Origin of the sequence: Flavobacterium sandaracinum, from assembly GCF_004349135.1 — a bacterium.
Lineage (GTDB): Bacteria > Bacteroidota > Bacteroidia > Flavobacteriales > Flavobacteriaceae > Flavobacterium > Flavobacterium sandaracinum.
In genome coordinates, this window is sequence record NZ_SMFN01000007.1 from 57,672 (window position 1) to 115,342 (window position 57,671).

Annotated in this window: 45 protein-coding genes and 4 tRNA genes (2 of these 49 cut by a window edge); 46 read left to right on the top strand and 3 right to left on the bottom strand. The window is 33.8% G+C overall.

From position 1 onward, the window contains the following. From E0F91_RS07630 to E0F91_RS07730, 21 genes are all read left to right on the top strand, one after another. A protein-coding gene (locus E0F91_RS07630) for a lipopolysaccharide biosynthesis protein (RefSeq protein ID WP_132065701.1) crosses the window boundary here: on the top strand, nt 1-831 show its 3' portion. The gene continues 663 nt to the left of window position 1, outside the view; only the last 831 of its 1,494 coding nucleotides appear in the window; the start codon falls outside the window, past its left edge; the stop codon is at nt 829-831. Then, nucleotides 818-2,026: a glycosyltransferase gene (locus tag E0F91_RS07635; protein WP_132065702.1), complete on the top strand. Its 1,209-nt coding sequence runs from the start codon at nt 818-820 to the stop codon at nt 2,024-2,026. Before E0F91_RS07630 ends, E0F91_RS07635 begins: the two co-directional genes overlap by 14 nt. Further along, entirely contained in the window at nt 1,993-3,411 is a 1,419-nt protein-coding gene (locus E0F91_RS07640; RefSeq protein WP_132065703.1) for a hypothetical protein, read from the top strand. Before E0F91_RS07635 ends, E0F91_RS07640 begins: the two co-directional genes overlap by 34 nt. Nucleotides 3,412-3,441: 30 nt before the next feature. Next, nucleotides 3,442-4,278 (top strand): alpha-1,2-fucosyltransferase, encoded by an 837-nt coding sequence (locus tag E0F91_RS07645; protein ID WP_132065704.1) that lies wholly within the window; start codon nt 3,442-3,444, stop codon nt 4,276-4,278. A gap of 99 nt (nt 4,279-4,377) precedes the next feature. Continuing rightward, nucleotides 4,378-5,292 carry an ATP-grasp fold amidoligase family protein gene (locus E0F91_RS07650; protein WP_132065705.1) on the top strand — a complete coding sequence of 305 codons (915 nt, stop codon included), beginning with the start codon at nt 4,378-4,380 and terminating at the stop codon, nt 5,290-5,292. A 4-nt stretch (nt 5,293-5,296) separates the two neighbouring features. Continuing rightward, nucleotides 5,297-6,328: a glycosyltransferase family protein gene (locus tag E0F91_RS07655; protein WP_132065706.1), complete on the top strand. Its 1,032-nt coding sequence runs from the start codon at nt 5,297-5,299 to the stop codon at nt 6,326-6,328. Between the two features lie 12 nt (nt 6,329-6,340). After that, entirely contained in the window at nt 6,341-7,363 is a 1,023-nt protein-coding gene (locus tag E0F91_RS07660; RefSeq protein ID WP_132065707.1) for a glycosyltransferase family 2 protein, read from the top strand. Nucleotides 7,364-7,540: 177 nt separating this feature from the next. Beyond that, entirely contained in the window at nt 7,541-8,671 is a 1,131-nt protein-coding gene (locus E0F91_RS07665; protein WP_132065708.1) for a glycosyltransferase family 4 protein, read from the top strand. Between the two features lies 1 nt (nt 8,672). Beyond that, nucleotides 8,673-9,713: a polysaccharide biosynthesis protein gene (locus E0F91_RS07670; protein ID WP_132065709.1), complete on the top strand. Its 1,041-nt coding sequence runs from the start codon at nt 8,673-8,675 to the stop codon at nt 9,711-9,713. Nucleotides 9,714-9,754: 41 nt separating this feature from the next. Continuing rightward, a complete protein-coding gene (locus E0F91_RS07675) occupies nt 9,755-10,177 on the top strand; it encodes a WxcM-like domain-containing protein (RefSeq protein ID WP_132065710.1) in 423 nt (140 codons plus the stop codon). A 29-nt stretch (nt 10,178-10,206) separates the two neighbouring features. After that, nucleotides 10,207-11,325, top strand: coding sequence for a polysaccharide biosynthesis C-terminal domain-containing protein (locus E0F91_RS07680; RefSeq protein WP_132065711.1), 1,119 nt, complete (start codon nt 10,207-10,209; stop codon nt 11,323-11,325). Between the two features lie 61 nt (nt 11,326-11,386). After that, complete coding sequence (locus tag E0F91_RS07685; RefSeq protein WP_132065712.1) at nt 11,387-11,764, top strand: GxxExxY protein; 378 nt, start codon at nt 11,387-11,389, stop codon at nt 11,762-11,764. 56 nt (nt 11,765-11,820) lie between these two features. Beyond that, nucleotides 11,821-12,957 (top strand): non-hydrolyzing UDP-N-acetylglucosamine 2-epimerase, encoded by a 1,137-nt coding sequence (gene wecB, locus E0F91_RS07690; RefSeq protein WP_132065713.1) that lies wholly within the window; start codon nt 11,821-11,823, stop codon nt 12,955-12,957. A 4-nt stretch (nt 12,958-12,961) separates the two neighbouring features. Continuing rightward, the gene (locus E0F91_RS07695) at nt 12,962-14,167 is read left to right on the top strand and encodes a glycosyltransferase family 4 protein (RefSeq protein ID WP_132065714.1); all 1,206 of its coding nucleotides are present in this window, start codon (nt 12,962-12,964) and stop codon (nt 14,165-14,167) included. Continuing rightward, on the top strand, nt 14,160-14,768 hold the full coding sequence (locus E0F91_RS07700; protein WP_132065715.1) for a sugar transferase: 609 nt from the start codon (nt 14,160-14,162) through the stop codon (nt 14,766-14,768). Before E0F91_RS07695 ends, E0F91_RS07700 begins: the two co-directional genes overlap by 8 nt. A 4-nt stretch (nt 14,769-14,772) precedes the next feature. Continuing rightward, nucleotides 14,773-15,420, top strand: coding sequence for an acetyltransferase (locus E0F91_RS07705; protein ID WP_132065716.1), 648 nt, complete (start codon nt 14,773-14,775; stop codon nt 15,418-15,420). Nucleotides 15,421-15,438: 18 nt separating this feature from the next. After that, nucleotides 15,439-15,996 (top strand): sugar transferase, encoded by a 558-nt coding sequence (locus tag E0F91_RS07710; protein WP_132065717.1) that lies wholly within the window; start codon nt 15,439-15,441, stop codon nt 15,994-15,996. After that, on the top strand, nt 15,993-17,138 hold the full coding sequence (locus tag E0F91_RS07715; protein WP_132065718.1) for a DegT/DnrJ/EryC1/StrS family aminotransferase: 1,146 nt from the start codon (nt 15,993-15,995) through the stop codon (nt 17,136-17,138). The genes E0F91_RS07710 and E0F91_RS07715 overlap by 4 nt, the downstream gene beginning before the upstream one ends. 568 nt (nt 17,139-17,706) lie before the next feature. Further along, complete coding sequence (locus tag E0F91_RS07720) at nt 17,707-19,605, top strand: polysaccharide biosynthesis protein (protein ID WP_132065855.1); 1,899 nt, start codon at nt 17,707-17,709, stop codon at nt 19,603-19,605. A 312-nt stretch (nt 19,606-19,917) separates the two neighbouring features. Then, nucleotides 19,918-20,712 (top strand): polysaccharide biosynthesis/export family protein, encoded by a 795-nt coding sequence (locus E0F91_RS07725; RefSeq protein ID WP_132065719.1) that lies wholly within the window; start codon nt 19,918-19,920, stop codon nt 20,710-20,712. A 9-nt stretch (nt 20,713-20,721) separates the two neighbouring features. Then, complete coding sequence (locus E0F91_RS07730) at nt 20,722-23,082, top strand: GumC family protein (protein ID WP_132065720.1); 2,361 nt, start codon at nt 20,722-20,724, stop codon at nt 23,080-23,082. A 3,805-nt stretch (nt 23,083-26,887) separates the two neighbouring features. On the opposite strand, the gene E0F91_RS07735 is transcribed toward E0F91_RS07730, so the two are convergent. Then, on the bottom strand, nt 26,888-27,628 hold the full coding sequence (locus E0F91_RS07735; protein WP_132065721.1) for a tyrosine-protein phosphatase: 741 nt from the start codon (nt 27,626-27,628) through the stop codon (nt 26,888-26,890). Between the two features lie 742 nt (nt 27,629-28,370). Between E0F91_RS07735 and E0F91_RS07740 the strand changes: the two genes are divergently transcribed. The 7 genes from E0F91_RS07740 to E0F91_RS07775 all read left to right on the top strand — a co-directional run bounded on the left by E0F91_RS07740 (nt 28,371) and on the right by E0F91_RS07775 (nt 39,486). Beyond that, entirely contained in the window at nt 28,371-31,415 is a 3,045-nt protein-coding gene (locus E0F91_RS07740) for a SusC/RagA family TonB-linked outer membrane protein (RefSeq protein WP_132065722.1), read from the top strand. A gap of 12 nt (nt 31,416-31,427) precedes the next feature. Next, nucleotides 31,428-32,978, top strand: a complete 1,551-nt coding sequence (locus E0F91_RS07745) for a RagB/SusD family nutrient uptake outer membrane protein (protein ID WP_132065723.1) — start codon at nt 31,428-31,430, stop codon at nt 32,976-32,978. Nucleotides 32,979-33,325: 347 nt separating this feature from the next. Continuing rightward, a complete protein-coding gene (locus E0F91_RS07750) occupies nt 33,326-35,251 on the top strand; it encodes a putative porin (protein WP_132065724.1) in 1,926 nt (641 codons plus the stop codon). Between the two features lie 254 nt (nt 35,252-35,505). Further along, a complete protein-coding gene (locus E0F91_RS07755) occupies nt 35,506-36,867 on the top strand; it encodes a pyridoxal-phosphate dependent enzyme (RefSeq protein WP_132065725.1) in 1,362 nt (453 codons plus the stop codon). 388 nt (nt 36,868-37,255) lie between these two features. Beyond that, a complete protein-coding gene (locus E0F91_RS07765) occupies nt 37,256-37,738 on the top strand; it encodes a 3'-5' exonuclease (RefSeq protein WP_073354696.1) in 483 nt (160 codons plus the stop codon). Nucleotides 37,739-37,896: 158 nt separating this feature from the next. Continuing rightward, a complete protein-coding gene (locus E0F91_RS07770; RefSeq protein ID WP_132065727.1) occupies nt 37,897-39,171 on the top strand; it encodes a DUF2851 family protein in 1,275 nt (424 codons plus the stop codon). An 87-nt stretch (nt 39,172-39,258) separates the two neighbouring features. Then, a complete protein-coding gene (locus E0F91_RS07775) occupies nt 39,259-39,486 on the top strand; it encodes a PspC family transcriptional regulator (RefSeq protein ID WP_066082307.1) in 228 nt (75 codons plus the stop codon). 76 nt (nt 39,487-39,562) lie between these two features. On the opposite strand, the gene E0F91_RS07780 is transcribed toward E0F91_RS07775, so the two are convergent. Then, complete coding sequence (locus tag E0F91_RS07780) at nt 39,563-41,014, bottom strand: amino acid permease (protein WP_132065728.1); 1,452 nt, start codon at nt 41,012-41,014, stop codon at nt 39,563-39,565. A gap of 259 nt (nt 41,015-41,273) precedes the next feature. Between E0F91_RS07780 and E0F91_RS07785 the strand changes: the two genes are divergently transcribed. Both E0F91_RS07785 and E0F91_RS07790 read left to right on the top strand, forming a co-directional pair. Then, nucleotides 41,274-42,161 (top strand): ComEA family DNA-binding protein, encoded by an 888-nt coding sequence (locus E0F91_RS07785; protein WP_132065729.1) that lies wholly within the window; start codon nt 41,274-41,276, stop codon nt 42,159-42,161. A 177-nt stretch (nt 42,162-42,338) separates the two neighbouring features. Further along, entirely contained in the window at nt 42,339-43,508 is a 1,170-nt protein-coding gene (locus E0F91_RS07790; RefSeq protein ID WP_132065730.1) for an acyl-CoA dehydrogenase family protein, read from the top strand. A 154-nt stretch (nt 43,509-43,662) separates the two neighbouring features. Here E0F91_RS07790 and E0F91_RS07795 read toward each other — a convergent pair whose 3' ends face one another. Beyond that, nucleotides 43,663-44,730: an endonuclease/exonuclease/phosphatase family protein gene (locus tag E0F91_RS07795; protein WP_243698861.1), complete on the bottom strand. Its 1,068-nt coding sequence runs from the start codon at nt 44,728-44,730 to the stop codon at nt 43,663-43,665. Nucleotides 44,731-44,833: 103 nt separating this feature from the next. Here E0F91_RS07795 and rpsU point away from each other — a divergent pair, with 103 nt between their 5' ends. The 16 genes from rpsU to rpoC form a co-directional block, all read left to right on the top strand. Continuing rightward, a complete protein-coding gene (gene rpsU / locus E0F91_RS07800; RefSeq protein ID WP_035670421.1) occupies nt 44,834-45,028 on the top strand; it encodes a 30S ribosomal protein S21 in 195 nt (64 codons plus the stop codon). A 69-nt stretch (nt 45,029-45,097) separates the two neighbouring features. Next, on the top strand, nt 45,098-45,994 hold the full coding sequence (locus E0F91_RS07805; RefSeq protein WP_132065731.1) for a tyrosine-type recombinase/integrase: 897 nt from the start codon (nt 45,098-45,100) through the stop codon (nt 45,992-45,994). A 34-nt stretch (nt 45,995-46,028) separates the two neighbouring features. Beyond that, nucleotides 46,029-46,331: a ribosome hibernation-promoting factor, HPF/YfiA family gene (gene hpf / locus E0F91_RS07810; RefSeq protein ID WP_132065732.1), complete on the top strand. Its 303-nt coding sequence runs from the start codon at nt 46,029-46,031 to the stop codon at nt 46,329-46,331. Between the two features lie 89 nt (nt 46,332-46,420). Further along, a tRNA-Thr gene (locus E0F91_RS07815) sits at nt 46,421-46,494 on the top strand. Nucleotides 46,495-46,629: 135 nt separating this feature from the next. Further along, nucleotides 46,630-46,713: transfer RNA gene (locus E0F91_RS07820), tRNA-Tyr, on the top strand. 85 nt (nt 46,714-46,798) lie between these two features. Beyond that, nucleotides 46,799-46,870: transfer RNA gene (locus E0F91_RS07825), tRNA-Thr, on the top strand. A 53-nt stretch (nt 46,871-46,923) separates the two neighbouring features. Next, entirely contained in the window at nt 46,924-48,111 is a 1,188-nt protein-coding gene (gene tuf, locus E0F91_RS07830; RefSeq protein ID WP_132065733.1) for an elongation factor Tu, read from the top strand. Nucleotides 48,112-48,165: 54 nt separating this feature from the next. Then, a tRNA-Trp gene (locus E0F91_RS07835) sits at nt 48,166-48,236 on the top strand. A 17-nt stretch (nt 48,237-48,253) separates the two neighbouring features. Then, a complete protein-coding gene (gene secE / locus E0F91_RS07840; RefSeq protein ID WP_066082297.1) occupies nt 48,254-48,451 on the top strand; it encodes a preprotein translocase subunit SecE in 198 nt (65 codons plus the stop codon). A 10-nt stretch (nt 48,452-48,461) separates the two neighbouring features. Beyond that, entirely contained in the window at nt 48,462-49,013 is a 552-nt protein-coding gene (nusG, locus tag E0F91_RS07845) for a transcription termination/antitermination protein NusG (RefSeq protein ID WP_066082295.1), read from the top strand. A 66-nt stretch (nt 49,014-49,079) separates the two neighbouring features. Further along, the gene (rplK, locus tag E0F91_RS07850; RefSeq protein WP_066082293.1) at nt 49,080-49,517 is read left to right on the top strand and encodes a 50S ribosomal protein L11; all 438 of its coding nucleotides are present in this window, start codon (nt 49,080-49,082) and stop codon (nt 49,515-49,517) included. 13 nt (nt 49,518-49,530) lie between these two features. Then, entirely contained in the window at nt 49,531-50,220 is a 690-nt protein-coding gene (gene rplA, locus E0F91_RS07855) for a 50S ribosomal protein L1 (RefSeq protein WP_066082291.1), read from the top strand. A gap of 22 nt (nt 50,221-50,242) precedes the next feature. After that, nucleotides 50,243-50,755, top strand: a complete 513-nt coding sequence (gene rplJ, locus E0F91_RS07860; RefSeq protein ID WP_132065734.1) for a 50S ribosomal protein L10 — start codon at nt 50,243-50,245, stop codon at nt 50,753-50,755. A 93-nt stretch (nt 50,756-50,848) separates the two neighbouring features. Continuing rightward, a complete protein-coding gene (gene rplL / locus E0F91_RS07865) occupies nt 50,849-51,217 on the top strand; it encodes a 50S ribosomal protein L7/L12 (protein ID WP_132065735.1) in 369 nt (122 codons plus the stop codon). A 273-nt stretch (nt 51,218-51,490) separates the two neighbouring features. Beyond that, nucleotides 51,491-55,303, top strand: a complete 3,813-nt coding sequence (gene rpoB / locus E0F91_RS07870) for a DNA-directed RNA polymerase subunit beta (protein WP_132065737.1) — start codon at nt 51,491-51,493, stop codon at nt 55,301-55,303. Between the two features lie 251 nt (nt 55,304-55,554). Further along, a protein-coding gene (gene rpoC, locus E0F91_RS07875; protein WP_132065739.1) for a DNA-directed RNA polymerase subunit beta' crosses the window boundary here: on the top strand, nt 55,555-57,671 show its beginning. It continues 2,197 nt past the right edge of the window; the window shows 2,117 of its 4,314 coding nt (coding positions 1-2,117); the start codon lies at nt 55,555-55,557; its stop codon lies off the right edge, out of view.

Below are 57,671 nucleotides of genomic sequence, written 5' to 3' on the forward strand. Positions count from 1 at the left end.
GTTACCAAAAATTTAATGAGAGATTGTTTATATCCATTTTTATCCAGAATATCAGGAGTGCTAATGGGTAACTCTCAAAGTTTTATTATTGCAATATTTATTAACCCAACACTTGCTGCTGTTTATGATATTACCAGTAAAATAGCAGCTGTTGCCTGTAACTTTGTAAGTATGGCAAATGGTTCCTTCTTTGCCTTATTTTCTCTCACATTTGCAAGTAAAAACAGGGAGGATGTTAATAAATTGATAAAAAATGTATCAACATTCTTTTTAACCATGTTATTTTCTGTTTTGCTATATGCACTCGTATTTTCGGAATCGATTGTTCATTTTTGGGTGGGACTAGATAAATATGGTGGAAATCTTCTTTTGGGGTTCATTGTTCTCGCACTTTTAATTACGCAACTAAAACAGTATTTTAATAATTTATTATATACTGGTGGGTTAATTAATAAATCAGCTAAATTAGATGTGCTGAGTATGATATTTTTTGTAGGTTTGTTATTGTTAATTATTAAACCTACGCAGATATACGCTATACCTCTCGCGGGTATTATTACCGGAGTCGTATTTATAGGTTTGTATTTGTTAATGTTGAAAAAGGCGTTGTATGTTGATATAAATATAATACTCCGACAATGTCTTAAATTGTTACTAATCACATTGCCGTTTTTCTTGATTCATTTTTTACTGATAATTAATTTATTGAAATTTAATATATTTATTTTATACCTAATCATTTTTACAATCGTCTATTTTATTGTAATTGGATTTGCTAATAAGCAGTTTGTTAAAATATTAATATCAAAATTGAGATATGGAAAAAAATAATAAGATATTGTTTATCCCGGATGCCTATTTAGGAAGCGCTTCAGGCGCCATTGTAACACAAATAGCAAAAAAAATTTTACAGGAAATTGGAAATGAAGTGTCAATTTTTTCAGATGATATAAATGAAGATATTGTAGAAGTAGATGGGACAAGGCTTTATCATAGAATGAAATATAATGGCTTTGCTAACTGGAGAGAAGAAAAGTACATTAAAGAATATGAGCATGTTTTAAAGGATTCTAAAGCAACTATAGTGTTCACAATTGGATCGATAACAAACAAAAATCTATGTTATTTAGAAATAGCAAAACAAAGAGGGTTAAAAGTGATATCTAAAATATTTATGCAGGATTTCTTTTGTGTAAAATACTATGCCAATGATTCAAAAGGGCCTTGTACCAAGTGTTTGGATAATAATTATTTTGAGGCTTACCGAAATAAGTGTACAAAGGAAGAAAAATTTAGTTATATCAAAACGTTTTCCTACATTCAGATTCGTAAACGCCTGGAAAAAATTCTTCCTAAAATTGATTATGTCATTACTTCAACAAATGAACAAATTGGGTTTTATAATAAGTTTGGGATTCCAAAAGAAAAATGTATAAAGACTCCATTGTTTTTCGATAGAGAAAGACTTAAAGAGATTGAACCAACCATGGGTGATTATTTTATTTGTATAGCACAAAACAGACTAGAGAAAGGATTTCATTTTTTGAAAGATATTTTAGCAAATTGTGATTCTTCAATTAAAATTATTGCGGCCTATAATAATAAAGACCAAGCAAAAATTGCTATTGAAAAAAATGGTTTTCAAAAATTTATTGATAAAGGTTTGCTTGTAATTGAATATGATTTAAAATGGGAAAATGGTTTAGCTGAATTGGTTGCAGGTTCTAGAGGGGTAATCATTCCTTCTATTTGGCCCACTACAACTGAATTTGGACTATTAGAAGCTTTGGGATATAGGAAGCCAGTATTTACTTTTGATTTAGGCATTCATCATGAGGTAATATTGAATGGTATAAATGGTTTTGTTTCTTCTTTAGGAGATTTTAAAAATATTGCTGATCAATTGAAAGAAGTGAAAAATAATGATGACTTATATAATTCTGTTTCCAAAAATGCATTTATGCTATTTGAAGAATTAACCAATTGGAAAAATTGGAAAAGCACATTACAAGAAATGGGATTATGATAAATAATGGGCAATTAAGTACCTTAATGAATAGGAAGTTGTCTTATTCTGTTTGGGAATATATACTGCGATTATCTACTGTGGCATTGCTTGCACTAATTAGTTTTGTTTTATTAAGTAACAAAACAAATGCTTTAAACAGTTTTATATGGAGCTCTATTGCGTTTCTTATAATTACTATTTTTTCAACTTTAATTTTATTGAAAAGCCCGAAATGGCTTTGGCTATTTGTATCAGCTTATTTAATAAAACTAACAATAGGGTTGGTGCATTACCTGTATTTTATTGATCCTTTATATTTTGAATCTTCTGGTGGATATAAGGCACTAACCTATGAGTTTGAAAGTGTTTTTGATGGAATTATTACGTTTGCAAATTTAAAATTAGATCATGGCATATTTTATTTTGAAAGTTCAGTTATAGAGGCTTCACATCCGGAAATATTGAGTTTAATAAGTATTCCTTTTATGTTTTTCGGAGACTATGTGTTAACCATATCTCCGATAAATTCTTTCTTTAGTTTATTAATTTCAATCAACATTTTTTTAATTTCAAAATACAAGTATAAATTTAGTGATAAAACGTTAAAATATATTGCTCTTGTAACTGCATTCTTTCCAATAACGCTTTTATCATCACTGCTATGGAGAGATGTTGTAGGCATTTCCTTTATGTCTATAGGTCTTACTTTAATATATTTTGCAAAGAGATCAGTTACACAATATTTGATGCTAATAGTTGCTTGCTATTTATTTTATTTGCACAGATCCATTTATCCAATATTGTTATTATTAGCTTATGTTATTGATATCGTACTTAACCAGAACAATAAAAGAAAAGGAATAGATTTATTATATAGAATATTGACTATTGTTTTTGTAATTGTATTACTTCCTTTAATTATTAATTTAGCCAATACAGAAGCAAACGAATCTATGGCAGGAGGAATATTCAATTTTAATATATTAATTCTTCCGGTCAAAATTTTATTGGGTATAATTGGGCCATTTCCTTGGATAAATTTCCTACTTTATGAATCAATTCCTGCGTATGCATATCAATTACAAGATTATTTTCAAGGTACATTTAATATTGCTTTTGTAATATGTTTTATACTTTTCAGGAAAAAATATTTTAAGAAGGAAAATTTGAATTTGTTAAACCTAATGGGATTATTTTTAATTATCTCAGGTTTGTTTAACTCATTTATGCATATGCCTTATGTGGCTTTTGGTTTTATGTTTTTAACACCTTTGTTATTAACAGAAATAAATTTATCAAAATTTAAGAAAATTTATATTTACTCATTCATTGCATTAGTTTTATTAAATCTTATTATTATTGTGGTTATTGGTAATTTGGGGATTTCATCTTTATGGAAGTAATTATTTAATTTATTAAAACATGTTATTTATATGAAAATAATTGTAAGTGGAGGTTTGGGAAATCAAATGTTTCAATATGCATTATATCTTTCCTTAAAGGAGAAAGGGAAAAATGTAAAATTAGACACCTCTTTATTCAACTTTGCAAAAATGCATAACGGCTATGAATTAGAAAGATGTTTTGGTTTAAATATTCCAAAAGTGAAAGTCACTAACTGGGGAATATTAAAACTTAGAACCATTTTAAAATATAAGTTTAAATCAATTGTTTATAATGATAAATTGAATTACGATGAACAAGTATTTAAATCGAAATGCACCTATTTGAATGGATCTTGGCAGAGTGAGATGTATTTTAAACAAATTGAGAATAGTGTACGTGAGGCATTTGTATTTAAAAATATAGATGTTGAGAATCAAAAAGTAGCTAAAGAAATACATTCAACAAAATCTGTTTCCTTACATATTCGTCAAGGTGATTATCTGGAAAATAGTATTTATGCAGGCGTTTGTACAGAAGAGTATTATTTAAACGCTATCAATAGTTTAATCCATGAAATTGGTAATGAACAGAACACAATGTTCTATGTTTTTTCAGATGATAAAGCATTTGCAAATCAATTTATTAATAAATTAAATTTAAACGCAAGGCTAGTGGATTTTAACAATGGAGTCAATAGTTACAAAGATATGTACTTAATGAGTTTATGTAAACATAATATCATAGCAAATAGTTCCTTTAGTTGGTGGGGGGCTTGGCTTAATAATAATCCCAATAAAATTGTTATTGCTCCCAATCGTTGGTTTGGTAATGGGCATAAAGAAAGCTATAAAGATATTGTTCCTAAATCATGGATAAAGATTTAATAAATATGATAAAACCAACTATTTCATTTTACATTTCACATTAGTAATTAAAAAAAATATATTTTTAAAAAGCTATTTATAGAATACTTAATTAAACTTATGAACAAAATAAAAAGAATCATTAACAATCCATACTGGATACTCTACTATTTTTTATTGGCTACAAAGGTTTCAAGAATTACACCTGATAAGTGGTATTTGAAATTGCAATATCGTTGTTTCTTTAATAAAAAACTTAACTTAAAAAACCCAAAAAGTTTTAATGAAAAACTTCAGTGGTTAAAACTTTATGATAGAAAACCAGAATATATCAAAATGGTTGATAAACATGAAGTAAAACAATATGTCGCAAATATTATTGGAGAAGAATATATTATTCCTACTTTAGGTATTTGGGATAAGTTTGATGATATTGATTTTGATAAATTACCAATGCAATTTGTATTAAAATGTACTCATGATAGTGGTAGTACTATAATTTGTAGTGACAAGTCAAAATTTGACTTTTCTGTTGCAAAACAGAAACTTTCCAACTTTCTAAAAAACAGTCATTACTTACCAAGTAGAGAATGGCCCTATAAAAATATAAAACCTAAAATTATTTGTGAAAAGTATATAGAAGATGTTTCTGGTGCAGAACTTAAAGATTATAAATTCATGAGTTTTAATGGTGAAGTGAAATGTTTATTTGTTTGTCTTAATAGGAGAAAAATTACGGGTTTAAACGTAGACTTTTATGACATGGAGTGGCTTCCTATGCCTTTCGAAAGGCACTATGCAAATAGTGGTACTCTAATTCCTAGACCTAAGTTTTTTGATAAAATGGTTGAATTTTCAGAAAAATTATCGAAAAACATTCCATTTGTAAGAGTAGATTTTTATGAAACTAATGGAAAATTATATTTTGGAGAATTGACTTTTTTCCCTGGCTCAGGCTGGGAAGAATTTACTCCAGAAGAGTGGGATTATAAATTAGGCAGTATGATTAAATTGCCAATGAATAAAGTTTATTAGATAGATGAAGATTTTAATTGTAGGTGATTTTAAGCACGAAATGTACTCCAAAGCACTTTTTAATGCTTTTAAAAGAATTGAAAATGATGTTCATCCATTTATGGTAGATGAGTTTAACTACAAAGGCAATAATAATATTTTTTATTTCTTGGAAAGGTTTCAAAACAGATTTCTAATAGGGCCAAAAATTTGTCAAATAAACAGTGCATTGTTGGAAATGGTTAAAGAGCAAAAACCCGATTTGGTTTTTCTTTATAGAACCGTTGAAGTTAATGCTAAATTGATAAGTAAAATTAAAAGTTTGGGTTGTATAATATTTTCATACAACAACGATGATCCTTTTAGTGGTATTCCATCAAAAGCTTACTGGCGAAATTACTTAAAGACCGCAGCTATTTGTGACCATAATTTTGTTTACAGACAAAAAAACAGAATCGATTTTGAAAAAATTGGAATTGAGAATGTTAGCATATTAAAACCCTATTATATAAAAGAAAATAATTTTCCTATAGTTGGTGATAAGTTAATGGATGTAGTTTTTATTGGTCATTTTGAAAATGATGGCAGAGATAAATATATTAAAGCTCTGATAGATGCGGGTGTAAATATTACGGTTTTTGGTGATGAAATGTGGAAACAAGCGCCTTTATATGAAGAAATAAAGTTTGTTCTGAAAGAGTCTAAACGCGGCGCAGAATATAATATATCTCTAAATGAGGCAAAAATAGCCCTTGTATTTTTATCTAAAATAAATAGCGATACCTATACCAGAAGATGTTTTGAAATTCCGGCAACAAAAACATTAATGCTTAGTGAATATACCAGCGACTTGAACTCCATGTTTGAAGCTGATAAAGAAGCCGTTTATTTTACTTCTAGTGAAGATCTTGTACAAAAATGTAAAAATCTTTTAAATAATCCATCTATAATTAGTGAGATTGGAGATGCTGGATACAATAAGCTTTTGAAAGATGGTCACAGTATTGAAAGTAGAGCTAAAGAGATATTAACGAGATATTCACAAGTAAAAAAATAAATTGATTATAGTATGAGTAATAATTATTTGATTTCAATATGTATTCCAAGTTATAACAGGCCAGAAGAATTGGGAAGACTGTTGGAAAGTATAGACAGTGAAAAGAAGGAGCTAATTCAGATTGTAATCTGTGAAGATAAGTCACCAAAAAGGGACGATATCGGAATTGTAGTGGACAACTACAAAAAACAAACTACTTATGATGTAAAATATCTGGAGAATCTTCAAAATTTAGGATATGATAAAAATTTACGCGAGTTATTTCAACATGCAGATGGAGAATATGTATTGTTTATGGGAGACGACGATATGTTCATTCCAAAGGCACTTGATAACTATATTGTTTTTTTGAATCAACATAAGGATTGTGGTTATATATTGCGTTCATACAGAAATATTTATAAAGATGGTTCTACAGAATATTTCAAATATTATAAAAGTAATACGAAATTTGATGCAGGAGTAAATACCTATATTGAATTGTTTGATAAAAGTGTATTTATTTCTGGATTTTGTATAAAAAGAGAGTATTCGCTGCCTTTTATGACTGATGAATTGGATGGTTCGCTCTTATTTCAATTATATCTGCTAGCTGAAGTGTGTATAAGATATCCGTCTGCATATTGTGAGATTCCGCTAACGCAAGCTGTTGTTGGAAATTCGGTACCAATGTTTGGAAGTAGTGAAGCTGAAAAAGGATTATATACTCCAGGATCAATAACCATTGAAAATTCTATTAATTTTCTAAAAATGTATTTTAAAGTTATTAAATATGTTGATAAAAATAATGGAATTAATTCCTTAGATACTATTCAAAAAAACATGTCTAAATATTCATACCCTTCTATCGCAATTCAATGGGAGAAAGGTAGAAAAGAATATAAAAAATATGTGTGTGAATTACGAAAGATTGGAATGGATAAATCTATTTATTTTGAAATTTATAATATTGGATTGTTGTTGTTTGGGAAAAAAATCTGCGATAATTTAATTAGATTTATCAAGAGAATACTAGGAAGAAGGCCTAAATTATAAAGTATGTTAGAATTAATTAACTATTTATTTTTTTAATTATTGTTAGTTTTAGGGAAGTGTAATAAATAAGCAAGAACACTACCCTACACTAGTTGAGTATTGCTAATTAGGATTTAATATAGTTGAGTAATTCAAATAGAAACTTTAATAAATGAGTTTAAAAGTAAAATTTAATTTATGATATTAGGAATCGACGCAACAAATATTCGGTCTGGTGGTGGATTAACCCATTTAAAGGAAATTTTGTTGAATGCAGAGCCTAAACAATATGATTTTCAAAAAGTAATTGTTTGGTCAAATAATGAAACATTAGCAATGCTGCCAGATTATCCATGGCTACATAAAGAAACTCATAAATGGTTGAATACGTCTTTTTTGTTTTCTTTCTTGTTTCAGATATTGTTATTATCCAAAATTGCCATAGTAGAAAAATGCGATCTTCTTTTTATTCCAGGCAGCACATTTTTGGGGAACTTTCAAAATATTGTTTCGATGAGCCAAAATATGTTGCCTTTTGAAAAAGAAGAGAGCAGCCGTTTTCCAGGTTGGAAATCAAGATTCCGTTTTAAATTACTTTCTTTCACACAAGGAAGAACATTTAAAAAATCTCATGGGGTGATTTTCTTAACAAGATATGCCAAAGATTATATTTCCAATTCTATTGGTCTTAAAAATGATTCGTTAGTTATTCCTCATGGTATTAATTTATCCTTTTTGAATGAGCCAAAAGTTCAAAAAGAAATTAGCGACTTTTCTGTAGAGAATCCTTATAAATTATTATACGTCTCAATTATAACTGTTTATAAGCACCAGTGGAATGTAGCAGAAGCGATTTTAAGATTAAGAAAAGAGGGCTATCCTATCACTTTAGAATTAGTTGGAGGCTATACTTTAGAATCCTTAGTAAGACTGCAAGGAATACTGAAAAATGATACTGAAAGTTGTATAGTATATAATGGTCAAATACCGTATGAAAATTTAGAAAAAATATATAAAAGTGCGGATGGCTTTATTTTTGCATCATCGTGTGAAAACATGCCAATTATTTTAATTGAAGCCATGACATCAGGATTGCCAATTGCCTCGTCAAATATGGGGCCAATGCCGGAGGTTTTAGGCGAAGCCGGATTTTACTTTAATCCTTTAAAAACCAATGAAATTTATTTAGTTATAAAACAAATGATGGATTCTGTTGAATTAAGAGCAAAGAAATCATTAGAATCTTATAATAAATCAATCAATTATACTTGGAAAGATTGCTCAGAAAAAACTTTTGAATATTTATCCAAAACAGCAAAACATTTATAATATGAAAATTCAAAATAAAATACTTCTCATAACTGGAGGAACTGGTTCATTTGGACATGCTGTACTCAATCGCTTCCTACATTCCGACCATTTCAAAGAAATCCGTATTTTTTCTCGTGATGAAAAAAAACAGGATGACATGCGAAACCAGTTGAAAAATGAAAAATTGAAGTTTTATATCGGTGATGTAAGAGACTATGCTGGCGTAGAACGTGCTATGCGCGGTGTTGATTATGTGTTTCATGCTGCGGCATTGAAGCAAGTTCCTTCTTGTGAGTTTTTCCCATTGGAGGCTACCAAAACAAATGTATTTGGGACTCAAAATGTGATTGATGCTGCAGTGGCTAATCAAGTTGCTAAAGTGATTTGCTTAAGTACAGATAAGGCAGCCTATCCTATTAATGCGATGGGGATTTCTAAAGCATTAATGGAAAAGGTAGCAGTTGCGGCATCAAGAAACATTCCTAATAATGATACAACAGTTTGTTTAACGCGCTATGGAAACGTCATGGCCTCAAGAGGATCCGTAATTCCGCTGTTTTTAAATCAAATTAAGTCTGGGCAAACCCTAACTATTACGGATCCGAATATGACGCGTTTTTTAATGTCATTGGATGAGGCGGTAGAGTTGGTTTTATTTGCTTTTGAGCATGGCAATCAAGGAGATTTGTTTGTCAACAAAGCACCTGCAGGAACCATTGGTGATTTAGCGCAAGCCTTGAAAGAATTAAGCAATGCAACTAATGAAATAAAAGTAATTGGAACCCGACATGGTGAAAAGTTATATGAAACATTGTGTACCCGTGAAGAAATGGTCAAGGCTGAAGACATGGGTGATTTTTATAGAATTCCGGCTGACAATCGTGATCTGAATTATGCACAATATTTTTCAGAAGGGGAGCAAGATATTTCATTGATTGAAGATTATCACTCGCACAATACCGAACAATTGGGTGTGGAAGGAATGAAAAAACTGCTTGCGCAATTGCCACTAATCAAAAAAGAAATTTTTGGTGAAGATGTGGCTCAAATGCCAGGCTAGTTTAGTGTTCAGTATGTAATAATCAGTTTTAGTTTTTTATAATGGATATACTTCCGCAACTAATTAAAGGGAATAGTCACACGGACGACAGAGGAACTTTGCAGTTCAACAATGACTTTAATGCATTAGGAATAAAGCGCATGTACACCATTCAGAATAGAGACACTACATTTATTAGGGGATGGCAAGGGCATAAAATTGAGCAGCGTTGGTTTTTGGCGGTGCAAGGTTCTTTTAAAATTACGCTGATTGCTATTGATGATTGGCTAGCTCCTTCTGTTAATTTATTGAAATCTCATTTTCTTTTAGATTCGAAAACCATGGATATTTTGAATGTACCCCCTGGTTATGTATCTAGTATTCAATCAGTAGAGGTAGATTCCAAATTATTGTTGCTATCTGATTATACTTTAGCTGAGATTGAAGATGAATACCGATTTAATATCAATTATTTTACACCATAAAAAGGGATTCTCTTTTATAAAATAAAATTATGCTAAAAATAGGAATTACAGGACAAGCCGGATTCGTTGGCAAACACTTGTTCAATACGTTGGCTCTCTTTCCAGAGGAGTTTGAACGAGTAGATTTTAAAAAACATTTTTTTGACGATGCTGTAACACTGAATAGTTTTGTGTCGCAATGTGATGTGATTGTTCATTTGGCAGCTATGAACCGTCACAATGAACCGCAAGTTATTTACGACACCAATGTAGGTTTAGCTTCAAAGTTGGTCCGTGCCTTGGAAGAAACAAATAGCAAAGCGCATGTTGTATTTTCCTCATCCACGCAAGAAGAACGAGATAATCTTTATGGTAAATCCAAAAAAGAAGCAAGAGGGCAACTAGCAGAATGGGCAAAAAGATCAGGAGGGAAATTTACTGGAATGATTATTCCTAATGTTTTCGGACCTTTTGGGCATCCTAATTACAACTCGGTCATCGCTACTTTTAGTCATAAAATAGCCAGAAATGAAACGCCAACGATTGATGTTGATGGTGACTTAAAGCTTATTTATGTAGGTGAACTGGTAGATCAAATTTTAAAAGAAATTAGATCTGGGGATAGTAAAGAAGAAGTGGTAGTTGCGCATACGGCGGAATCTAAAGTTTCGCAAATTCTATTTTTGTTAGAAAAATACAAAGCAGACTACCAAGACAATGGAATCATTCCCGCTTTAAACAGTACGTTTGAAGTAAATCTATTCAATACGTTTCGTTGTTATATGGATATCGCCAGTCATTTTCCGGTAAAATTCACACAACATACGGATCCAAGAGGTGCGTTTGTAGAAGTGATTCGATTGAATGTAGGCGGACAAGTTTCGTTTTCAACAACGGTGCCTGGTATTACCAGGGGAAATCATTTTCATACCCGAAAAATTGAACGTTTTGCAGTTATTAAAGGAAAAGCATTAATTCAACTAAGACAAATAGGTACTCAAGACACTCATGATTTTTATTTAAATGGTGATGAACCTGCTTATGTAGACATGCCAGTATGGTATACACACAATATTAAAAATGTAGGTGACGAGGAATTATATACTATTTTTTGGATTAATGAGTTTTATGATCCAAATGATCCAGATACGTATTTCGAAAATGTGTAAAAAAAAAATTTTACGCCGATATCGCAGATTTTCGCTGAATATTTAATTGAAATTATGGCTTATGGAAGAAAATGATATTACCTATATAATTAGAGGATGTGTGTTTTTGGTTTTTAGTAAGCTAGGGCCAGGCTTGCTTGAATCAGTCTATGAAGCGGCTTTAGTTCACGAACTTAAAAAGTATGATCTTGAAGTAAAAAGTCAAGTCGTGCTTCCAGTGTTGTATGATGGGATTAATTTAGAAATTGGATTTAGATTGGATATTTTAGTAAACGAAAAAGTTATTATTGAAATAAAATCCGTAGAGGATTTATCTAAATTACATTTTAAACAACTTTTAACTTATTTAAAATTGTCAGGAAAGAAAGTAGGTCTACTAGTGAATTTTAATTGTGAAAATATCACACAAAACATAAAAAGAATTGTAAATGATTTTTAATTAAATCGGAATAAAAATCTGCGGAAATCAGTGAGATCTGCGCGAAAGAAAAAACAATGAAAGACAGATTAAAAGTAATGACAGTGGTCGGAACAAGACCGGAAATTATAAGACTATCTCGAGTAATGGCGGCTTTAGATCATTCAGAAGCCATTGAGCACATTATAGTGCATACGGGTCAAAATTATGATTACGAATTAAACCAAATCTTTTTTGACGATTTGGGGATTCGCAAACCAGACTTTTTCTTGAATGCAGCAGGAGCTACAGCAACAGAAACTGTAGGTCAGATACTTATAAAAATAGATCCATTATTGGAAACTGAAAAACCAGATGCTTTTTTAGTTCTTGGCGATACTAATAGTTGTTTGTGTGCCATTCCAGCCAAAAAACGACACATTCCAATTTTTCATATGGAAGCAGGAAACCGTTGTTTTGACCAACGTGTGCCTGAGGAAACCAATCGTAAGATTGTAGATCATGTATCGGATATTAACTTGACATATAGCGACATAGCTAGAGAATATTTGCTTAGAGAAGGTTTGCCAGCTGACAGAATCATTAAAACTGGATCTCCCATGTTTGAGGTGTTACATCATTATCTGCCTTCAATCCAATCTTCCGATGTTTTAGAAAGACTAGGCTTAGAAGAAGGAAAGTTTTTCGTTGTTTCTTCGCACCGAGAAGAAAATATCAACAGCGACAAAAACTTTCAAGGATTGATGGATAGCTTGAATTTGATTGCTGAAAAATATGATTACCCAATTATTGTAAGCACGCATCCGCGAACACGCAATATGATTGACAAGAAAAATATCGACATGCATAAAAACATTCAATTTTTGAAGCCATTAGGTTTTAACGATTACAATGCATTACAAATGCGATCGTTTGCAGTACTGTCCGATTCTGGAACCATCTCGGAAGAATCCTCGACGCTAAATTTTAGAGCGTTAAACATTAGAGAGGCTCACGAAAGACCAGAAGCAATGGAAGAAGCATCAGTAATGATGGTAGGATTGAATCCAGAGCGTATTATGCAAGGATTGGTGCAGTTACAATATCAAAAAGTAGGTGAAGCACGAAATTTTAGGTCTGTTGCGGATTACTCTATGCCTAATGTATCTGAAAAAATGGTACGAATCATTTTGAGTTATACGGATTATATTAAAAGAACCGTTTGGAGCGAATAATAAAATGAAAATACTTTTTTTGACTATGGTTAAAATTAATTCCTTTTCTGATAGAGGAATTTATACGGATCTTCTTTCTAAATTTTATGAGGAGGGTCACGAAGTTTTTGCTGTATGTCCTGTTGAGCGTAGAGAAAAAAAGAAAAGTTTTGTTAGAATCGAAAATGAAGGTGCTATTCTAAGTGTGCGAACGCTTAACCTTCAAAAAACGAATCTTATAGAAAAAGGTTTGGGTACATTAGCGATCGAGTATCAATTTCTGGCTGCTATAAAAAAGCATTTTTCAGCTATAAAGTTTGATGTTATTATCTATTCCACACCGCCAATTACTTTTTCCAAAGTTATTAGTTTTATAAAGAAAAGAGACAATGCTTATGCCTATTTACTGCTGAAAGATATCTTTCCTCAAAATGCAGTTGATATGAAAATGCTTAAAGAAAATGGCATACTTCATAAAATGTTCATTAAAAAAGAAAAAAAGTTATATGATCTTTCGGATACAATAGGGTGTATGTCCGAAGCAAACAAAAAATATATTCTACAGCATCATTCCGCTATTGATGAGAGAAAAGTAGAAATTAACCCTAATTCTATTCGACCTTTTATTTTCTCTCAGACACTAGCAGAAAAAAAGGATATAAAGTTGAAATACAAGCTTCCATTAGACAAAAAAATCTTTGTTTATGGGGGGAATTTAGGGAAACCGCAAGGAATTGATTTTTTATTAGAAACGATATCTTTGGCTAGTAACAAAAACGTATTTTTTTTAATTGTTGGTTCGGGGACTGAGTATAATCGAATTAAAAATTGGTTTTCAGCAATTAAACCTAAAAATGCCATACTGTTGGCAGGATTACCTAAGCAGGATTATGATTTACTATTAAATGCTTGCGATGTCGGGATGATCTTTTTGCATGCAGCTTTTACAATACCTAATTTTCCATCTCGATTATTGTCGTATTTAGAAATGAAGATGCCAATACTTGCAGCAACAGATGCTAATACTGATATTGGGACTGTCATCGAAGAAAATAAATGCGGTTACTCTGTAATTTCAGGTGACCATGAAATGATGCAAAAAGCAATTGAAAATTTAATTTCAAATGATGAGAATTATCTTGAGATGAAAGAAAATGCATGGAGCTTATTACAAAAAGAGTATAAGGTCGAACGTTCTTACGAATTAATAAAGAATAAAATAAATGTATAAATCATTTTTGAAACTTGTCATAGACTTTTTAGTTTCATTTGTTGCTTTAGTATTACTTTGTCCATTACTTTTGGTGTTAACGTTGTTTTTGACATTAGCTAATCAAGGAAAGCCTTTTTTCTTTCAGTTGCGGCCGGGAAAAAACGGAAAAATATTTAAAATTGTCAAGTTCAAAACCATGAATGACAAGAAAGATGCGCTAGGGAATCTCCTTCCGGATGCGGAACGTTTGACAAAAATTGGTGCATTTGTACGTAAAACATCATTAGATGAAATCCCTCAATTGATAAATGTTATCAAAGGGGATATGAGTTTAATCGGACCAAGACCGCTCTTGGTTCAATACTTGCATTTGTATTCTGATTTTCAAAGGAGACGACACGAGGTAAAGCCAGGAATAACAGGTTGGGCACAAGTGAACGGGCGTAATGCGATTAGTTGGGATAAAAAATTCGAATTGGATGTATGGTATGTAGATCATATTTCTCTATTATTAGATTTTAAAATAATTATGTTTACCATTAAAAAAGTGATTTATAGAGAAGGGATATCTCAAGAAGGGCAAAAGACAATGGAAGCTTTCACAGGAACTAAAAAGTAAAATAATGAAAAATATTGCAATTATTGGTGCGGGTGGTTTTGGTCGAGAAGTGAAAACCATTCTCGATTCTATAAATAAAGTTACTCCGTCCTATTTTTTTGTTGGGTTTTATGATGATGGGTTACAAAAGGGAGAGATTGTAAATGGATTTCCAGTTTTAGGAGGAGTAGAAGATATTAATGAAATCAATGAAGATTGTTCAATCGTTATTGCTATTGGCGACCCAAAAATAAAATTCAGTATTTTTAATAAAATTAGAAATACTAAAATTGATTTTCCAAATATCATTCATCCTAATGTTTTAATATCAGATGATTTTGTAGATATTGGAGTTGGCAATATAATCTGTGCTGGATGTATTATTACCTGTAATATTGTTATTAAAGATTTTGTAATATTAAACTTAATGTGTACTGTTGGTCATGATACTACAATAGCTTCATTTTCTTCATTCATGCCTTCAGTAAATATTTCTGGTGAAGTCTTAATTGAAGAAAGAGTGTATGTTGGAACTGGAGCAAAAATAATTAATCAACTTGAAATAGGACAAAATACAATTGTTGGTGCTGGGGCAGTTGTTTCAAAGTCATTACCAGAAAATTGTACAGCAGTAGGAATTCCTGCAAAACCGATTAAATTTCATGATATTTAGCAATTTAATCTCTTAATTTTGGCTGGAAAACAATTGTTTGATTTTTTATTTTCTTTTTTGCTTTTAATTTTAATTGGCTGGATTATTATTATTTTATGGATTATTGCATCATTAGATACGAAATCAAATGGTCTTTTTTTTCAGAATAGAATTGGAAGATACGGTAAACGGTTTGCTATTTTTAAAATAAAAACGATAAGAAGTAAAACAGGACACATTTCAAAGTTCGGTAGGCTTTTAAGAAAATCTAAATTAGATGAGTTGCCTCAATTGCTTAATGTTTTGAAAGGGGAAATGAGCTTTGTTGGACCTAGGCCAGACATTCCGGGATATTATGATGTTTTAGAGGGTGAGGATAAAAAAATATTGAATCTTAAGCCCGGATTGACAAGCGAAGCCTCTTTAAAATACTTTAATGAAGAGCAAATTTTAAAGGAACAACGAAATCCTTTGGAATATAATGATTCCATATTATTTCCAGATAAAGTAAAAATGAATCTGAACTATTATTATATCCACAGTCTTTATGGAGACATAGAAATTATTTGTAAAACACTATTTAGATATATAAAATGAATAACGAAAAAATATGGCTTTCTTCCCCGCACATGGGAGGAACCGAACGCAACTACGTACAAGACGCTTTTGACACCAATTGGGTAGCGCCATTGGGTCCTAATGTTACAGGATTAGAACAGGATTTAGAGGGCTACTTAGGCCATGAAGCGCATGTAGGAGCGCTGAGTTCTGGAACAGCAGCCATTCATTTGGGCTTAGTTTTACTAGGTGTTCAAGCTGGAGACACGGTATTGTGTCAAAGCATGACTTTTTCGGCTTCAGCCAATCCTATTTTGTATCAAGGAGCCACTCCCGTTTTTATAGACAGCGAAGAAGACACATGGAATTTGTGTCCTGTAGCGCTTGAGAAAGCAATCACTAGTGAAATTGAAAAAGGGAAAAAGCCAAAAGCCATTATAGCAGTGCACCTTTATGGCGTACCGTATAAAATTGAAGCCGTAAGAGCGGTTGCTGATGCACATGGAATTCCTATTCTGGAAGACAGTGCGGAAGCCTTAGGAAGCAGTTTCAAAGGTCAAAAATGCGGTACTTTTGGGGACATTGGCGTATTGTCTTTCAATGGCAATAAAATTATCACTACTTCTGGTGGAGGTGCTATTGTTATACCAACCGCTGCGTTAAAAGAAAAAGCCATTTTTTTTGCCACGCAATCCAGAGATGCAGCACCTCATTATCAGCACAGCGAAATAGGGTACAACTACCGCATGAGTAATATTTGTGCAGGAATTGGCCGAGGCCAAATGGAAGTGTTGGATGCACACGTACAATTGCGTCGGGAGATGCATGATTTTTATGTTGATGTATTCAAAGATATAGCGGCAGTCACTATTTTTACCGTTCCTAACGCCGACTATTTTGCTAATTATTGGCTAAGCGCTATTTTAGTTGCCCCCAATGCAGCGAGAGGAATCGACCGAGAAGCGCTGAGACTGGCTTTGGATCAGGCTAATATTGAATCGCGTCCGTTGTGGAAACCCATGCATTTGCAACCTATTTTTGAGCGCTATCCGTATTATGGAACCACTGTAGCGGAAACTTTGTTTGACAACGGTTTGTGTTTGCCTTCTGGGTCTAATTTAAGTGATAGCGAAAGAGAAAGAATAAAAGAAGCGGTACTGGCTTTCTTCGCGAAACAGTAAGGGGTTGTGTTTGAAAAGGCGGTAAAAAGTTCAAGTGGTTTGGTTTACGGTTCTCGATACACCCCGCTAAAAAGCGGGCCACTCGAACTGACGCACTCTCGATACACCCCGCAAAAAAAGCGGGCCACTCGAACTGACGCACTCTCGATACACCCCGCAAAAAAAGCGGGCCACTCGAACTGACGCACTCTCGATACACCCCGCAAAAAAGCGGGCCACTCGAACTGACGCACTCTCTATACACCCCGCAAAAAAGCAGGCCACTCGAACTGACGCACTCTCGATACACCCCGCTAAAAAAGCGGGCCATTAGAAGTGATGAGCTTAAAATACACCCGTTTTAAAAAAATTACGTAAAATATGTTCTAAAACATACGCTACAGGTATTTTAATCGTTAAGATATAAAAAAAAACAGTTGCGTACGTGCAACTATTTTATTTCCTATATTTGATTTTTATTTTTCAAAAAAAAACATCACTTAAAATAAGTCCAATTAAATTGAGTACTCCTATAAATAAAAAAGTATCCCAGTTCATTTCTGAAATTACGACAACGTTAAATCGTAGAATGAAGTTGCACAATCTAGGCTATTTACCGCGATGGATTATCGTCAGTATTGATATGCTGGTTTTAATGTTTTGTTTTTTTGCTACCTACATGATATTTAGAGGAATCGGTATGGATTATATCGGCACCTCTCACAATATTACTTTCATTAGTTCTTTTTTTGGGCTTAATTTGTTTTTCTTTTGGTTATTCAGAACTTATTCTGGAATCATTCGGCACTCTTCTAATATTGATGCAGTCAAATTGCTGTTTTCTCAACTCTCTGTTTTGGTTTTGTTTCTCCTTTTTAACTTTATCAGTCAGATTTTTTTCAAACAAAAGCCTTTTTTAAACACCGCTTTATTTATCAATATCGTACTTTCTTTTTGTGCTTTGTTTTTGTATCGCGTGGTAGTGAAGCAAACCTTTGAACTGTACTTCTCCGAAAAAAGCAATGCTAAATTAATGCGCACGGTTATTTATGGTACGGATGCCAATGCGATATCAGTGGCTAACGCCTTAAAGTTTGAAACTCCAACGCGATTTAAAATTGTTGGGTTCGTAGACAAGAACAATCAAAATGCTTCCAAGCGGATGTTGGATTTGCCTATTTTAGTGCAAAAGAAAAAGCTTCCGGCACTAATGCGTTCCATTGGTGCAGAAAGTGTTATTATTGCAGACAAAGGTCTGTCAAGAGAGGAGCAAATAATTATAGTAGATCAATGCTTGGAATACAATTTCAAAGTGTTTACGGTGCCCTTAATTTCGGATTGGGAAAACCAAAAAGAGATTTCCCAGAAAGTGAAGACCATACAAATTGAAGATCTTCTGGAGCGAAAACCAATTGTGCTGGACAGCAAAGGAATTTCCAAACAATTGAAGGATAAGGTAATTTTGATTACGGGCGCAGCCGGTTCAATAGGAAGCGAAATCGTTAGGCAAGTTTTGGTTTTTAATCCAAAAAAAATTATTATGTTGGATCAGGCGGAGACACCGCTCCATCACTTGCAATTAGAAACAGAAAGTATCAGTACTACGGCAAAAATACGAACCGTCATCGGCGATATTCGAAATACCGAGGCAATGGATATGGTCTTTAAAACCTACCAACCCCAAGTGGTCTTTCATGCTGCTGCCTACAAGCACGTGCCGCTGATGGAAGAAAATCCATGTCAAGCTATTTTTACAAACATAAAAGGAACCAAAAATCTCGCCGATTTAGCTTGCTTGTACAACGTGAAAAAATTCGTAATGGTCTCCACAGACAAAGCGGTAAATCCCAGTAATGTTATGGGAGCCAGTAAAAGAATTGCTGAAAAGTATGTGCAGTCGTTGCAACTTCGAGATCAAAAAGAGAAAGGAACGGGTGCCACTAAATTCATTACCACCCGCTTTGGGAACGTATTAGGATCTAACGGCTCGGTAGTTCCTTTGTTTACCAAACAAATTGCCGAAGGTGGACCACTAACCATTACCCACAAAGACATCATTCGTTATTTTATGACCATTCCCGAAGCTTGCCAATTAGTGCTGGAAGCGGGAGCAATGGGAAATGGAGGCGAAATATACATTTTTGACATGGGGAAACCGGTCAAAATTATTGATTTGGCTCGAAAGATGATTAAGTTAGCAGGATTTATTCCAGAGCGAGACATTAAGATTGAGATTGTAGGATTGCGACCGGGAGAAAAACTCTATGAAGAATTACTCAATGACACGTCCAAGTCCATCCCCACACACCATGCTAAAATCATGATAGCACAAGAGATTCAAGAAGAGTTTGAAGCATTACATGCCGATATCAATGAGTTGATCAGTCTGTCTAATTTGTTTGCTAACGAAGCTATAGTGGCTCAGATGAAAAAAATAGTGCCAGAGTTCAAAAGTATGAATTCGACGTACGAGCTGTTAGATAAATAACAACCGGCAGTACAATCAATGCAATAGTATTGATTATTCGCCATATTTAACTCTTTTGTTTTATTCCTGTTTTTTAGTCTATTCAAGGAGGGTTTAATTTTATTTTGGAACTAAACTAAATAGCTTTTGTCAAAAAATGTTAAAGATAGAAGTGTTATACGGTCTCTTGTTTTATGCAACCAAAGCCCTTTTTACAGGATGTTTTCCATTGGATTTTATGATGAAAGCCAGTCTCGAGTAGGGTTTACTCCCGAAAGTTTTATGATACTATAATAATAATGCCTATATTTGCGCCCTTTTTAAATATATTATATGAAATACTTTTCCTTATTAAAAAAATCAATTCCCTTTTTGGTTTTAGTGTTGTTGGCCTCTTGTGCGTCCAAAAAAGACATGATTTATTACCAAGATATTGATGCCTTAGCAGGACAGGAAAAATCAAATTCGTATGAAATTAAAATACAACCCGATGACTTATTGTCTATAATCGTCTCAGCGGAAGATCCTGAGATTGCTTTGCCCTTCAACATGATGTCAGTAAGTGTGCAAAGTGCGCAAAAACTGGATATGGCCAATGGACAGCCTACAATGCAACTGTATTTAGTAGATGCAACTGGGAATATTGATTTCCCGGTATTAGGAAAATTGAAAGTGAGCGGATTGAGTCGCACAGAAGTACTAAATGTGTTGAAGGAGAAGATTGCTAATTACATAAAAAATCCCATTATTATTTTGCGTATTGCTAATTTCAAAGTTTCAGTACAAGGAGAAGTTACAGCGCCCGGGACTTTTGCTGTTGCTTCTGAAAGAATCACGTTGATTGAAGCCTTAACTATGGCCAAAGATTTGACGGTGTATGGAAAAAGAAAGAACATTTTAATTATTCGAGAAATTGATGGGGTCAAATCCTATAATAGAGTGGATATCACTAATTCAGATTTTATGAATACGCCCTTTTATTATTTGGCACAAAATGATGTGGTCTATGTGGAGCCCAACCAAAACAAAATAAACGGATCGGCAGTGGGACCGAGTACGGGGTTGATATTTTCAGTCATGTCCATCTTGATTGCCTTAACCACATTAATTATTACTTCTTCAAAATAAAACAGTTGCATGGAAAATGATATGTTAAATGAAAATGCAGAACAGGATTTTCAAATAAGGGCTGTAATAGATCAGTACGCATCCCATTGGAAATGGTTTGTAATAGGGGTTCTTATCAGTTTGTTTGGTGCTTACGTCTATTTAAGGTACACTGTACCGCAATACCGTGCGGCGACGACGATATTAGTAAAGGATGAAAAGAAAGGCGGACTGTCCTCAGAATTATCTGCATTTGCTGATATGGGAATTGGTGGTGGAAAAAGCAACCTTGACAATGAAATAGAAATACTCAAATCCAGAACTTTGGTAGAAAGTACCGTTCGGAAAATGAATTTGAATATCGCCTTTGTGGTGGAAGGTAAAGTGCTAAGTACCAATTTATATAAAAATGCGCCCATTTTAATCAATTATCTGGAACAGAAGTCTGATTTTTATAATAAAAGCAGGTCTTATCAATTTTTGGCGTTGTCCGAATCTACTTTTCAGTTTGAAGACTTGTTGGGTCAAGGGAACGTGTTGGAAGGAAGTAAAAAAGTTTTTCGCTATGGAGAACCGGTGAAAACAAAGTATGGTACGCTAGTGTTAAATAAATCGTTAGTAAACCCAACGCCCTACAGTGAGGATGTAAAGCCAATCAACATTGTAATCAGTCCGCTAGAAAAGGTAGCGGAGAGTTACAGAGCCCGCTTGCTTGTGTCCCCATTAAGCAAAACCAGCAGTGTTGTCGAACTTTCTCTCGTAGATCCTGTGCTGCAAAAAGCGGAAGATTTTTTAGATAATCTAGTTCAAAACTACAATGAGGATGCTGCCGCTGATAAAAATTTTATTTCTGAAAATACCTCTAAGTTTATAGCCAATAGATTAGCCTTGATCACTGACGAATTGGACGGTGTAGAGCAAAATGTTCAGAATTTTAAAAATGCAAATCAAGTAACGGACATTGAAACGGAGGCGGGACTTTTTATTACGGGGTCTAATGAATACGATAAAAAAGGCATAGAGGCAGATATTCAGTTGAATGTTATTTCGTCTATGGTCGATTTTATTAAAAAAAGCAAGCCGTCTGATTTATTACCTACCAATATTGTAAGCGGGGAAGCCACTGAATTAATAGGATCCTACAATCAATTGGTTTTAGACCGCAATAGAATTTTGAAATCGGCTACTGAGGTTAATCCTGCAGTGGTTAGACTGAATGAACAACTGGCGTCTTTAAAGTCAAATGTGGCATCAAGTTTGAGTCGCATGCAATCCAATTTGAGGATTCAAAAAAGAGATTTAAACAATCAGGAAGGACTTTTGAATCAAAAAATTGGTAAAATTCCGGTTCAGGAACGTCAGTTTAGGGTGATAGCCAGACAACAAAAGGTAAAAGAAGAACTTTATTTGTATTTATTACAAAAGAGAGAAGAAACGGCTATTGCAATGGCAGCTACAGAGTCAGTTGCCAGAGTAGTAGATGCTGCTAAAGGTTCCGATATTCCTGTTGCTCCTAAAAAAAATATTATTTATTTGGGTGCCTTGCTGTTGGGTATTTTGATTCCATTTGGGGTGATTTATGTACTGGATTTGTTAGACACTAAAATAAAAAGCCGACTGGATTTAGAAGGGAAAACATTAATTCCTTTTATAGGAGATGTGCCAACCTCAGATACGCCCTCGGAAATCATCAAATCAGAAAGTCGAACGAGTTCTGCCGAGGCGTTGCGAATTATAAGAACAAACCTAGAGTTTATGCTCAGCAAGGTTCCAGACGGTCAGGCTAAAACTATCTTTTTAACCTCTACTTTTCCCAAAGAAGGAAAAACGTTTGTTTCTGCTAATCTGGCTGCCACTTTTGCACTTTCTGGAAAAAAAGTTTTATTAATAGGAATGGACATCAGGAATCCTAGATTAGATGAATACCTGAGTTTGCCGGATCGCGGTGTTACTAATTATTTGTCTTCTAAAAATTTAGTTCTAGAGGATCTTATAGTAAAATATGATGGTTTTGAAGATTTTCATGTGCTACCTGCTGGTGTAATTCCGCCTAATCCTGCGGAGTTATTGATGAATAAGAAAGTAGATACCCTTTTTGAAACGTTAAAAAATCAATACGACTATATCATTGTAGATACAGCTCCAGTGAGTTTAGTGACAGATACGCTCTTAATTGCTAAGCATGCAGATTGTTTTATTTATGTGGCTCGTGCCAATTTTTTAGAAAAGAGAATGCTGAATATTGCCAACACCTTATACAAAGAGCAAAAGTTGCCGAATATGTGTTTGCTGCTTAACGATACCGATTCTACAAAAGGATATGGATATGGGTATGGCTACGGCGTCAAGATTGAAAAAGAGACTTGGTATAAAAAAATATTTAAAATGTAATTTTCTACCGAACTACTTGTAAAAAGGTTTATAAAGAATTAATTTCTTTGTAAACCTTTTTTTTATTTTAAAGTGTTTTGTCTTTTATAGGTTGATTTAAGCCATGGTAGTATTTCAGATAAGTGAAACAAGTTATTCCTGCTAAAGTGGGATGCGGTATTTGGTGTTGAGTGAAGCACTTTTAAAAGAGAGTGTTTAGCAATTTGTCAAAAAGTAAGCTTGTTGGTGTTGTGAATTAATAGTACAGTCCGTTTTGATCACTTATTTATTTTTTAGCCACTGATTCAAAGGAATCTCAGGGATTGATTCAGTTATTCTAATTCACTTTCTCTTTCATCTTGTGAAACATTGAAATTGGTAGTAAAAATTGGTTTGGTGCTGTCCTATTTAAGCTCTAAAAACTTGTTTGACTTTTAGGTTTCAGAAAAAATATTCCAAGAAAAGTTTCAAACAATTAAGAAATTAAGAAAAAGTTTAGTTGGTGTTTTGCGGGGAAATGAAGCAGTATAATTTTTAAAACTTATATGTTGAAAAATAGTATTCCAAGAAAAGTTTCAAACAATTAAGGAATTAAGAAAAAGTTTAGTTCCTGTTCTACGAGGAAATGAGGCGTTATCAAGCATTAAACTTATATGACTTATATGTTGAAAAATAGTAAACCAAGAAAAGTTTCAAACAATTATGAAATTAAGAAAAAGTTTAGTTGCTGTTTTACGGGGAAATGAAGCAGCACAATTTTTAAAAACTGATGTGACTTATATGTTGAAAAATAGTATTCCAAGAAAAGTTTCAAACAATTAAGAAATTAAGAAAAAGTTTAGTTGGTGTTTTGCGGGGAAATGAAGCAGTACAATTTTTAAAACTTATATGACTTATATGTTGAAAAATAGTAAACCGAGAAAAGTTTCAAGCCAATGAGGAATTTTCAAAAAGTTTAGTTCCTGTTTTACGAGGAAATGAAGCGTTAATAAGCATTAAACTTATATGACTTATATGTTTAAAAAAAATATTCCAAGAAAAGTTTCAAACAATTAAGAAATTAAGAAAAGGTTTAGTTGGTGTTTTGCGGGAAATGAGGCGTTATCAAGCATTAAACTTATATGACTTATATGTTGAAAAATAGTAAACCGAGAAAAGTTTCAAACCAATAAGGAATTAAGAAAAAGTTTAGTTCCTGTTCTACGAGGAAATGAAGCGTTATTAAGCATTAAACTTATATGACTTATATGTTGAAAAAAAATATTCCATGAAAAGTTTTAAACAATTAAGAAATTAAGAAAAAGTTTGGTTCCTGTTCTACGAGGAAATGAAGCAGCACAATTTTTAAAACTGATGTGACTTATATGTTGAAAAATAGTATTCCAAGAAAAGTTTCAAACCAATAAGGAATTAAAAGAAAGTTTAGTTGGTGTTTTGCGGGGAAATGAAGCAGTACAATTTTTAAAAACTTATATAACTTATATATTGAAAAATAGTATTCCAAGAAAAGTTTCAAACAATTAAGAAATGAAGAAAAATTTTAGTTCCTGTTCTACGAGGAAATGAGGCGTTATCAAGCATTAAACTTATATGACTTATATGTTGAAAATAGTAAACCGAGAAAAGTTTCAAACCAGTAAGAAATTAAGAAAAAGTTTAGTTGGTGTTTTGCGGGGAAATGAAGCAGTACAATTTTTAAAACTTATATGACTTATATGTTGAAAAACAGTATGCCAAAAAGTTTCAAACAATTATGAAATTAAGAAAAAGTTTAGTTGGTGTTTTGCGGGGAAATGAAGCAGTACAATTTTAAAAACTTATATAACTTATATAACTTATATAACTTATATGTTGAAAAATAGTAAACCGAGAAAAGTTTCAAACAATTAAGGAATTAAGAAAAAGTTTAGTTGGTGTTTTGCGTGGAGATGAAGCAGTACAATTTTTAAAACTTATATGACTTATATGTTGAAAAATAGTAAACCGAGAAAATTTTCAAACAATTAAGGAATTAAGAAAAAGTTTAGTTGCTGTTTTGCGGGGAAATGAAGCAGTATTAAGCATTAATAACTGATAAGACTTATATGTTGAAAAATAGTATTCCAAGAAAAGTTTCAAACAATTAAGGAATTAAGAAAAAGTTTAGTTGCTGTTTTGCGGGGAAATGAAGCAGTACAATTTTTAAAACTGATGTGACTTATATGTTTAAAAAAAATATTCCAAGAAAAGTTTCAAACAATTAAGGAATTAAAAGAAAGTTTAGTTGCTGTTTTACGGGAAAATGAAGCAGCACAATTTTAAAAACTTACATGACTTATATGTTGAAAAATAGTCAACCGAGAAAAGTTTCAAACAATTAAGAAATTAAGAAAAAGTTTAGTTGGTGTTTTGCGTGGAGATGAAGCAGTACAATTTTTAAAAACTGATGTGACTTATATGTTGAAAAATAGTCAACCGAGAAAAGTTTCAAACAATTAAGAAATGAAGAAAAAGTTTAGTTGCTGTTTTACTGGGAAATGAAGTAGCACAATTTTAAAAACTTATATGACTTATATGTTGAAAAATAGTAAACCGAGAAAAGTTTCAAACAATTAAGAAATTAAAAGAAAGTTTAGTTCCTGTCTACGAGGAAATGAAGTAGCACAATTTTAAAAACTTATATAACTTATATGTTGAAAAATAGTAAACCGAGAAAAGTTTCAAACAATTAAGAAATTAAGAAAAAGTTTAGTTGGTGTTTTGCGGGGAAATGAAGCAGTACAATTTTTAAAACTTATATAACTTATATAATTTATATAACTTATATGTTGAAAAATAGTCAACCGAGAAAAGTTTCAAACAATTAAGAAATTAAGAAAAAGTTTAGTTGGTGTTTTGCGTGGAGATGAAGCAGTACAATTTTTAAAAACTGATGTGACTTATATGTTGAAAAACAGTATTCCAAGAAAAGTTTCAAACAATTAAGAAATTAAAAGAAAGTTTAGTTCCTGTTCTACGAGGAAATGAGGCGTTATCAAGCATTAAACTTATATGACTTATATGTTGAAAAATAGTCAACCGAGAAAAGTTTCAAACAATTAAGAAATTAAGAAAAAGTTTGGTTCCTGTTCTACGAGGAAATGAAGCAGCACAATTTTAAAAACTTATATAACTTATATGTTGAAAAACAGTATTCCAAGAAAAGTTTCAAACAATTAAGAAATTAAGAAAAAGTTTAGTTCCTGTTCTACGAGGAAATGAGGCGTTATCAAGCATTAAACTTATATGACTTATATGTTGAAAAATAGTATTCCAAGAAAAGTTTCAAACAATTAAGAAATGAAGAAAAATTTTAGTTCCTGTTCTACGAGGAAATGAAGCAGTACAATTTTTAAAACTTATATGACTTATATGTTGAAAAATAGTATTCCAAGAAAAGTTTCAAACCAATAAGGAATTAAGAAAAAGTTTAGTTCCTGTTCTACGAGGAAATTAAGCAGTATTAAGCATTAATAACTTATATGACTTATATGTTTAAAAAAAAATATTCCAAGAAACGTTTTAAAACCATTTCGGAATTAAGAAAAGGTTTAGTTCTTGTTTTAGAAGAAAATAATAACTCAGGATTGAAAATAAATAAAAAGTAAGGTGCGGCAACTAAGTAGTTGGACTTCTTTATTGCCGTACTATAAAAGGAGTGAAATACTATTTAACATAAAAACATGTAAGCTTAAACCTTAAATGACCTTATTATTGCTTAAGTTATCAGTCTTACACAAATGAAACTTCAATGACTTATATGGTAAAAAAAAATACGTCATTGTTTTATTCCTATTACTTACACGTGTTAGCCAAATTTAAAAAATTGATTGTTGGCAATCGCTTCTTGCAATGGCACGATGTCTTTGATTTGTATCTTTTGGTCAAAGGCTGCAATGTGATTGTTGTGATGCACATCGGATCCTACATAGGTATATAGGCCTTTTTGAAGTAACTGTTCCGCTATTTTGGTTATCCCAGCGCCGTAGTAGCCCACGATGGACAACAGATTTAATTGAAACAGACAGCCCGCTCTTTTTAGTTTGACATATTCATTAAAGTTATTGTGGTAAAAAAGGTAGCGCTCTGGATGAGCCAATACAGGAATGTAGCCTGCCACCTGCAAGTCAAAAAGGATGTCGTACAATTGAATAGGAGCGTTGATATACGACATTTCTACCAGAACATAATTGTCTTTCAAAGTTAATAAATCCTTGGACTGGAATAATCGTACAAACTGATCATCCATCAAATACTCGGCGGCAGCTTTAAAAGGAACGGAAATAGCGTTGTGCTGTAATTCAAGAACTGTCGCTGCTTTCTTAGATAGGATTTGTTCGTGAGTATTATCCCAAACATGCTGGATGATGTGAGGCGTGGTGATAAATTGTGAAACACCAAAACCTTGAAGCGCAGCAGTAAGTCGAAGCGTATCTTCAAAATTTTTTGCACCATCGTCTATACCAGGTAGTAAATGGGAGTGAATGTCTATATGGTCGTCCGGAATGAGATCCTTCAGTACGGGTTTTGATTTGAAAAGTGAAAACATGCTGCAAATGTAGATAAAAGGAAGCAGCTTTTAGTTTTCGATACGGAGTATTACTATTGGAAATTGGGTATAAATCGGTTTGTGTATTGGAGTGCAAGGAGCTAATTTGTTATGTTGTGGAGCCTAAATGCCTATTTTAACGAAAAAATATCTTGTTATTACTTAATTTTTTATAAGAAATTTTCTATTTTATAAATTTTCATTCAATTTATTAATTTCAAACTTGGTAAAGCCTTTGTCTTGTTAAGTAGTTCATTTCATGGATTTAAAGGCAAATTGAGCATTCTTGGTTAAATCAGGGTGAAGTGGGGCAAATCACCTGTAGGATAGTATTTATTATGGGAAAAATTAGTTGTGGTTGCCCTATTTTAGCGGGTTCTTTGGCACATAAAACTAGTTTTACTTTGTTGCTCTTTCGGTGCTTGATAGTAGCATTTCCAGTGCCTTTTTCATTTTTTTTTCAAGTCCTGTGATTCCTTTAATACCGGTACTTTTTGCGTATTTCTTCTAAATTCAGAGTTAAAAATGAAGGTGCTTAACATTATGTTAATTTAGGATAATAACATACTTAAAAGCAAAAGCATGCGAATAATGCGGTTTAACTATTAATATGGTACAGCTAAGTGTTTTTTTTAATCGTTTATGATGCAAAAAAATAATTTGTGTTAATTCTAGGATATATTTGTTTCTTTAAGAAATTATTATGATTTTTGTCAAATAACTAATTCAAAACAAATTTAATATGAGATCAAAATTCAAATGGATTTTTTCATTGCTATTGGCCTTGTCAATGCAATTTGCATTTGCACAAGAGAGAACTATTACCGGTGTCGTTTCTGATGCTTCTGGTCCTATTCCTGGTGTAAATGTTTTAATTAAAGGTACTAGTTCAGGAGTACAAACTGACTTTGATGGTAGGTATGCTGTTAAAGCAAAAACAGGTGATGTTTTGGTTTTCTCTTTCGTAGGGATGAGTCAATCATCAAAAACAGTTGGTGCGTCAAATACGATTAACGTATCGATGCAAGATGATGCTAAGGTGTTAGCTGAGGTAGTTGTTCAAGGGTACAGAACAGTAACTAAAAAGTCAGCTGTTGTATCAGATGCTACTGTTTCTAGTAAAACTATCGAAAACAGACCTAATGCAAATGCGATTAATACACTTCAAGGTCAATTGGCGGGGGTTAACATTACCGCTAGTACAGGTCAGCCAGGTGCTAAATCATCAGTTGTTATTAGAGGGGTAGGTACTATTACAGGAAACTCTGATCCATTATATGTGATTGATGGTTTTCCTTCTAACAGTGACAACTTTCGTTCTATTAACCCTAATGACATTGAGTCTACATCTGTGCTAAAAGATGCTGCAGCAATTGCTGAGTATGGTAACAGAGGTTCTAATGGTGTTATCGTTATTAAAACTAAAAGAGCTAAGTTTGGTGAGGCTAAAACTACATTCAGAGTAAGCTCTCAGTACGGTGTTGGGGAATTGCAAAAACCAAAATACAGTTATGCTAATTCTAACCAATTATTAAGAATTGAGAAAAATTTTGGTTCTGGTTTAGGAGCTACGTTAACAGATGCTCAAATAGACGCGTTTGATATTAATACGAATTGGGTTGATTATTTCTTTACTCAATCGAATACAACTTCTCACAACATTTCTGTAGAGAACAGTAGTAAAAACATGAGTTCTTATACCTCATTGGGTTATTTTGATCAACAAGGTATTTTAGCTACAACAGGTTTAAAAAGATTTACATTAAGAAATAACATTAATGGTAGATCTGAAAATGAGAAGTTTAAGTATCAAGTAAACACTTCATTTGGTTTCAGTAAAAACAATGAAGCGACTAGTTTAGGTGATGGTGCTATTAATAGAAACTATGTTTTAGGTGCTTTTATTTCGGCTCCTTATGTTTCTCCAGATATTTATACTGGGCCACGTTCTGCGCTAGATTATTACAACAACACACCTGGTTTGTTGGCTACGCCAATTATGTTAGTAGATAAACTACAACAATATAAAAACCAAACGGATGAAGTTCGTATAGATGTAGCAACTGATTTCTCTTATGATATCACAAAAGATTTAACAGTACGTAGTAGATTGAACGGTCAGTTATTAGATACCAGATTTTTTCAATCAGAGTTTCCAAACTCGTTTAATGCATTATTGTTTCAAGCTGCAGGACAAACCTTTACTGGTTTTGAGGATATAAACTCAAGAAGAGAATGGTATTACAATAATTTATGGCAAATCAATTATGGTAAAACTTTAGGGGATCATACGTTCAATGTGAATGCTAACATGGAGTACAATCACTCTCGTTTGTATACTAATAACTATAGACAAAGAGGTTTAATTGAGGGTGTTTTTGTTCCTAACACAGGAGCAGGTTATGCTGCGGATACTGGTACAAATGATTTTTATGTTCCTCAAATTTCAGCACGTAATGTTAGAAATGATTTAATTTCTTATTTTGGTTCATTTGATTATGACTTCAAAGGTAAATACGGTATCGTAGGTTCTGTAAGAAGAGATGGTTCTTCAAGATTTGTTGAGTCAAAACAATGGGGTACGTTCTATTCTGTAGGGGGTAGATGGAATATTGATGAAGAGGCTTTTATGGATAATCTTACTTTTATTGATGTTTTGAAATTAAGAGGATCTTACGGTACAGTAGGGAATCAAAGAGTTGTAGGAGGAGATGCTTTTGCAGGTATTCAACCACCTCGTTTTACTGATGTTTATAGTATTGCAAACAATGCTTACAATGGTGGAACTGGTTATGGAATTAACTTTGGTTTTCCTGAATTGCAGTGGGAGACGACTACACAGTGGAATGCTGGTCTAGATTTTGAATTGTTCAAAGGAAGATTAAGAGGGTCTGTTGATTACTACAATAGAGCAACTTCACAATTATTTCTAGATAATCCGGTTACGTCTACTTCAGGGACAGCAAATTTAACTCAAAATACTAATGTAACAGTAACGAACAAAGGATTAGAGTTGAATTTAGGGTATGATCTTATTAGAAATCAAGAAAAAGAGATCACTTTAACGGTTAGAGCTAACGGTTCTCGTAATACTAACGTTGTAAGTGATATTCAAGGTACAGGACAAATATTTGCAGGAGCAGGTCTTTACGTTAGTGAAAATGGCGGAAGTATTAACGAACCGTTTGTGTTTCATTATTTAGGAGTTAATCCTGTAAACGGAAGATTGTTATTTGAGGATGCAGCAGGGAATCCAACTGAAAATCCTGTTCAAGCTGATAAAAGAAGAGCTGGTGTAAATTATTTGCCAAAATACCAAGGTGGTTTTGGATTTGATTTAAGTGTTAAAGGCTTCTTCGTATCCACATTATTTACTTATGCGTATGACGTAGCTCGTTTTGATAGTGATTTAGCTAACTTGTATTCTGTTGGTAATATTGGACAATTTACTGTTACAGATGACTTATTAAATGCTTGGACTGCTACTAATACAAATACTGATGTTCCTTCATTAAATGCAGGAAATCTAGGTTTAACTGGTACTTCTGATCGTTTCCTTAGAGATGCTTCTTACATTCGTATGAGAAACGTTCAAGTGGGTTACAATGTGCCTCAAAAGTTTTTGAAAAATACTTTTTTAACTGCGATGTCTTTCTCACTACAAGGAGAAAATTTATTAACTTTTACTAAGTGGGAAGGATTTGATGTTGAAAGTAGTAGAACTGCCGATGTATATCAGTATCCAACACCTAGGTTGTACACTTTTGGCGTAGATGTTAAATTTTAATTAAAGAAAATTATGAAGAAAATATTTGGAATATTATTTGTATCATTTGCACTTTTTGCTTCGTGTTCAGATGAGTTGTTGGAGCCTTTTACTCCTGGTTCTCTTACAGAGGAAGTCGCTTTAACCAAGAGTAGTGATTTAGTCAATTTAGTCAATTCATCTATGAGTATAATGACTAATAGAGCGGACTATGTTTTTAGTTCGGTTTTTACTGATGAAGCTGCACCAGGATTTAATAATGGTGGTCAGGGTATTACTGAAGATTATGTTTTTTTAATGAATGTTGATAATGAGTCTGCTAGATTAATTTGGCAAGTACAGTATTTTGGGCTTGCTAGAATCAATCGTGTTGTTACTTTTGCTGACCAAATTGTTGCTACATCTCCTGCAGATCAACAGTTAATTAATAGAGCGAAAGCTGAGGCATTAGTTTTGAGAGCACTAGCTCACCTGAAGATCATGTCTTATTTTTCGCCTAATCCTAAAGACGATGCTGCATTAGCAGGAGTTTTAGCCGATAGAATTATTCTTACCACAGAAAAACCATTGCGAGTTTCTAATGGGGTGTTTTATACAGCTATACACAAGGATTTGAATGATGCGATAGCGATTTTTGATGCTAATACAGCACCAGCTTATCCAGGTATAACTAAAACGTACTATCCTTCTAAAGTTTTAGCTCAAGCGCTTAAAGCGCGAGCTTATGCACTTAAAGGGGATTATCCTAATGCGGAAACTTTTGCTAATACCGTGATTAATACATCTGGAATTACTTTAGCAAATACGCAAGCACAATACAATGCTGTTTTTCATACGCATAGTGAAAGTGCTAATACAGAAGTTATTTTTAGATTGAGAAGAACGGTTCAACAAAATCTTCAAACGGGTAACCTAAATAACGGTTGGGTGTCAGTTGCTAATAGAAGAAATGGTTCACCATTTTATGAAGTAAGTAGAGCTTTGTATAACAAACTTGCTTCTAATCCAGATGACTTTAGACTAAATACTATTGTACATTTGACTGGTACTAGTCCATCTTTAATTGATCCAAACTATGCTACTGCAACGGATGTTAGAAACAGTGATATTATTGTTTTGCAAAAACATGGTGGTCAATCTGCTGTTACAGCAGCAAATGGTTTCAATCCTGATTTTATGGTTTCTAGACTTTCTGAAATGTATTTCATTAGAGCTGAGGCAAGAGCTGCAGCAAGTGATTTAATTGGTGTTGGTACTAATTTGAAGGCAATATTAGATGCTCGTTTTCCAACAGCTCAAGTTCTTCCAGTATTTGCTAGTCCACAAGCAGCTTGGAAAGGAATCTTAGATGAAAGAAGAAAAGAATTGGCATTTGAAGGTTTTAGATTTATTGATTTAAAACGTATCGGTACTTTAGCGGGTGCTACTTTAGACAGAGATGCTGCAGAGTATGCATCTGGTTCATGGAGTTTCCCTGCTGCTAATCCATCTAACTTGCCATTGACTAGCTTTAAATTTGCATTGCCTATTCCGCAAGTTGAAGTGAATGGTAATGCTTTAATTCAACAGAATTCTGGTTACTAATTTTTAGTTTATGCCCTAACAGGCAATACTAATTATTGATTAAGAATATTTTAAAAAGGTTGCAAGATTTATTTCTTGCAACCTTTTTTTTATCTAAGCTTATTGCCAGTGTCATGCCGGAAATGGGGATGCTTATAGTAGGTCGCATTAATTGGGACTGCTTAGTAAATGGCCTTGCTAGATGCCTTAAATATTGAGTTGGTTTCTTGTCAAGTTTAAATTTTTATTTAGTTATTTAACTACCTTTGTTTTTTTATATTTTTATGCTGCTGCCAATTCCATATTAATTCCGGCAGTCTAACGTATTTTTATTCCTGCTCCAAAATTAATTTCAGTATTCTTTATTTATGAAAAAAGCGGTCTTATTATTTTTATTACTAACAAACGTATGTATTGCACAAGATTTAGGTCAGCAAAAGCGAATTAAAGATACAACAGCAGCCAAAATTGCTACCATCGATCAGTATAAGGTGATTACCATCGAAAAGGATACAACCTATATTGATACGTCACTTACGATTCAAAAAGAATACAGTCACAACTATTTGCGTAAAGATATTTTTGGATTGTTGCCGTTTGCTAATGATGGTCAAACCTATAATACGTTGCAATACAGTTTAACGGATTTTTCTCCGTATCCCGAATTTGGGTTTAAAGCCAAACATTTTAATTTTTTAGAAGCCAACCAAATTAGGTATTACTCTGTGGCGACTCCAATTACCGAATTGTATTTTAAAACTACGATCAGAAAAGGGCAATCTGTTGATGCTTTTATTACCTTAAATACGTCCGAAAATCTTAATTTTTCTATTGCTTATAAAGGATTGCGATCTGAAGGGGAGTATCTCAACCAATTATCCAGTACCGGTAATTTTAGATTCACAACCAACTACAATACGAAGAACAAACGCTATTTTGCGAAAGCGCACTATACCTTTCAAGACATTCTCAATGAAGAAAATGGTGGAATTACTACCATCGAGAATTTTGAAAGTGAAGACCCAAACTACAATAACCGACAGCGATTTGAAGTGTATTTTAATGATGCTAAATCATTTTTAAAAGGCAAGCGTGTATTTTTAGACCATAATTTTAGAGTCAACCCAAATAAAGGAGCAAATAATCTTTATGTGACGCACCAATTTAATTACGAAAATAAATTTTTCGAATACAATCAAGCTACATTGCTTTCTACGGTGGGTTCTGAGCGGGTCAATCGTTTTGGTGATTCCTTCCTAGATAGTGGTATTAATGATCAAACGCGTTATAATAAAATGTACAATAAAGTAGGGTTGATTTATGAGAACACTACTCTGGGAAATTTTCAATTTTTCATTGATGATTTCAGGTCTAACTATTACTACAATCGGATTTTGGTGTTTGACAATCAAAACACAATTCCTAGTGCATTCAGTCAGCAAATCAATAGCGCTGGTGGACAATATGAATACCGACGCGATAAGTGGAAAGGTAAATTTTTATATTCCCGATCGGTAACGGCACAGTCGCTGTCTAATTTGGATGCGAAGTTGCAATACGATGTAAATGACGAAATTCAACTGGTTTTTCAATATCAGAATATAAACAAATTGCCCAATAATAATTATAATTTGCATCAAAGTAGTTACGTACAATACAATTGGTCGAATGAGTTTAAGAATGAAAAAATCAATACCATAAAAGCCAATGCAATTTCGCCTTGGGTAAATGCAGAACTGCAATTTTCAGTTTTGAATGACCATTTGTATTTTACAGATGCGTCGAGTGCCCAGCAGAAAGCAGCAAAAACGCAAATTGTAGCTCCTGCACAATACGATGGAACGATCAATTATTTATCGGTTAAAATCAGTAGGGAATTGAAATTTGGAAATTTTGCCTTGGACAATACCATTCTTTATCAAAAAACAGAACAGCAGGACGCTATATTAAATGTTCCAGCAATTGTCACGCGGAATACATTTTACTTTTCGGATTTTATATTTAAAAAAGCCTTATTTCTGCAAACAGGTATTTCTTTAAATTATTTTTCCAATTACTATGCGAATGAATACAATCCTGTCATAGGAGAGTTTTTTGTTCAAAAGGACAAACAAATTGGGAACCATCCCAATCTTGATTTTTTTATAAACGCAAAAATCCAAAGAACAAGAATCTATTTTAAAGCAGAACATTTTAATTCGGCACTAACCGGGAATAATTTTTATGCTTCACCTAACAATCCCTCCAGAGATTTTACCATTCGTTTTGGGTTAATTTGGAACTTCTTTAATTAAAAAATCAGTATAGGAATACGTTCTAGAATATTCTTTCTCAGAATTTTTTAGGATGAGTCACCATTGTGGTTTCAGGTGTTAAAGCAAGCAAGTAAAGGACGATGCTCTAAATGAAATTCATTTCATTACTAATTACTAAAATAGGTAGTGAAGGAATTTTTGATCCTAAATTCCACAACGAAGATTATTTTGTAACAAAATACTATCTTTGCACCATTAATTACAACAAATTACAATCTTAAATTTACGATACAATGCGTTACGCAGAAAATATATTAGGTACGATAGGCAACACGCCATTAGTTAAACTAAATAAAGTAACCGCTGAAGTGGATGCTTTGGTGCTTGCAAAAGTGGAAACATTCAATCCAGGAAATTCTGTTAAAGACAGAATGGCTGTAAAAATGATTGCCGATGCGGAAGCTGATGGCAGATTAAAACCTGGCGGAACCATCATTGAAGGAACTTCAGGAAATACAGGTATGGGATTGGCTTTAGTAGCCATCATCAAAGGATACAAGCTGATTTGTGTGATATCCGACAAACAGTCTAAAGAAAAAATGGACATTCTTCGCGCCGTAGGAGCAAAAGTAGTGGTATGCCCTACGGATGTGGAACCTACTGATCCAAGATCGTATTATTCAGTTTCGAAAAGACTGGCTGAAGAGACGCCTAATTCGTGGTATGTGAATCAATACGACAATCCATCCAATGCAATAGCACATTACGAGCAGACAGGTCCCGAGATCTGGGAGCAAACAGAAGGTAAAATTACGCATTTTGTTGTAGGTGTAGGAACTGGTGGAACGATTTCTGGAGTAGCAAAATACCTAAAAGAACACAATCCGAATATTAAAATTTGGGGAATTGATACGTATGGATCGGTGTTTAAAAAATACCATGAGACTGGGATTTTTGACGAAAACGAAATCTATTCCTATATAACCGAAGGAATTGGAGAAGATATTCTTCCTAAAAATGTGGATTTCTCTTTAATAGATGGGTTTACAAAAGTAACAGACAAAGATGCCGCAGTTTATACACGTAAGATTGCTTTGGAAGAGGGAATATTTGTGGGTAATTCAGCAGGTGCAGCGGTAAAAGGACTGTTGCAGCTCAAAGAACATTTCAAACCAGAGGATGTAGTTGTGGTTCTTTTCCATGATTCAGGAAGTCGCTATGTGGGTAAAATGTTCAATGACGATTGGATGCGCGAACGTGGTTTTCTAGAAGAGGAAATTACGAAAGCGGAAGATGTCATCAAGGATCATATTGATAAACCATTAATTGTTGTGCGTACCGAAGAGTTAGTTTCACATGCAATTGAGCGCATGCGTAAGTATAAAATTTCACAAATTCCGGTCATCGATATCAATGGATTTGTTGGCTCTGTGGACGAAAGTGATTTGTTTCAAAGTTATGTTGCGGATAAAGAGGTAGCAGATAAACCCATTAAAGAAATTATGGGAAAACCTTTTCCAATTGTAAAACAAGGAACCCCAATAGAAGAGGTTTCTAAATTATTTACCAAAGAAAATGAGGCAGTTTTAGTAGAATTGCAAAATGGGAAGCACCATATTATTACCAAATATGATATTATCGGTTCGATAAAATAAGATTTTTTTTTTGCCATAAATTAGACCAAGCAACTCAAATTTATTTTGTGTTAGTTTTTCTAATTTATGGCTTTTTTTTAAATTATAATGAAACCCACAACCGATAACAGATAACCCACAACCGATAACACATAACCCAAAACAGATAACCGATAMCCCACAACCGATAACAGATAACCCACAACCCACAACCGATAACCGATAACACATAACAGATAACCCACAACCCACAACAGATAACCGATAACACATAACCCAAAACAGATAACAGATAACCGATAACAGATAACCGATAACACATAACCCAAAACAGATAACAGATAACCGATAACAGATAACCGATAACACATAACCCAAAACAGATAACCCACAACCTAAAACCCCGAAAATGACATTCACCGCTATAGATTTTGAGACTGCCACCGCTTATCATCCGTGTTCCGTGGGAATTGTTACTGTAGAAAACGGAATAATTGTAGACGAGTTTGTAACCTTGATCAAACCACCCAATAACCTGTACTCTCCCTTTACAATACAAGTTCATGGGATTTATCCTCGCGATACACTTCATGCAAAATCATTTATACAGGTTTATCCAGAAATTAAAAAGCGGCTACAAAACCGAGTGGTAGTAGCGCACAACGAAAGTTTTGATCGCAATGTTTTAGCGAAATCAATGCTGCTCTATGGTTTGGATTATGCTGATTTAAATCTCGCAGCCCGATGGGAATGCACGGTGAAAATCTATAAAAGCAAAGGATTAAAACCAACCAAATTGAGTGATTGCTGCCGTGAGATGAACATCGTTTTGAATCACCACGAAGCTTTATCTGATGCTCGGGCTTGCGCCAAATTGTATCTGCTGCGATAAACTTATTTAGATTTCAATTGAATGTTGTTTAAAGTAAGACTTCTTGTATAATTTACTATCTTAGTTCTCCTTTAATGATGAAATGTGAAATCCTCAATTTCGTCTTTCGCTCTTTTTAATAGAGCGGGTTGGGTTGAGGAGTGTCTAAAATCTAAAAAATGAAAGAAGATTTTCTCCATTACCTTTGGAAATTCAAAAAGTTTGATGCTTTGAATTTGAGAACGTTCAATGATGAAGAAATCACAATTATCAATGTCGGTCAATATCTTGAATTGGCTGGTCCTGATTTTTTCAATGCTCAAATCACCATTGGAAATCAAAAATGGGCTGGAAACGTTGAAATTCATCTCAAATCTTCAGACTGGTATGTGCATCACCATGAGATGGATTCAGCGTATGAAAATGTAATCCTACATGTGGTTTGGGAACACGATACCGAGATTTATAGAAGCAATAATAGCGAAATTCCCGTGCTGGAACTCAAGAATCATGTTGATCCAGCCACCATCCAAAACTATCAATCTTTAATGGCTCCTAAATCATGGATTTTTTGTGAAAAGCAAATTAAAGAGGTCGATGAATTTATTTTTAAAAATTGGCAGGAACGGTTGTTTTTTGAACGTTTAGAAAGAAAATCTAAGCCTATTTTTGATTTGTTAGAGCAGACCAATCAAGATTGGGAAGCTGTTTTGTTTAGTCTTTTGGCTAAGAATTTTGGTTTAAATACAAACGGGGAGGCATTTTTTAAAATGGCCCAATCCATTCCTTTTTCCATAATCCGAAAAGAAAGTTTTGAAGTTGAGAATCTAGAAGCATTGTTTTTTGGAATGGCTGGATTATTGGATTCTGAAAAAGAAGATAATTATTATAAAGAGTTAAAGTTCAGGTATTTTTATTTGTTGCATAAGTATCAATTGGAGCATTTAATGGCAGATCAAGTTCAGTTTTTTAAGCATCGGCCGGATAATTTTCCAACGATTCGTTTGTCTCAGTTGGCTAATTTATATCACACACATCAAAATTTATTTTCTAAAATAAGTACTTTGAATTCCTTGAAAAATAGCGCGCAAGTGTTTCAAATTGGAGTGTCTCCTTATTGGGAAAACCATTATCAGTTTGACAAAGAAAGTCCCATCAAAAAGAAAATGCTTTCTAAATCTTTCGTCGATTTGTTGTTGGTGAATACAATAATTCCGCTGCAGTTTGCCTTTGCTAAAAGTCAGGGAAAAGAAATTATGGAAGACTTAATAAATTTATTAAACGGATTGAATCCTGAGAAAAACGCCATCATTGATAAATTTAGTTCATTTGGGATCGTTTCAAAAAGTGCTTTTGACACACAATCGTTGCTGCAACTTAAAAAGGAATATTGTAATAAAAGTAGGTGCTTAGAGTGTGCTTTGGGATTGGAATTAGTTAAAAGTAAGTTGTAAATAAAGGGCTCCATTCGAAAATGGAATGATTATAACTGAACCGATTGGTAAATTTTGTAATTTTGCTCCAACAAACAACTCCAAAAAATGTCAGCAATTATAAAGCTCAAGTTCTTTTTTGAAAAACATGGCTTTCATGTTTCCTCCCGTTTAGCGGATACATTAGGAATGCGTGCCAGTAGTGTACGGCTTTTTTTTATTTATTTATCATTCGTAACTGCTGGATTGTGGTTTGCTGTTTATCTAACATTGGCTTTCTGGATTCGCTTAAAGGATTTAATCCGCGCTAAACGTACGTCAGTTTTTGATTTGTAGTAGGGTATCAAAATATAAAAAGGGGATTATAAAGTGTAAGCACTTTATAATCCCCTTTTTTATTGTTGTGGTAAATCTATTTATCAGGATTGTTTAATTTACTATTTTTCTTTCCATAAATAAAGTAGATAGCAACTCCTAATGCCATCCAGATGATTAGCCTAGCCCAGCTTTCATTTGGTAAAGAATACATTAAAGCCAAACAGATTAATATTCCTGCAATTGGAACATAAGGCACGAATGGTGTTTTGAATGATCTTGGCGCATCTGGCATTTTTTTACGCATTACCAATACTCCGATACATACTAAAACGAAGGCTAATAATGTTCCAATACTTACCATGTGGCCCAAATCACTTACGGGTACAAAACCTGCAAAAAGGCTTACAAATACCATAAAGAAAAGATTTGTTTTCCATGGAGTTCTGAATTTAGCATGAATGTCACTAAAGAATGAAGGTAATAAACCATCTTTACTCATGGTGTAAAAAACACGACTTTGTCCCATTAACATCACTAACATTACAGAAGTATATCCCGCTAGAATTGCTACAATTAAACCAGTTTGTAAAAAGGTATACCCCGTTCTGGCGAAGGCCGTTGCTGCTGGTTTAGCATCTCCTGCAAATTCACCATAAGGCACAAGTCCCGTCATTACATGTGCGAACAACACGTATAGTATAGTACAGATTACCAATGATCCCAAAATACCAATTGGCATTCCTTTTTGTGGATTTTTTGCTTCTTGAGCAGCTGTAGAAACAGCATCAAAACCAATAAAAGCAAAGAAAACGGTTCCCGCTCCAGCTGCGATACCTGACCATCCAAACTCTCCAAAAACGCCTGTGTTTTCAGGAATATACGGAGTGTAATTTGCGGTGTCAATAAAACTCCAGCCTAAAACGATAAACATAATAACTACGATTACTTTTACTACAACCAAGAAGTTATTAATAGAGGCAGATTCTTTGGTTCCTCTTATCAATAATAACGACAGCATTGAAACAATAAAAATCGCTGGAAGGTTAATTATACCTCCTTCAATAATGGTTCCATCGCTTAATTTTAATGTTTCCCAAGGAGAGCATATTAAATCATGGGGCAGGTGAATGCCGTACTTATTTAATAATTCCAGTAAATATCGTGACCAACTAACGCCAACTGTAGCGGCGCCTAATGCATATTCAAGAACTAAATCCCAACCTATAATCCAAGCCATAAATTCTCCCATTGTGGCGTAGGAGTAAGTATAAGCACTACCAGCAACTGGTATCATAGACGCAAACTCTGCATAGCAAAGTCCTGCAAAGGCACATCCTACTGCAGCTAAAATAAAAGAAAGGGTAACGGCTGGACCTGCGTGTTCCGCAGCAGCAATACCAGTTAATGAGAATAATCCAGCTCCAATAATAGCTCCAACTCCAAGTGCTACTAATGAACGTGATGACAAAGTCCTTTTTAATCCTTTTTCGGATTCTGACGCTTCATTAAGCAATACCGAAAGGGGTTTAGTTTTCCAAATTGACATGGGTTATATGGTTTTGTTTGTTATTAAGCTCCAAATGTATTCTTTTTTACAAAAAATAAAAAACAATAATTTAGTTTTAAGTTATAAAATACAATTTAATGTTCTCTCTCGGAATTAAATCTTTTGAAAAGCCTTTGAAAACAGGCCTAATCAACGCGTTACTTTTTTTTAAAAAAATATATCTTCACAATGTAACAGGTCTTACTTTTATTTATAAATTTAGATTCCCTTTATAATTAGGTAAATACAATCGCATCAAATGAGTTTTAAAACGATTCAGGATTATTTTAAGTTTTCGATAGAACAGCGCACGGGGATCTTTTGTTTGTTTGTAAGCATCATTGCCCTACAACTCGTTTATTTTTTAGCGGATTTTACTAGAGTAACAAAAGAAGATCCAACGAAACAAAAATGGCTTTCGCTTCAATCTGGATTAGATTCATTGAAAAGTAATGTTCAAATCAGGACACCAATAGTATATCTTTTTAATCCTAATTTTATAACGGATTATAAAGGGTATAAGTTGGGAATGTCCGTGAAAGAGATTGATCGATTGCTAGCCTATAGAAAAGAAAATAAATTTGTAAATTCTGCTGAAGAATTTCAGGATGTTACAAAAGTGTCGGATTCCTTATTGCATGAGATTGCGCCACTTTTTAAATTTCCGGATTGGGTAAATAATAAAAGCGAGCCGAATAAATTTAAAAAGTATTACAATCCGGCTTTCGCCAAAAAAGATAAGATAGTAGTTCTAGACATTAATCGGGCAACAAAAGAGGATCTGATTAAAATTTACGGTATTGGTGAAGCCATTTCTCTTCGAATTTTAAAACAAAAAGAAATTTTAGGAGGGTTTGTTTCCATGGAACAAATGCAGGATGTTTGGGGATTGTCGCCAGAAGTGATTGAAAATTTGAACACTCATTTTAAAATTATAACGCTACCAGATTTTGAAAAAATTGATATCAATAATGCGTCACTAAAAGAGTTATCACAATTTTATTATTTCAGATATGCCTTGGCAAAAGAAATTGTGACCTACAGGAGCATGAAAGGAGACTTTAACAATATTGAGGATTTAACAAAAATTAAGGGATTTCCTGTTGATAAAGCAAAAATAATTGACTTATATTTGGACTTTGATTAGAAGTGTATAATTTGCTACTTGAAAATAATGTAATTCAATACAAAATAATTGTTTTGTACTATAATTCTTTTTTAAGGTGCAGTTTTATGGCTTGACTCAAAAAAACTTAAATCTGAAATGTAAAGCTGCTGCTTTTGGTTTCAATTAAATCAATTTGTTAAAAATAATATTAGTTATATGAATTCAAGTTATTTCACAGAAGAACACCAATTATTTAGAGAAAGTTTAAAAGATTTTTTGCAAAAAGAAGTGGTACCCCATATTGAAAAATGGGAGAAAACCGGTTCAATTGAGCGATTTATATGGAAAAAGTTCGGGGATATGGGCTTTTTTGGAATCGGGTATCCAGAGGCTTACGGCGGACTGAATTTAGATTTATTTTACACCGTTATTTTTCTAGAAGAACTTCAAAAAATTAAATCATCGGGTTTTGCTGCTGCTATGTGGGCTCATTCTTATTTAGCCATGACGCATTTAAATGCAGAAGGTGACGAAAGAATAAAGCAAGATTACTTAGCGCCAAGTATTACTGGTGATAAAATAGGTGCTTTGTGTATCACAGAACCTTTTGGGGGTAGTGATGTTGCGGGTATGCGCACTAATGCAGTAAAAAAGGGAGACAAATACATCATTAATGGTTCTAAAACATTCATTACCAACGGTGTTTATGCGGATTATTATATAGTGGCTGCAAAAACTAGTCCTGAGTTAGGAAATAAAGGAATTAGTATCTTTTTGATGGATACGAATTTGAAAGGAGTTTCAGCGGTAAAACTAGATAAATTAGGATGGAGAGCTTCAGATACGGCAGAAATTGCATTTGATAATGTAGAGATTCCAGCAGAGAATTTGATGGGAGAGGAAGGAAAAGGATTTCCTTATATTATGCAACATTTTGCTTTGGAGCGTCTGATTATGGCAATAAATGGCCATGCGAGAGCGGAATATGCAATAGAATATACAATTGAATACATGTCACAACGAGAAGCTTTTGGAAAAAAAATAAATAAATTCCAAGCATTGAGACATACGTTAGTCGAGCATGCCACAGAGGTAGAGCATTGTAAAGTATTTAATTATGCAGCCGTAGCGCGATTAGACAAAGGAGAATATGTAGTTAAAGAGGCTACAATGGCTAAATTAAAATCTACTAAAGTTGCGGATGAAACAATTTACAGTTGTTTGCAAATGCTGGGAGGTTATGGCTACATGGAAGAATATCCTTTAGCACGTTTGTTTAGAGACAGTCGTTTAGGGCCAATAGGTGGCGGAACTTCTGAGATTCTTAAAGAGATCTTATCGAAAATGATAATTGATAAGCAAGATTATAAGCCAGCGGTGAAATAATATCCGACCGCTACTTAATGCAGGTATGGGAAGCAAGTATTAAAAAATTATTAAATTATATAGTATTTTAAAAGGGGTCGCTGAAATCCAAAAAACTAATTTCTAGGAATTTATTGAAGGAGAAAACCTGTTTTATAGTATAGAAAAGCGATAATCAATTACGGTTATCGCTTTTTTCATTTATTCCTTCTGCTATTATTTCTTGAACAACCTCTTGTTCCTCTTCTTCTAGGTTTTCGGTTAAATCCTCTTGTTTTGAAGTTTTCTTGTTGATGAAAAATTTTGCGTATATCGGAAAATGATCAGAACCGAAATGTTCTAAGCTTTTTAAGTCCTCAATAAATACATCTGCGGTATGAAACATTAAGTCAATAGGAAATCTTAAAAACCAATATTTGGTGTGAAAACTTGAAATAAATCCTCTACCAATTCTTCCGTCTATTGTTTCGCTGGTTTTTCTAAATAAGATAGAGGATTTTGCCCAGGCCACATTGTTGAAGTCCCCAAGAATAACACAAGTGTCGGAGTTTTGTTTTATTTTTTTTGCGATACTTAAAAGTTCTCCATCACGCTCTTTCGAGTTTTCTTCTTCTGTAGGACTTGGTGGTGGTGGATGCACGGCAAAGAATGTGAATTCAAAATCGTCAGGAGTTCTAATTTTGGCTTCAATACTCGGCAGATCATCCGCAACAAAATAATGAACACTGTGATTTATTATCTTTAATTTAGAATATAAATGCATGCCGTAGGTGTTGTTTAAGGCTACTTTGACATTGTATTTGTATTTGTTTTCCAAAACGGAGAGCGCTGTTTCCCAATTTTGATCAGATTCCATGGTTAAAAAAATATCCGGATTGTATTTATCGAGCAAAGCTAAAAATTTTCTATATTCTTTATTTTCTTGAAATACATTTGCCGAAAGGACAGTAATTATTTCTGAAGAAATATCGCAGTGCTCCTTTTGTATTGTCTTATGAAACGAAGTGTATTTGTATAGCGCTATTGTATGACTTAGGATGCTTAATAGTGTCAATAACTGAAGAGTACGCACCCAAACATCAGATTTGTCTATTAAGATAAAGCTGAGGACTAAAGTCGTAATTTGTAAAATAAGTATTTGAATTTTACCAAATTCAAAAAATCTATAGAACCAATGTGTCAGCGGCATATAGGGTAAGATACTTGCTAGAAGTAGTAAAATAGAAATTGCAATAAACCACATAAATATTATTTTAGCTCGTAAAAATAAATAAAATTATGCAAATACTTGTTAGTTCATATTATTATCCTACTTTTGCAAGCTAAAGAAAGGGGGTGTCTATATTATGTTAATTATACCAATTAAAGACGGAGAAAATATCGATAGAGCGTTAAAACGCTACAAAAGAAAATTTGATAAAACAGGAACTGTTCGTCAACTAAGAGCACGTACTGCTTTTATTAAGCCTTCAGTTACGAATAGAATCAAAATTCAAAAAGCGGCTTATATCCAAAATATGAGAGATAACTTAGAGAGTTAGTCGATTCCATTAAATAAAAATACCGTTAGTCATCAAAATTTTATAACTTTGATGCTAACGGTTTTTTTTATGTCAATAAATACAGATGCATTTCGGGAATACCTCCAGTTGGAGAAAAAATACTCTACACATACTGTCAAGGCTTACTGTGATGACCTTACTTCTTTTGAATCATTTCATAAAGCGTATTTTGACCAAGAAGAAATAGATCATGTAGGCTACGGCCAAATTAGAAATTGGATTGTAGTATTGGTTAATAGTGCTGTTTCTAATGTGTCAGTAAACAGAAAGATGGCTTCTTTGAAAGCTTATTATAAATTTCTAGTTAAGACAAAACAGATAGAGACTAGTCCAATGTTGCCGCACAAGGCACTTAAAGTTCCTAAAATAATACAAATTCCTTTTTCTGAAAAAGAAGTGACTGCGGTTTTGAATCAACTGCAAGAGGTCGTTGGTTTTGAAGATATCAGGAATAAGCTACTCATTGATTTACTCTACACAACAGGGATGCGTCGAGCGGAATTGATTCATCTTAAATTGACAAATATTGACTTGGCAAATCGTTTAGTTAAAGTGGTTGGGAAACGAAATAAAGAGCGAATTATTCCTATTTTGCCTGCTATAGCCGATCAGGTTTGTGGGTATCTAAAAGAACGAAGTTTAGTATTGGTTGGTGTTGACGAGGATTATTTTTTTCTCACTAAAAAAGGGTTAAAATTAAATGATTCCTTTGTGTATCGTCTAATTAATTCTTACTTTAGTACTGTCTCTGAAAAAGTAAAAAAAAGTCCACATATATTGCGACATAGTTTTGCGACACATCTCTTAAACAATGGAGCAGATTTGAATTCAGTGAAAGAATTATTAGGACATTCTAGTCTGGCGTCTACGCAGATTTATACCCATAATAGCCTTTCGGAGCTTAAAAATGTGTATCAAGAGACTCATCCTCGCGGGCGAAAGTGATTTTACAAATGTTTAACAATTAAAAAAGATGATTATGAAGGTAAGTGTTCATGCAGTTAACTTTACTGTTGACAAAAAGCTAGTAGATTTTGTTCAAGAACGATTGGACAAGTTGGAGAAGTATTACGATAAAGTCGTGTCTGCAGATGTTTTTTTAAAAGTTGAAAAGACAAGTGATAAAGAAAATAAAGTAGCAGAGGTAAAAATTAATGTTCCTGGAGATGATTTTTTGGTTAAAAAACAATGTAAAACATTTGAAGAGGCAGTAGAACTCTCTTCAGAATCACTAGAACGGTTGCTGGTAAAAAGAAAAGAAAAAATAAGTTCGCATATTTAATATAAATTTTTTTAAAAAATGTTTTGATTGAGAGATAAAATCTATACATTTGCAGTCCGTTAGAAATAGCGGACTTTTTTTATTGATTTGCCAGCGTAGCTCAGTTGGCTAGAGCAGCTGATTTGTAATCAGCAGGTCGTGGGTTCGAGTCCCTCCGCCGGCTCAAGAAAAAAGAAGGTTGTAGTGCTTCGCAGGGTATTTCTTTTAATCTGTAGAGAGGAGAAGTTAGTCTCAAGTGAGGTCAAGGGGTAGCCCTTCGCTGGATTTAGACTGTAAGGGTTTGATAATAAAAAAAGTAGGGGAGATACTCAAGCGGCCAACGAGGGCAGACTGTAAATCTGCTGTGTAAACTTCGCAGGTTCGAATCCTGCTCTCCCCACCAAAAGAATTTAGATTTTAGAATTTAGATGGAAGAACTGAAAGTTCTAATATCCAAAAGCTAAGATCAAAAATCTAAAATCTTTACCGCCGGTGTAGCTCAGGGGTAGAGTGCTTCCTTGGTAAGGAAGAGGTCTCGGGTTCAATTCCCGACATTGGCTCAAGTAAGTAGAAAATAGAAATTAATATATAACAAGATTAAAAATTAAGTAAAATGGCAAAGGAAAATTTTAACCGTAACAAGCCCCATTTAAACATTGGAACAATTGGGCATGTGGATCACGGAAAAACTACATTAACTGCGGCAATTACAAAAGTATTGTCTGATGCAGGTTACTGTCAAGCAAAATCATTTGATCAAATTGATAATGCTCCGGAAGAAAAAGAAAGAGGTATTACAATTAATACATCTCACGTAGAGTATGAAACTGCTAACCGTCATTACGCTCACGTTGACTGTCCAGGTCACGCGGATTACGTAAAAAACATGGTTACTGGTGCTGCTCAAATGGATGGTGCTATTCTTGTAGTTGCTGCGACTGATGGACCAATGCCACAAACACGTGAGCATATCTTATTAGGACGTCAGGTAGGTATTCCTAGAATGGTTGTATTCATGAATAAAGTGGATATGGTTGATGATGAGGAATTACTTGAACTAGTTGAGATGGAAATCAGAGACTTGTTATCTTTCTACGAATATGATGGAGATAATGGTCCTGTTGTTCAAGGTTCAGCTTTGGGTGGATTGAATAATGATCCAGTATGGGTTCCAAAAATTCTTGAATTAATGGAAGCTGTTGACTCTTGGATTGAAGAGCCAGTAAGAGACGTTGCAAAACCTTTCTTGATGCCTGTTGAAGATGTATTCTCAATCACTGGTCGTGGAACTGTAGCTACAGGTCGTATCGAAACTGGTGTTGCTAATACTGGAGATCCAGTTGAAATCATTGGTATGGGGGCTGAAAAATTGACTTCTACTATTACAGGAGTTGAGATGTTCCGTAAAATCCTTGATAGAGGAGAAGCTGGTGACAACGTAGGTATTCTTTTAAGAGGTATTCAAAAAGAAGACATCAAAAGAGGAATGGTTATTTGTAAGCCAGGTTCAGTTAAACCACATGCTACATTTAAAGCAGAGGTTTATATCTTGAAAAAAGAAGAAGGTGGTCGTCATACACCATTTCATAATAACTACCGTCCACAGTTCTATGTACGTACAACTGATGTAACAGGTATCATTACTTTGCCAGAAGGTGTAGAGATGGTTATGCCTGGGGATAACTTAACAATTAGTGTTGTATTGCTTAGTGCAATTGCATTAAGTGTTGGTTTGCGTTTTGCTATCCGTGAAGGTGGTAGAACAGTAGGTGCTGGTCAGGTGACTGAAATAACAGCATAGTTATATTAAATTATATTGCCAGTAACTGTTATAATGGTGGTTACTGGCTTTAATACGGGCGTAGTTCAAGGGTAGAATAGCGGTCTCCAAAACCGTTGATGGGGGTTCGAATCCCTCCGCCCGTGCAAAAAAACAAATCATAATGACAAAAGTTGTAAATTACATATCGGAAGCATTTGAGGAATTAAAGTCAAATGTAACTTGGCCAGCTTGGCCTGAGGTGCAGCGTCTAACGATTGTTGTTGCTGTCTTTTCAGTATTGTTCGCCTTGGCAACTTGGGGAGTAGACGAAATTTTTGCAAAAGCTTTAGCTGGATTTTTTAACTGGATAAAAGCTTAAATTTTTTGTTATGGCAGATAATAATATTAAAAAGTGGTATGTCGTTAGAGCAGTAAGTGGACAAGAAAATAAGGTGAAAGCATACATCGAGACTGAAATCGCAAGATTAGGTATGGGTGATTATGTTTCCCAAGTTTTAGTTCCTACTGAAAAAGTCGTTACCGTTAAAGAAGGAAAAAAAATAATCAAAGACAAAGTTTATTTTCCGGGTTATGTTATGATTGAGGCTAATCTTATTGGAGAAATACCTCACATTATTAAGTCTATAACAAGCGTTATCGGATTTTTAGGGGAAATTAAAGGTGGAGAACCTGTTCCTTTAAGAATTTCAGAAGTAAACAGAATGTTAGGTAAGGTGGATGAGTTAGCGGTTAATACCGATACACGTGCAATACCTTTTAATATTGGAGAAACAATTAAGGTTGTTGATGGTCCTTTCAATGGATTTAACGGTACTGTTGAGAAAATCAATGAAGAAAAGCGTAAACTTGAAGTAATGGTAAAGATTTTCGGAAGAAAAACACCATTAGAGTTGAGTTTTATGCAAGTTGAAAAAGTATAATTTTTGTTACATCTATAATATCCATTACAATCGCTTCCAATGATTGTAATGTTAAATTTTTAAAAAATGGCTAAAGAAATTAGTAAGGTAGTTAAACTACAAGTTAAGGGAGGTGCTGCGAATCCGTCGCCACCGGTTGGACCTGCTTTAGGAGCTGCTGGGGTAAACATCATGGAGTTTTGCAAGCAATTTAATGCAAGAACTCAAGATAAACCCGGCAAAATATGCCCAGTACAAATTACTGTGTATAAAGACAAATCATTTGATTTTGTTGTAAAAACTCCTCCAGCAGCAGTTCAGTTAATGGAAGCTGCAAAGCTAAAATCTGGTTCTGGTGAGCCTAATCGTAAAAAAGTAGCTAGTGTTACTTGGGAACAAATTAGAGCTATTGCTGAAGACAAGATGCCAGACTTAAATGCATTCACTATGGAGTCTGCAATGAGTATGGTTGCTGGAACAGCTAGATCTATGGGTATAACTGTATCAGGAGACGCTCCTTTTTAATTAAGAGAAAGACATGGCAAAATTGACAAAAAAGCAAAAAGAGGCTGCTTCAAAAATTGAAAAGAACAAACTATATTCTCTTAAAGATGCTGCGGCATTGATAAAAGTAGTTGCTTCTGCAAAATTTGATGAGTCTGTTGATATCGCAGTACGTTTGGGTGTAGATCCAAGAAAAGCGAATCAAATGGTTAGAGGTGTGGTAACATTACCTCATGGAACTGGTAAAGACGTTAAAGTATTAGCATTGGTTACTCCAGATAAAGAAGCGGAAGCTTTAGCGGCTGGTGCAGACTTTGTTGGTCTTGACGATTATTTACAAAAAATCAAAGATGGTTGGACAGATGTTGATGTAATTATCACAATGCCTTCTGTTATGGGTAAATTAGGTCCATTAGGTCGTATTTTAGGACCTAGAGGTTTAATGCCTAACCCTAAAACAGGTACTGTAACTATGGATGTTGCAAAAGCTGTTGCTGAGGTTAAAGCTGGTAAAATTGACTTCAAAGTTGATAAAACTGGTATAGTGCATGCAGGAATTGGGAAAGTTTCTTTTGGAACAGAACAAATCATTGACAATGCTCACGAAATTATTCAAACATTAATCAAACTTAAACCAACTGCGGCTAAAGGAACTTACATTAAAAGTATTTACCTAACTAGCACAATGAGTCCTGCAATTGCATTGGATCCTAAAGCAGTATAATTGGTAGTTAAAAATTTTTAGTATGACTAGAGAAGAAAAATCAATCGCGATTGAAGTTTTAACTGCACAGTTAGCCGGTACAAACATTGTTTATGTATCTGATATTTCTGGTATGAATGCAGAGACTACTTCAAACTTGAGAAGGGCTTGTTTTAAAGCAGGTATAAAATTAGAGGTTGTAAAAAATACATTGCTTGCAAAAGCAATGGAGGCTTCTGCTAATGATTATGGTGATTTACCTTCAGTTTTGACAGGTAACAGTGCTATCTTTATTTCAGACGTTGCAAATGCACCTGGAAAAATTATTAAAGATTTCAGAAAAAAATCTGCTACACCTGTGTTAAAGGGAGCTTATATTAATGCTGAAATTTATATTGGTGACGATCAATTAGATGCGTTAGCAACTATCAAATCTAAAGAAGAGCTTATTGGCGAACTTATTGGTTTGTTGCAAGCACCAGCACAAAGAGTTATTTCTGCTCTTCAAAACCAATTTGCGAAAAGCGAAGAGGTTACAGAAGAAGTAGAAGCATAATAGAAATTAGAGTCAATTCTAAATTTTTATTAAATAAAAAGCGCACAATAAATAAATTATATTTTTACAAATCATTTTAAAACGATAGAAAAAATGGCAGATTTGAAACAATTCGCAGAACAATTAGTTAACCTAACGGTAAAAGAAGTTAACGAATTAGCAACAATATTAAAAGATGAATACGGAATCGAACCAGCTGCTGCAGCTGTAGTAGTTTCAGGAGGTGGCGATGCTGCTGCTGAAGATGTTCAAACTGAATTTACAGTGGTATTAAAAGCAGCAGGTGCTTCTAAATTAGCAGTTGTAAAATTAGTTAAAGAACTTACAGGTTTAGGTTTGAAAGAAGCTAAAGATGTAGTAGATAGCGCACCAAGTAACGTTAAAGAAGGTGTTTCTAAAGAAGAAGCTGAAGGGCTTAAAAAATCTTTAGAAGAAGCTGGAGCTGAGGTTGAACTTAAATAGTTTAACTCTTTTTGAGAATTAGGTTTAGGTCTTGGATTCATATCCAAAGACCTAAACCATTTTTCGTATAACAAAAGTCTAGCTTGTACAAGTACATAATAGCCTTTTAAATATTATCCTTTTACCCATTACGAGGAAAAAAAATTAACAGATAATAAGAAAGTAGTTATCTTAAATTGGTTTTTAAAGATGTAATGGTTACAAAGAAAAGTATAAATAAAATATTATTTATACATAAAAAAATTACTTTTTTAATCAAAATTTTGTCCATTGATGCTAACAAATCAGACTGAAAGATTGAATTTTGCCTCTACAAAAAATATTCCTGACTATCCAGATTTTCTAGATGTTCAGGTTAAATCGTTTAAAGATTTTTTTCAATTAGAAACTAAATCTGACGAAAGAGGTGACGAAGGGCTTTACAATACCTTCATGGAAAATTTCCCAATTACTGATACAAGAAATAACTTTGTATTAGAATTCCTTGATTACTTTGTAGATCCTCCACGTTATACCATTCAAGAATGTATAGAAAGAGGTCTTACTTACAGTGTGCCTTTAAAAGCAAGGTTAAAACTGTATTGTACAGATCCAGAACACGAAGATTTTGAAACTATTGTTCAAGATGTATATCTTGGTACAATTCCTTATATGACGCCAAGTGGTACTTTTGTTATTAATGGTGCCGAACGTGTAGTTGTTTCTCAATTACACAGATCACCGGGTGTTTTCTTTGGTCAATCATTCCATGCGAATGGAACAAAATTATATTCTGCTAGAGTAATTCCTTTCAAAGGTTCTTGGATAGAATTTTCTACAGATATTAATAGTGTAATGTACGCTTATATCGATAGAAAGAAAAAATTACCAGTTACCACTCTTTTTAGAGCAATTGGTTTTGAAAGAGATAAAGATATTCTAGAGATTTTTGATCTTGCTGAAGAAATTAAGGTTTCTAAAACAGGTCTAAAAAAATATATCGGTAGAAAATTAGCTGCTCGTGTATTAAATACATGGCATGAAGATTTCGTTGATGAAGATACAGGTGAAGTCGTTTCTATCGAACGTAACGAAATAATCCTTGATAGAGATACAATTATCGACAAAGATAATGTAGAAGAAATCATCGATTCTAACGTTAAATCTATTTTGTTGCATAAAGAAGATGCTAATCAAGGTGATTATGCCATCATCCATAATACGCTACAAAAAGATCCAACAAACTCTGAAAAAGAGGCTGTTGAACATATTTACAGACAATTGCGTAATGCTGAACCGCCTGATGAGGAAACGGCTCGTGGTATTATTGATAAATTGTTCTTCTCTGACCAACGTTATAACTTAGGTGAAGTAGGTCGTTACAGAATTAATAAAAAATTAGGGTTGGATACTCCAATGGAAAAGCAAGTCTTGACCAAAGAAGATATCATAACTATCGTAAAATATTTGATTGAATTGATCAACTCTAAAGCAGAGATTGATGATATTGATCACTTATCAAACCGTCGTGTAAGAACAGTTGGTGAACAATTGTCTCAACAATTCGGTGTTGGTTTAGCACGTATGGCTAGAACCATTAGAGAGCGTATGAACGTTAGAGATAACGAGGTGTTTACACCAATTGACTTGATTAATGCAAAAACATTATCGTCAGTTATCAACTCTTTCTTTGGAACAAACCAGTTGTCACAGTTTATGGATCAAACGAATCCACTTGCTGAGATTACGCACAAAAGAAGATTATCTGCACTAGGACCAGGTGGACTTTCAAGAGAAAGAGCTGGATTTGAAGTACGTGACGTTCACTATACGCATTACGGACGTTTATGTCCAATTGAAACTCCTGAGGGACCAAACATTGGTTTGATATCCTCTCTTGGTGTTTATGCTAAAGTAAACGGAATGGGTTTCATTGAAACTCCGTACCGTAAAGTAACTAATGGAACTGTAGATTTAGTTTCTACTCCTGTGTACTTAAGTGCTGAAGAAGAAGAAGGAATGTTGATTGCTCAAGCAAACATTCAAATGGATGCTACAGGAAAAATTACTGCCGAAGACGTAATTGCACGTCAAGAAGGTGATTTCCCAGTAATCGAACCTACTAGAGTAGATTATACAGACGTTGCACCAAATCAAATTGCTTCTATCTCCGCTTCTTTGATTCCTTTCTTGGAACATGATGATGCGAATAGAGCCTTGATGGGATCTAACATGATGCGTCAGGCCGTACCATTAATTCGTCCTGAAGCTCCTATTGTTGGAACTGGTTTAGAGCGTCAAGTAGCTTCTGATTCTAGAGTATTGATTAATGCTGAAGGAGATGGAGTTATAGAATATGTAGATGCCAATATTATCACTATCAAATACGATCGTTCTGAAGAAGAAAGAATGGTTAGTTTTGAGCCAGATGAAAAAACATACAATCTAATTAAATTTAGAAAGACCAATCAAGGTACAAGTATCAACCTGAAACCTATCGTAAGAAAAGGGGATAGAGTGGTTCCTGGACAAGTATTATCAGAAGGGTATGCAACTCAAAATGGGGAGCTAGCTTTAGGTCGTAACCTTAAAGTAGCGTTTATGCCATGGAAAGGATACAACTTCGAGGATGCGATTGTAATTTCTGAAAAAGTAGTTCGTGACGATATTTTTACCTCTATTCACGTAGATGATTATTCATTAGAAGTTAGAGATACTAAATTAGGTAACGAAGAATTGACGAACGATATACCAAACGTTTCTGAAGAAGCTACTAAAGATTTAGATGAAAATGGTATGATTAGAATTGGAGCCGAGGTTAAACCTGGTGATATTTTGATCGGAAAAATTACTCCAAAAGGAGAATCAGATCCTACTCCAGAAGAGAAATTGCTTCGTGCAATCTTCGGAGATAAAGCAGGTGATGTAAAAGATGCTTCATTAAAAGCGTCTCCTTCTTTACATGGTGTTGTTTTAGATAAAAAATTGTTCGCAAGAGCAGTTAAAGATAAACGTAAACGTACTCAGGACAAGGATGCTTTAGGAGCACTTGAAATGGAGTTTGAAGTTAAATTTGTTGAATTAAAAGACAAATTAGTAGAGAAACTTTTCTTGATCGTAAACGGAAAAACATCTCAAGGGGTAATGAATGATTTGGGTGAAGAAGTTTTACCAAAAGGTAAAAAATACACTCAAAAAATGCTTTATGCTGTAGAAGATTTTGCTCACTTAAGTAAAGGGCAATGGGTTGCTGATGATGCAACTAATAAAATGGTTAATGATTTGATTCACAACTATAAAATTAAATTAAACGATTTACAAGGTGCATTGCGTAGAGAGAAATTCACTATTACTGTTGGTGATGAATTGCCAGCAGGAATCTTGAAATTAGCCAAAGTATATATTGCCAAAAAACGTAAATTGAAAGTTGGGGATAAAATGGCGGGACGTCACGGTAACAAAGGTATTGTTGCTCGTATCGTTCGTCATGAAGATATGCCTTTCCTTGAAGACGGAACACCAGTTGATATCGTATTGAACCCACTTGGGGTGCCTTCACGTATGAACATTGGTCAAATTTATGAAACGGTACTGGGTTGGGCTGGACAAAACTTGGGTAGAAAATTTGCTACTCCAATTTTTGACGGAGCATCTCTTGATCAAATCAATGCATTGACTGATGAAGCTGGAGTGCCACGTTTCGGACATACTTATCTTTATGATGGTGGTACAGGAGAGCGTTTCCACCAAGCGGCAACAGTTGGAGTAATTTATATGTTGAAACTTGGACACATGGTTGACGATAAAATGCACGCACGTTCTATAGGTCCATACTCGTTGATTACTCAACAACCACTTGGAGGTAAAGCTCAATTTGGAGGTCAACGTTTTGGAGAGATGGAGGTTTGGGCACTTGAAGCTTATGGAGCATCAAGTACGCTTAGAGAAATCTTGACTGTTAAGTCTGATGATGTTATTGGTAGAGCTAAAACTTACGAAGCAATCGTAAAAGGAGAGTCTATGCCAGAACCAGGATTACCAGAATCATTCAATGTATTAATGCATGAATTGAAAGGTCTTGGACTTGACATTCGTTTAGAAGAATAAAAAAAGTTTTCAGTATTCAGTTTTCAGGTAGCAATACCTGAAAACTGATTACTCATTTATAAGAGTTTTTAGGATTTAGACCCGTAACCCGTTCCGATTTTTTATAAAATCTCAAAAGATTTTATAATTAGCACTTCAAAATTTTTATTTGAAGTTTAGAGAAGTAATCCGTGGTAGTATGTCGAGAAGTAGTATGGCTACGTCTCCATAAAATCAATTTTTTAATTGCAAATAAATCAATAGTAAAAACTATGATGAATAATAGAAATAATAACAATAAAGATAAAAACCCTGTAAAAAGGTTTAATAAAATCTCAATAGGCCTTGCTTCTCCTGAATCGATTTTGAAAGAATCAAGAGGTGAAGTATTGAAACCGGAAACCATCAACTACAGAACGCACAAACCAGAGCGTGATGGTCTTTTCTGCGAGCGTATTTTCGGACCAGTAAAAGATTTTGAATGTGCTTGTGGTAAGTATAAAAGAATACGGTACAAAGGGATCATCTGTGACCGTTGTGGTGTTGAAGTTACGGAGAAAAAAGTACGTAGAGACAGAGTAGGTCACATCAACCTTGTTGTGCCAATTGCTCATATCTGGTATTTCCGTTCTCTTCCAAACAAAATTGGTTATATCCTAGGTCTTCCTTCTAAGAAATTAGATATGATTATCTACTACGAAAGATACGTAGTAATCCAAGCAGGTATTGCTAAAAATGCAGAAGGGGAATCATTACAAAGACTTGACTTTTTGACAGAAGAAGAATATTTAAATATTTTAGATACACTTCCTGCTGACAATCAATATCTTGATGATTTTGATCCAAATAAATTTGTTGCCAAAATGGGAGCAGAGTGTATTATGGATTTATTGGCAAGAATTGATTTAGATCAATTGTCTTACCAATTAAGACATAATGCTAACAATGAAACGTCTAAACAACGTAAAACGGAAGCATTAAAAAGATTGCAAGTTGTGGAATCTTTCCGTGAGTCTAACTTGAACCGTGAGAATCGTCCGGAATGGATGATTATGAAAGTGGTACCCGTTATTCCACCAGAATTGCGTCCGCTTGTGCCACTTGATGGTGGTCGTTTTGCAACTTCAGATTTAAATGATTTATACCGTCGTGTAATCATCCGTAACAACCGTTTGAAAAGATTAATGGAGATTAAAGCTCCTGAAGTTATCTTAAGAAACGAAAAACGTATGTTGCAAGAATCGGTAGATTCACTTTTCGATAATACCCGTAAAGCTTCTGCAGTAAAAACAGAATCAAACAGACCATTAAAATCATTATCTGATTCCCTTAAAGGTAAACAAGGACGTTTCCGTCAAAACTTACTTGGAAAACGTGTGGATTATTCTGCTCGTTCGGTAATTGTTGTTGGACCTGAATTGAAATTGTCTGAATGTGGTATCCCAAAAGATATGGCAGCAGAATTATACAAACCTTTCGTTATCCGTAAATTGATAGAAAGAGGTATTGTAAAAACGGTTAAATCAGCTAAGAAAATAATAGACAAGAAAGAGCCTGTAGTTTGGGATATCCTTGAAAATGTAATCAAAGGTCACCCAATATTACTGAATCGTGCTCCTACTTTGCACCGTTTAGGTATTCAAGCATTCCAACCAAAATTAATTGAAGGAAAAGCAATCCAATTGCACCCTTTAGTTTGTACTGCATTTAATGCGGATTTTGATGGGGATCAAATGGCAGTTCACTTGCCTTTAGGACCAGAAGCTATTTTGGAAGCACAACTTTTAATGTTGGGTTCTCACAATATTCTGAATCCTGCAAATGGAGCTCCAATTACGGTACCTTCTCAGGATATGGTTTTGGGTCTATACTATATGACCAAAGAACGTTTGTCAACACCTGAGAAAACTATCTTAGGAGAAGGAATCACTTTCTATTCTGCTGAAGAAGTAAATATTGCTTTGAATGAAGGTAGAGTAGAATTGAATGCTCGTGTTCGAATTAGAGCTAAGGATTTCAATGAAGCTGGAGAATTAGTTTTTAAAATTATTCAAACAACTGCGGGTCGTGTATTATTTAATGAAGTAGTACCGGAAGCAGCTGGATATATCAATGATGTATTGACTAAGAAAAATCTTAGAGACATTATTGGTCACGTTTTAAGTTCTACTGATGTACCTACAACAGCGGCTTTCTTGGATAACATGAAAGACATGGGATACAAATTTGCCTTCAAAGGTGGATTGTCATTCTCTTTAGGTGATATTAGAATTCCAGATCAAAAACCAAAATTAATTGCAGACGCCAGAGAACAAGTTCAAGGTATTTCTGCGAATTATAACATGGGTCTTATTACCAATAACGAACGTTACAACCAAGTTATTGATGT

Excerpts from the sequence above, each read along its gene's own strand:
- E0F91_RS07780 (WP_132065728.1), bottom strand. The coding sequence starts at position 41,014 with ATGTCAATTTGGAAAACTAAACCCCTTTCGGTATTGCTTAATGAAGCG.
- E0F91_RS07730 (WP_132065720.1), top strand. The coding sequence starts at position 20,722 with ATGGAAAATGATATGTTAAATGAAAATGCAGAACAGGATTTTCAAATA.
- E0F91_RS07735 (WP_132065721.1), bottom strand. The coding sequence starts at position 27,628 with ATGTTTTCACTTTTCAAATCAAAACCCGTACTGAAGGATCTCATTCCG.
- E0F91_RS07650 (WP_132065705.1), top strand. The coding sequence starts at position 4,378 with ATGAACAAAATAAAAAGAATCATTAACAATCCATACTGGATACTCTAC.
- E0F91_RS07755 (WP_132065725.1), top strand. The coding sequence starts at position 35,506 with ATGCGTTACGCAGAAAATATATTAGGTACGATAGGCAACACGCCATTA.
- tuf (WP_132065733.1), top strand. The coding sequence starts at position 46,924 with ATGGCAAAGGAAAATTTTAACCGTAACAAGCCCCATTTAAACATTGGA.
- E0F91_RS07740 (WP_132065722.1), top strand. The coding sequence starts at position 28,371 with ATGAGATCAAAATTCAAATGGATTTTTTCATTGCTATTGGCCTTGTCA.
- E0F91_RS07670 (WP_132065709.1), top strand. The coding sequence starts at position 8,673 with ATGAAAATTCAAAATAAAATACTTCTCATAACTGGAGGAACTGGTTCA.
- E0F91_RS07725 (WP_132065719.1), top strand. The coding sequence starts at position 19,918 with ATGAAATACTTTTCCTTATTAAAAAAATCAATTCCCTTTTTGGTTTTA.
- rplK (WP_066082293.1), top strand. The coding sequence starts at position 49,080 with ATGGCTAAAGAAATTAGTAAGGTAGTTAAACTACAAGTTAAGGGAGGT.
- E0F91_RS07645 (WP_132065704.1), top strand. The coding sequence starts at position 3,442 with ATGAAAATAATTGTAAGTGGAGGTTTGGGAAATCAAATGTTTCAATAT.
- E0F91_RS07750 (WP_132065724.1), top strand. The coding sequence starts at position 33,326 with ATGAAAAAAGCGGTCTTATTATTTTTATTACTAACAAACGTATGTATT.
- E0F91_RS07795 (WP_243698861.1), bottom strand. The coding sequence starts at position 44,730 with ATGTGGTTTATTGCAATTTCTATTTTACTACTTCTAGCAAGTATCTTA.
- wecB (WP_132065713.1), top strand. The coding sequence starts at position 11,821 with ATGAAAGACAGATTAAAAGTAATGACAGTGGTCGGAACAAGACCGGAA.
- E0F91_RS07655 (WP_132065706.1), top strand. The coding sequence starts at position 5,297 with ATGAAGATTTTAATTGTAGGTGATTTTAAGCACGAAATGTACTCCAAA.
- E0F91_RS07685 (WP_132065712.1), top strand. The coding sequence starts at position 11,387 with ATGGAAGAAAATGATATTACCTATATAATTAGAGGATGTGTGTTTTTG.
- E0F91_RS07790 (WP_132065730.1), top strand. The coding sequence starts at position 42,339 with ATGAATTCAAGTTATTTCACAGAAGAACACCAATTATTTAGAGAAAGT.
- E0F91_RS07680 (WP_132065711.1), top strand. The coding sequence starts at position 10,207 with ATGCTAAAAATAGGAATTACAGGACAAGCCGGATTCGTTGGCAAACAC.
- E0F91_RS07775 (WP_066082307.1), top strand. The coding sequence starts at position 39,259 with ATGTCAGCAATTATAAAGCTCAAGTTCTTTTTTGAAAAACATGGCTTT.
- secE (WP_066082297.1), top strand. The coding sequence starts at position 48,254 with ATGACAAAAGTTGTAAATTACATATCGGAAGCATTTGAGGAATTAAAG.
- hpf (WP_132065732.1), top strand. The coding sequence starts at position 46,029 with ATGAAGGTAAGTGTTCATGCAGTTAACTTTACTGTTGACAAAAAGCTA.
- rplJ (WP_132065734.1), top strand. The coding sequence starts at position 50,243 with ATGACTAGAGAAGAAAAATCAATCGCGATTGAAGTTTTAACTGCACAG.
- nusG (WP_066082295.1), top strand. The coding sequence starts at position 48,462 with ATGGCAGATAATAATATTAAAAAGTGGTATGTCGTTAGAGCAGTAAGT.
- E0F91_RS07720 (WP_132065855.1), top strand. The coding sequence starts at position 17,707 with ATGAAGTTGCACAATCTAGGCTATTTACCGCGATGGATTATCGTCAGT.
- E0F91_RS07695 (WP_132065714.1), top strand. The coding sequence starts at position 12,962 with ATGAAAATACTTTTTTTGACTATGGTTAAAATTAATTCCTTTTCTGAT.
- rplL (WP_132065735.1), top strand. The coding sequence starts at position 50,849 with ATGGCAGATTTGAAACAATTCGCAGAACAATTAGTTAACCTAACGGTA.
- E0F91_RS07635 (WP_132065702.1), top strand. The coding sequence starts at position 818 with ATGGAAAAAAATAATAAGATATTGTTTATCCCGGATGCCTATTTAGGA.
- E0F91_RS07770 (WP_132065727.1), top strand. The coding sequence starts at position 37,897 with ATGAAAGAAGATTTTCTCCATTACCTTTGGAAATTCAAAAAGTTTGAT.
- E0F91_RS07665 (WP_132065708.1), top strand. The coding sequence starts at position 7,541 with ATGATATTAGGAATCGACGCAACAAATATTCGGTCTGGTGGTGGATTA.
- E0F91_RS07805 (WP_132065731.1), top strand. The coding sequence starts at position 45,098 with ATGTCAATAAATACAGATGCATTTCGGGAATACCTCCAGTTGGAGAAA.
- E0F91_RS07675 (WP_132065710.1), top strand. The coding sequence starts at position 9,755 with ATGGATATACTTCCGCAACTAATTAAAGGGAATAGTCACACGGACGAC.
- rpoB (WP_132065737.1), top strand. The coding sequence starts at position 51,491 with ATGCTAACAAATCAGACTGAAAGATTGAATTTTGCCTCTACAAAAAAT.
- E0F91_RS07785 (WP_132065729.1), top strand. The coding sequence starts at position 41,274 with ATGAGTTTTAAAACGATTCAGGATTATTTTAAGTTTTCGATAGAACAG.
- E0F91_RS07745 (WP_132065723.1), top strand. The coding sequence starts at position 31,428 with ATGAAGAAAATATTTGGAATATTATTTGTATCATTTGCACTTTTTGCT.
- E0F91_RS07765 (WP_073354696.1), top strand. The coding sequence starts at position 37,256 with ATGACATTCACCGCTATAGATTTTGAGACTGCCACCGCTTATCATCCG.
- E0F91_RS07715 (WP_132065718.1), top strand. The coding sequence starts at position 15,993 with ATGAATAACGAAAAAATATGGCTTTCTTCCCCGCACATGGGAGGAACC.
- E0F91_RS07705 (WP_132065716.1), top strand. The coding sequence starts at position 14,773 with ATGAAAAATATTGCAATTATTGGTGCGGGTGGTTTTGGTCGAGAAGTG.
- E0F91_RS07660 (WP_132065707.1), top strand. The coding sequence starts at position 6,341 with ATGAGTAATAATTATTTGATTTCAATATGTATTCCAAGTTATAACAGG.
- E0F91_RS07700 (WP_132065715.1), top strand. The coding sequence starts at position 14,160 with ATGTATAAATCATTTTTGAAACTTGTCATAGACTTTTTAGTTTCATTT.
- rplA (WP_066082291.1), top strand. The coding sequence starts at position 49,531 with ATGGCAAAATTGACAAAAAAGCAAAAAGAGGCTGCTTCAAAAATTGAA.
- rpsU (WP_035670421.1), top strand. The coding sequence starts at position 44,834 with ATGTTAATTATACCAATTAAAGACGGAGAAAATATCGATAGAGCGTTA.